Annotated in this window: 54 protein-coding genes, 2 tRNA genes and 1 pseudogene (2 of these 57 cut by a window edge); 31 read left to right on the top strand and 26 right to left on the bottom strand. The window is 61.9% G+C overall.

The genetic code is table 11. The features are described 5' to 3' along the window. Both AArcSt11_RS09400 and AArcSt11_RS09395 read right to left on the bottom strand, forming a co-directional pair. A protein-coding gene (locus AArcSt11_RS09400) for a GNAT family N-acetyltransferase (protein WP_250596558.1) crosses the window boundary here: on the bottom strand, positions 1–449 show its 5' portion. The gene continues 139 nt to the left of window position 1, outside the view; only the first 449 of its 588 coding nucleotides appear in the window; the start codon lies at positions 447–449; its stop codon lies beyond the left edge, outside the window. Beyond that, the gene (locus AArcSt11_RS09395) at positions 449–775 is read right to left on the bottom strand and encodes a ribbon-helix-helix protein (RefSeq protein ID WP_250596556.1); all 327 of its coding nucleotides are present in this window, start codon (positions 773–775) and stop codon (positions 449–451) included. The genes AArcSt11_RS09400 and AArcSt11_RS09395 overlap by 1 nt, the downstream gene beginning before the upstream one ends. A 114-nt stretch (positions 776–889) precedes the next feature. Here AArcSt11_RS09395 and AArcSt11_RS09390 point away from each other — a divergent pair, with 114 nt between their 5' ends. From AArcSt11_RS09390 to AArcSt11_RS09370, 5 genes are all read left to right on the top strand, one after another. Then, positions 890–1,837 (top strand): HhH-GPD family protein, encoded by a 948-nt coding sequence (locus tag AArcSt11_RS09390; protein ID WP_250596554.1) that lies wholly within the window; start codon positions 890–892, stop codon positions 1,835–1,837. Positions 1,838–1,898: 61 nt separating this feature from the next. Beyond that, positions 1,899–2,474, top strand: coding sequence for an NADPH-dependent FMN reductase (locus AArcSt11_RS09385; protein WP_250596552.1), 576 nt, complete (start codon positions 1,899–1,901; stop codon positions 2,472–2,474). Beyond that, positions 2,474–3,070: a YIP1 family protein gene (locus AArcSt11_RS09380; protein WP_250596550.1), complete on the top strand. Its 597-nt coding sequence runs from the start codon at positions 2,474–2,476 to the stop codon at positions 3,068–3,070. The genes AArcSt11_RS09385 and AArcSt11_RS09380 overlap by 1 nt, the downstream gene beginning before the upstream one ends. Positions 3,071–3,170: 100 nt before the next feature. Then, complete coding sequence (gene ddfA / locus AArcSt11_RS09375; RefSeq protein WP_250596548.1) at positions 3,171–3,443, top strand: DdfA family disk-determining factor; 273 nt, start codon at positions 3,171–3,173, stop codon at positions 3,441–3,443. A gap of 53 nt (positions 3,444–3,496) precedes the next feature. Beyond that, positions 3,497–4,033, top strand: coding sequence for an HAD family hydrolase (locus tag AArcSt11_RS09370; RefSeq protein WP_250596546.1), 537 nt, complete (start codon positions 3,497–3,499; stop codon positions 4,031–4,033). Between the two features lie 4 nt (positions 4,034–4,037). Here the strand turns inward: AArcSt11_RS09370 and AArcSt11_RS09365 are convergent, their stop codons facing one another. The 6 genes from AArcSt11_RS09365 to AArcSt11_RS09340 all read right to left on the bottom strand — a co-directional run bounded on the left by AArcSt11_RS09365 (position 4,038) and on the right by AArcSt11_RS09340 (position 8,438). Beyond that, entirely contained in the window at positions 4,038–4,694 is a 657-nt protein-coding gene (locus AArcSt11_RS09365; RefSeq protein WP_250596545.1) for a uracil-DNA glycosylase family protein, read from the bottom strand. 266 nt (positions 4,695–4,960) lie between these two features. Next, a tRNA-Thr gene (locus AArcSt11_RS09360) sits at positions 4,961–5,034 on the bottom strand. A gap of 68 nt (positions 5,035–5,102) precedes the next feature. Further along, positions 5,103–5,678 carry a CBS domain-containing protein gene (locus tag AArcSt11_RS09355; protein ID WP_250596544.1) on the bottom strand — a complete coding sequence of 192 codons (576 nt, stop codon included), beginning with the start codon at positions 5,676–5,678 and terminating at the stop codon, positions 5,103–5,105. A 91-nt stretch (positions 5,679–5,769) separates the two neighbouring features. Beyond that, the gene (locus AArcSt11_RS09350; RefSeq protein WP_250596543.1) at positions 5,770–6,531 is read right to left on the bottom strand and encodes a GTP cyclohydrolase III; all 762 of its coding nucleotides are present in this window, start codon (positions 6,529–6,531) and stop codon (positions 5,770–5,772) included. A gap of 52 nt (positions 6,532–6,583) precedes the next feature. Then, the gene (locus AArcSt11_RS09345) at positions 6,584–6,904 is read right to left on the bottom strand and encodes a DUF5785 family protein (protein ID WP_250596542.1); all 321 of its coding nucleotides are present in this window, start codon (positions 6,902–6,904) and stop codon (positions 6,584–6,586) included. A 37-nt stretch (positions 6,905–6,941) separates the two neighbouring features. Further along, complete coding sequence (locus tag AArcSt11_RS09340; protein ID WP_250596541.1) at positions 6,942–8,438, bottom strand: DUF7289 family protein; 1,497 nt, start codon at positions 8,436–8,438, stop codon at positions 6,942–6,944. 181 nt (positions 8,439–8,619) lie between these two features. Between AArcSt11_RS09340 and tbsP the strand changes: the two genes are divergently transcribed. Further along, on the top strand, positions 8,620–9,426 hold the full coding sequence (gene tbsP, locus AArcSt11_RS09335; protein WP_250596539.1) for a transcriptional regulator TbsP: 807 nt from the start codon (positions 8,620–8,622) through the stop codon (positions 9,424–9,426). Here the strand turns inward: tbsP and AArcSt11_RS09330 are convergent. Next, positions 9,423–11,129, bottom strand: coding sequence for a helicase HerA domain-containing protein (locus AArcSt11_RS09330; RefSeq protein ID WP_250596537.1), 1,707 nt, complete (start codon positions 11,127–11,129; stop codon positions 9,423–9,425). The two genes, tbsP and AArcSt11_RS09330, sit on opposite strands and share 4 nt — an antisense overlap. 85 nt (positions 11,130–11,214) lie before the next feature. Further along, positions 11,215–12,405 (bottom strand): succinyl-CoA:mesaconate CoA-transferase, encoded by a 1,191-nt coding sequence (gene mct, locus AArcSt11_RS09325; RefSeq protein ID WP_250596536.1) that lies wholly within the window; start codon positions 12,403–12,405, stop codon positions 11,215–11,217. A 183-nt stretch (positions 12,406–12,588) separates the two neighbouring features. On the opposite strand from mct, the gene glmS reads away from it, so the two are divergent. Genes glmS through citE form a run of 5 tightly spaced genes read left to right on the top strand, consistent with a single transcriptional unit; the run spans position 12,589 to position 17,910 of the window. Further along, entirely contained in the window at positions 12,589–13,029 is a 441-nt protein-coding gene (glmS, locus tag AArcSt11_RS09320) for a methylaspartate mutase subunit S (protein WP_250596534.1), read from the top strand. Positions 13,030–13,033: 4 nt separating this feature from the next. Then, entirely contained in the window at positions 13,034–14,467 is a 1,434-nt protein-coding gene (locus AArcSt11_RS09315; protein ID WP_250596532.1) for a methylaspartate mutase subunit E, read from the top strand. A 1-nt stretch (position 14,468) separates the two neighbouring features. Beyond that, entirely contained in the window at positions 14,469–15,770 is a 1,302-nt protein-coding gene (locus tag AArcSt11_RS09310; protein ID WP_250596530.1) for a methylaspartate ammonia-lyase, read from the top strand. Further along, the gene (gene mch / locus AArcSt11_RS09305; RefSeq protein ID WP_250596529.1) at positions 15,767–16,879 is read left to right on the top strand and encodes a 2-methylfumaryl-CoA hydratase; all 1,113 of its coding nucleotides are present in this window, start codon (positions 15,767–15,769) and stop codon (positions 16,877–16,879) included. The genes AArcSt11_RS09310 and mch overlap by 4 nt, the downstream gene beginning before the upstream one ends. Beyond that, complete coding sequence (gene citE / locus AArcSt11_RS09300) at positions 16,876–17,910, top strand: L-malyl-CoA/beta-methylmalyl-CoA lyase (protein WP_250596528.1); 1,035 nt, start codon at positions 16,876–16,878, stop codon at positions 17,908–17,910. Before mch ends, citE begins: the two co-directional genes overlap by 4 nt. Positions 17,911–17,990: 80 nt before the next feature. Here citE and AArcSt11_RS09295 read toward each other — a convergent pair whose 3' ends face one another. After that, positions 17,991–18,557: a response regulator gene (locus AArcSt11_RS09295; protein WP_250596527.1), complete on the bottom strand. Its 567-nt coding sequence runs from the start codon at positions 18,555–18,557 to the stop codon at positions 17,991–17,993. A 208-nt stretch (positions 18,558–18,765) separates the two neighbouring features. Between AArcSt11_RS09295 and AArcSt11_RS09290 the strand changes: the two genes are divergently transcribed. Then, positions 18,766–19,554 carry a helix-turn-helix transcriptional regulator gene (locus AArcSt11_RS09290; RefSeq protein WP_250596526.1) on the top strand — a complete coding sequence of 263 codons (789 nt, stop codon included), beginning with the start codon at positions 18,766–18,768 and terminating at the stop codon, positions 19,552–19,554. A 298-nt stretch (positions 19,555–19,852) separates the two neighbouring features. On the opposite strand, the gene AArcSt11_RS09285 is transcribed toward AArcSt11_RS09290, so the two are convergent. Both AArcSt11_RS09285 and AArcSt11_RS09280 read right to left on the bottom strand, forming a co-directional pair. Then, positions 19,853–19,936 (bottom strand) — tRNA-Ser (locus tag AArcSt11_RS09285). Between the two features lie 53 nt (positions 19,937–19,989). Next, complete coding sequence (locus AArcSt11_RS09280) at positions 19,990–20,739, bottom strand: hypothetical protein (RefSeq protein ID WP_250596525.1); 750 nt, start codon at positions 20,737–20,739, stop codon at positions 19,990–19,992. A gap of 103 nt (positions 20,740–20,842) precedes the next feature. Between AArcSt11_RS09280 and AArcSt11_RS09275 the strand changes: the two genes are divergently transcribed. The 3 genes from AArcSt11_RS09275 to AArcSt11_RS09265 are packed head-to-tail and all read left to right on the top strand — an operon-like array spanning position 20,843 to position 23,592. Then, positions 20,843–22,240 (top strand): phosphohexomutase domain-containing protein, encoded by a 1,398-nt coding sequence (locus tag AArcSt11_RS09275; protein ID WP_250596524.1) that lies wholly within the window; start codon positions 20,843–20,845, stop codon positions 22,238–22,240. Between the two features lie 59 nt (positions 22,241–22,299). Then, positions 22,300–22,686 carry a cytidine deaminase gene (gene cdd / locus AArcSt11_RS09270; RefSeq protein WP_250596522.1) on the top strand — a complete coding sequence of 129 codons (387 nt, stop codon included), beginning with the start codon at positions 22,300–22,302 and terminating at the stop codon, positions 22,684–22,686. Positions 22,687–22,731: 45 nt separating this feature from the next. Then, a complete protein-coding gene (locus AArcSt11_RS09265) occupies positions 22,732–23,592 on the top strand; it encodes a nucleoside phosphorylase (protein ID WP_250596520.1) in 861 nt (286 codons plus the stop codon). A gap of 13 nt (positions 23,593–23,605) precedes the next feature. Here the strand turns inward: AArcSt11_RS09265 and AArcSt11_RS09260 are convergent, their stop codons facing one another. From AArcSt11_RS09260 to AArcSt11_RS09250, 3 genes are all read right to left on the bottom strand, one after another. Next, positions 23,606–24,760, bottom strand: coding sequence for an NAD(P)/FAD-dependent oxidoreductase (locus AArcSt11_RS09260; protein WP_250596518.1), 1,155 nt, complete (start codon positions 24,758–24,760; stop codon positions 23,606–23,608). Positions 24,761–24,865: 105 nt separating this feature from the next. Continuing rightward, complete coding sequence (locus tag AArcSt11_RS09255) at positions 24,866–25,399, bottom strand: Rrf2 family transcriptional regulator (protein ID WP_250596516.1); 534 nt, start codon at positions 25,397–25,399, stop codon at positions 24,866–24,868. Positions 25,400–25,542: 143 nt separating this feature from the next. Next, entirely contained in the window at positions 25,543–26,223 is a 681-nt protein-coding gene (locus AArcSt11_RS09250) for a metal-dependent transcriptional regulator (protein WP_353617737.1), read from the bottom strand. A 118-nt stretch (positions 26,224–26,341) separates the two neighbouring features. Between AArcSt11_RS09250 and rocF the strand changes: the two genes are divergently transcribed. Beyond that, the gene (gene rocF / locus AArcSt11_RS09245; protein ID WP_250596514.1) at positions 26,342–27,247 is read left to right on the top strand and encodes an arginase; all 906 of its coding nucleotides are present in this window, start codon (positions 26,342–26,344) and stop codon (positions 27,245–27,247) included. Here the strand turns inward: rocF and gyrA are convergent. Beyond that, complete coding sequence (gyrA, locus tag AArcSt11_RS09240) at positions 27,241–29,700, bottom strand: DNA gyrase subunit A (RefSeq protein ID WP_250596512.1); 2,460 nt, start codon at positions 29,698–29,700, stop codon at positions 27,241–27,243. The genes rocF and gyrA overlap by 7 nt on opposite strands. A gap of 13 nt (positions 29,701–29,713) precedes the next feature. Next, positions 29,714–32,926, bottom strand: a complete 3,213-nt coding sequence (gene gyrB, locus AArcSt11_RS09235; protein WP_250596510.1) for a DNA topoisomerase (ATP-hydrolyzing) subunit B — start codon at positions 32,924–32,926, stop codon at positions 29,714–29,716. A 196-nt stretch (positions 32,927–33,122) separates the two neighbouring features. On the opposite strand from gyrB, the gene AArcSt11_RS09230 reads away from it, so the two are divergent. Both AArcSt11_RS09230 and AArcSt11_RS09225 read left to right on the top strand, forming a co-directional pair. Beyond that, entirely contained in the window at positions 33,123–37,295 is a 4,173-nt protein-coding gene (locus AArcSt11_RS09230) for a DNA topoisomerase VI subunit B (RefSeq protein ID WP_250596508.1), read from the top strand. After that, complete coding sequence (locus AArcSt11_RS09225) at positions 37,292–38,383, top strand: DNA topoisomerase IV subunit A (RefSeq protein WP_250596506.1); 1,092 nt, start codon at positions 37,292–37,294, stop codon at positions 38,381–38,383. The genes AArcSt11_RS09230 and AArcSt11_RS09225 overlap by 4 nt, the downstream gene beginning before the upstream one ends. Positions 38,384–38,387: 4 nt before the next feature. On the opposite strand, the gene AArcSt11_RS09220 is transcribed toward AArcSt11_RS09225, so the two are convergent. Continuing rightward, complete coding sequence (locus tag AArcSt11_RS09220) at positions 38,388–39,134, bottom strand: MBL fold metallo-hydrolase (RefSeq protein ID WP_250596504.1); 747 nt, start codon at positions 39,132–39,134, stop codon at positions 38,388–38,390. A gap of 283 nt (positions 39,135–39,417) precedes the next feature. Here AArcSt11_RS09220 and AArcSt11_RS09215 point away from each other — a divergent pair, with 283 nt between their 5' ends. Further along, the gene (locus AArcSt11_RS09215; RefSeq protein WP_250596502.1) at positions 39,418–40,176 is read left to right on the top strand and encodes a hypothetical protein; all 759 of its coding nucleotides are present in this window, start codon (positions 39,418–39,420) and stop codon (positions 40,174–40,176) included. A gap of 12 nt (positions 40,177–40,188) precedes the next feature. Further along, complete coding sequence (locus AArcSt11_RS09210; RefSeq protein ID WP_250596500.1) at positions 40,189–40,509, top strand: hypothetical protein; 321 nt, start codon at positions 40,189–40,191, stop codon at positions 40,507–40,509. Between the two features lie 70 nt (positions 40,510–40,579). Here the strand turns inward: AArcSt11_RS09210 and AArcSt11_RS09205 are convergent. Further along, positions 40,580–40,822: pseudogene (locus AArcSt11_RS09205) on the bottom strand (ATP dependent DNA ligase); the annotation flags it as partial. Between the two features lie 478 nt (positions 40,823–41,300). Between AArcSt11_RS09205 and AArcSt11_RS09200 the strand changes: the two are divergent. After that, on the top strand, positions 41,301–41,684 hold the full coding sequence (locus AArcSt11_RS09200) for a hypothetical protein (protein ID WP_250596498.1): 384 nt from the start codon (positions 41,301–41,303) through the stop codon (positions 41,682–41,684). Between the two features lie 3 nt (positions 41,685–41,687). Further along, entirely contained in the window at positions 41,688–41,888 is a 201-nt protein-coding gene (locus AArcSt11_RS09195) for a helix-turn-helix transcriptional regulator (RefSeq protein ID WP_254714796.1), read from the top strand. Positions 41,889–42,096: 208 nt separating this feature from the next. Here AArcSt11_RS09195 and ligA read toward each other — a convergent pair whose 3' ends face one another. Continuing rightward, entirely contained in the window at positions 42,097–43,794 is a 1,698-nt protein-coding gene (ligA, locus tag AArcSt11_RS09190; RefSeq protein ID WP_250596496.1) for an ATP-dependent DNA ligase LigA, read from the bottom strand. A gap of 88 nt (positions 43,795–43,882) precedes the next feature. Here ligA and AArcSt11_RS09185 point away from each other — a divergent pair, with 88 nt between their 5' ends. From AArcSt11_RS09185 to asd, 8 genes are all read left to right on the top strand, one after another. Then, positions 43,883–45,451 (top strand): glutamate-cysteine ligase family protein, encoded by a 1,569-nt coding sequence (locus AArcSt11_RS09185; RefSeq protein WP_250596495.1) that lies wholly within the window; start codon positions 43,883–43,885, stop codon positions 45,449–45,451. An 83-nt stretch (positions 45,452–45,534) separates the two neighbouring features. Beyond that, entirely contained in the window at positions 45,535–46,527 is a 993-nt protein-coding gene (gene cofD, locus AArcSt11_RS09180; RefSeq protein ID WP_250596494.1) for a 2-phospho-L-lactate transferase, read from the top strand. 3 nt (positions 46,528–46,530) lie between these two features. Next, entirely contained in the window at positions 46,531–47,265 is a 735-nt protein-coding gene (locus AArcSt11_RS09175; protein ID WP_250596493.1) for a tRNA-dihydrouridine synthase, read from the top strand. Between the two features lie 44 nt (positions 47,266–47,309). After that, entirely contained in the window at positions 47,310–47,756 is a 447-nt protein-coding gene (locus AArcSt11_RS09170) for an SHOCT domain-containing protein (RefSeq protein WP_250596492.1), read from the top strand. A 59-nt stretch (positions 47,757–47,815) separates the two neighbouring features. Further along, a complete protein-coding gene (locus AArcSt11_RS09165) occupies positions 47,816–48,658 on the top strand; it encodes a triphosphoribosyl-dephospho-CoA synthase (RefSeq protein WP_250596491.1) in 843 nt (280 codons plus the stop codon). Then, a complete protein-coding gene (locus tag AArcSt11_RS09160; RefSeq protein ID WP_250596489.1) occupies positions 48,655–49,263 on the top strand; it encodes a DUF447 domain-containing protein in 609 nt (202 codons plus the stop codon). The genes AArcSt11_RS09165 and AArcSt11_RS09160 overlap by 4 nt, the downstream gene beginning before the upstream one ends. 62 nt (positions 49,264–49,325) lie before the next feature. After that, positions 49,326–49,514, top strand: a complete 189-nt coding sequence (locus AArcSt11_RS09155) for a 30S ribosomal protein S17e (protein WP_238479820.1) — start codon at positions 49,326–49,328, stop codon at positions 49,512–49,514. 120 nt (positions 49,515–49,634) lie between these two features. Beyond that, positions 49,635–50,669, top strand: coding sequence for an aspartate-semialdehyde dehydrogenase (gene asd, locus AArcSt11_RS09150; protein WP_250596487.1), 1,035 nt, complete (start codon positions 49,635–49,637; stop codon positions 50,667–50,669). Positions 50,670–50,911: 242 nt separating this feature from the next. On the opposite strand, the gene AArcSt11_RS09145 is transcribed toward asd, so the two are convergent. Together AArcSt11_RS09145 and AArcSt11_RS09140 are read right to left on the bottom strand one after the other, a co-directional pair. After that, entirely contained in the window at positions 50,912–51,883 is a 972-nt protein-coding gene (locus tag AArcSt11_RS09145; RefSeq protein ID WP_250596485.1) for a D-2-hydroxyacid dehydrogenase, read from the bottom strand. A gap of 84 nt (positions 51,884–51,967) precedes the next feature. Further along, positions 51,968–52,777 (bottom strand): enoyl-CoA hydratase/isomerase family protein, encoded by an 810-nt coding sequence (locus AArcSt11_RS09140; RefSeq protein WP_250596483.1) that lies wholly within the window; start codon positions 52,775–52,777, stop codon positions 51,968–51,970. A gap of 98 nt (positions 52,778–52,875) precedes the next feature. Between AArcSt11_RS09140 and AArcSt11_RS09135 the strand changes: the two genes are divergently transcribed. Then, positions 52,876–54,234 carry an NAD(P)/FAD-dependent oxidoreductase gene (locus AArcSt11_RS09135; protein WP_250596482.1) on the top strand — a complete coding sequence of 453 codons (1,359 nt, stop codon included), beginning with the start codon at positions 52,876–52,878 and terminating at the stop codon, positions 54,232–54,234. On the opposite strand, the gene AArcSt11_RS09130 is transcribed toward AArcSt11_RS09135, so the two are convergent. From AArcSt11_RS09130 to AArcSt11_RS09120, 3 genes are all read right to left on the bottom strand, one after another. Continuing rightward, on the bottom strand, positions 54,231–54,911 hold the full coding sequence (locus tag AArcSt11_RS09130; protein WP_250596481.1) for a cohesin domain-containing protein: 681 nt from the start codon (positions 54,909–54,911) through the stop codon (positions 54,231–54,233). The genes AArcSt11_RS09135 and AArcSt11_RS09130 overlap by 4 nt on opposite strands. A gap of 2 nt (positions 54,912–54,913) precedes the next feature. Further along, positions 54,914–56,206 carry a DUF7350 domain-containing protein gene (locus AArcSt11_RS09125; RefSeq protein ID WP_250596480.1) on the bottom strand — a complete coding sequence of 431 codons (1,293 nt, stop codon included), beginning with the start codon at positions 56,204–56,206 and terminating at the stop codon, positions 54,914–54,916. A gap of 108 nt (positions 56,207–56,314) precedes the next feature. After that, positions 56,315–56,320, bottom strand: the final stretch of a protein-coding gene (locus AArcSt11_RS09120; protein ID WP_250596479.1) for a DUF7405 family protein. The gene runs 1,308 nt beyond the window's last position; only the last 6 of its 1,314 coding nucleotides appear in the window; its start codon lies beyond the right edge, outside the window; it ends in the stop codon at positions 56,315–56,317.

Below are 56,320 nucleotides of genomic sequence, written 5' to 3'. Positions count from 1 at the left end.
TCGTCGTGTCGGTCGAGCGCGTTCTCACGCGGATACACGAGTACGAGTTCCGCGATGCCCGTTTCCTCGCCCGTAAACCCGAAGCCAGCCTTCCAGAGCGCTTCGAAGGCGAAGGGGTTGTTGACGGCGATCCGAAGCCGTTCGTAGCCCCGCTCTATCGCCCGATCGACCGTCTTCCCCACGAGTTCGGGGCCAAGCCCCTCGCTGCGCCGGTCGGCCCGCACCGTGACGTAGCGGAGCCAGAGCGTTCCCTCGTCGGTCCGGTCCTCGTTGAACGCGACGGCGGCGAGGACGTCCTCGGGGTCGACGCTGCCGTCTCCCGCGTGACCCTCACAGAGTACGGCCTTGCCCGTGTTCGACATCACGAACTTCCCGGCGTAGCTGAACCGCTCCCAGTCGAGCCGGAGCGTCGGACCCTCTTCCGGCCAGCCGAGGAGGGCAAAGCGCATCAGAACTGGTAGCGGCGCTCGTCGTTTTGTTGTTGCTGTGGGTACTCGATGCCCCCACCCATCTCCTCGTAGGTCATTCCCGAGAGATACTCGTCGTACGTGACATCGTAGCCGCTCCGCAGGTGGAAATCGAGCTTGCCCGTCTCGACGGTACTCTGGAACAGCAGGCGGACAGCCTGCTCGACCAGGTCGTCCTCGTCTTTGTCCAGCGCGGCCATCAGCATCGTCAGCTCCTGGCGTGTGTCGTCATCGAGATCGAGCGAGATTTCCTCGTCCAGCGATTCGTAGGTCTCCTCGACGTCCGCGGTCAGATCGTCCAGACTCATGGTTCGGGGTTGCGCCGAGACGCGGATACCCCTTTCGCTGTCGAGTACGGCCCCGTTTGCTCCCAAAGTACGGAGACCAGAGCCGATAAACCGACTCCGTTCCAACGTCCGCCAATGACCGACGACGCGACGACCGAGGACGCCCCATTTCCCGGCGGGCAGTCCCTCCCCGACGACGTCGAGGAAGTGCGCACCGCCCTGATCGAGTGGTACGGGGACGACCACCGCTCGTTCCCGTGGCGCGAGACCACGGACCCCTACGAGATTCTCGTCTCCGAGATTATGAGCCAGCAGACCCAGCTCTCACGCGTCGAGACAGCCTGGGACTCCTTTCTGGAGCGGTGGCCGACGACCGCAGCGCTCGCGGACGCGGACCGCTCCGATGTCGTCTCCTTCTGGAGCGACCACAGTCTCGGCTACAACAACCGTGCCAGATACCTCCACGAGTCTGCCCGGCAGATCGAGGACGAGTACGGTGGTGAGTTCCCGACCGACCCCGACGAGTTACAGGAACTACAGGGCGTCGGCCCCTACACCGGGAACGCAGTCGCCAGTTTCGCGTTCAACACCGGTAATGCTGTGGTCGATACCAACGTCAAGCGCGTGCTGTATCGCGCATTCGACGTCGAAGACGACGATACCCAGTTCGAGGCCGCCGCGGCGGCACTGATGCCCAGCGGCGAGTCCCGCGTCTGGAACAACGCCATCATGGAACTGGGCGGGGTCGCCTGCGAGAAGACGCCTTCCTGCGACGGGGCGGGCTGTCCATGGCGCGAGTGGTGTCACGCCTACGGAACCGGAGACTTCACCGCACCGGACGTCCCGACGCAGCCGAGTTTCGAGGGGAGTCGACGCCAGTTCCGCGGGCGGGTGATCCGGGTACTCGGCGAGCACGACGAGCTCGAACTCGACGAACTTGGGCCACGGATCCGGGTCGACTACGTGCCCGAGGGCGAGTACGGCCGGGAGTGGCTGTGCGGCCTGCTCGATGATCTCGCGGACGACGAACTCGTCGAAATCGACGAGGGTGGGGCGACCCCCGTAGTCAGCCTGCAGTCCTGACGATACAGCAAGGAGCATAGCTACCACACCGCTTTTGCTCCCCCAGAACAACCCCCTCGCTATGGACGAGACACCACACATTGTCGCGGTCTGTGGAAGCCTTCGTGACGAGAGTTACACGAGGGAGTCGCTACTCGTTGCCCTTGCCGGTGCCGAGGCAACAGGTGCGACGATCGATCTAATCGACCTCCGGGAACTCGACCTTCCGATGTTCGATGCTGACCACCCCTCAGCTGGCGACGCCGACGAACTGGCCCAGCGGATTACGCGTGCGGATGGCGTCATTCTCGGCACGCCGATGTATCACGGATCGTACTCCGCACCGCTGAAGAACGCGCTCGATTACTGTGGCTTCGAGGAGTTCGAGAACACGTCTGTCGGCCTCCTTGCGGTTGCTGGCGGTCGGTTCCCGGTAACAGCGCTCGATCACTTGCGATCCGTCTGCCGCTCTCTCGACGCGTGGGTACTCCCATATCAGGCCGTTGTCCCGCAGGCCTCCCGGGCGTTCGACGGCAACGAGTTCGCCGATTCCGAACTCGAAACGCGCGTCTCGACGCTCGGCCGCCGACTGGTCCAGTACGCCAACATCCGTCCCGATCCCGCCACCTTCGAGAGCGAGGAGAACGTCGGTGCCTGATGAGCGAACCAGCGCACTCCCGAGCGAGTGACGGACTCGGTACGACGCTGCTCAGAGCGGTTCCACGAGTACTCCTGTCGCCGCGACGATTCTTCCGCACCAGCATCTTGCCCGGTGAACAGGCCCCCGGACTGCTCTTTGCGATGGGCGTTGTCCTGGTTTCGGAAACGATTCGGCTTGTACTCGTGAGCGAGCCGCTTCCAGTTTTCGGCGGATCCTCCGTGTTATCCGCTATCCTCTGGCTCTCGGTTGTCGTACTGTTCGTGACCCCCGCTGCCCTGCATCTGATCGCGGCGCTGCAGACTATGTTACTGATTCCAGTCGCGAACGACCGCGCAGGCGTCAGTGAGACCGTTCAGGTGCTCGCGTACTCCTCCGCACCGTGTCTCTTTGCTGGAGTTCCAATCCCCGAGATACGGGTCCTCGTGGGTGCGTATGCGACAGTTCTTCTGCTACTCGGACTATCGGAAGTCCACGGAATCAGCTTCGAGCGGAGTCTGCTCGTCGGCAGCCTCCCCGCTGCGCTCGCGTTTGGCTACGGGTTTCGCGCGTTCGATGCGCTGACGACGCTACTGGCGCGATGGTACATTATCTGAGGATCTCGACCGAATCAACTGAACCGCTGTCGTCAGTAGTTTAAAATAATTATGTGATCTTGCATCAGTTTTTTATATACAAGACTATTGGTGTGCTGCAATGGCAGCGAGCAAACTCGGGAATCACGACCGGATCAGTACTGCCGTTGTGGAGGCCCTCGCAGACGCCAACGATGTCGATCCGCTGGAGCTCGATCCGCTGTACGAGGCGGTCGACCCGGATGCGCTTGACTCCCTCTTTTCAACCAGCGACGGATCCACGGGGATACCTCACGGAACAGTTCGATTCACCACGAACGGATACGAGGTCGAAGTCACCAGCACCGGTCGAGTCCACCTGACGCCGGAGGAGAGCGTCGAAGCGGTATCGTAACGGCTGGCGGTACTGCCGAAGTCTCTTTGATTGCCGCCCTTCAATCACAATCTATGCTCGACGACCAGTACGACGCAGTTGTCTACGATCTCGATGGCACCCTCGTTCGACTCGATGTCGACTGGGGAGCAGTCACCCGGGACGTTCGTGCGGTCTACACGAACCACGGCATCGACGATGCCGACGGCGGACTCTGGGATCTCTATCTCGCCGCCGATACGTACGACATCGCAGACGAGGTCGAAGACACGATTAGCGAGCACGAAAGGAATGGTGCGAGTTCCTCGACACGGCTACCGCTGGCCGACGGCGTTGCTGCCCACTCGGTTCCTGTCGGCGTCTGTTCGCTCAACGCCGAGGGCCCCGTCCGGCTGGCACTGGAATCACACGGGTTGTCCACCAAGATCGACGCCGTCATCGGCCGAGACTCCGTCCCCGAGCAGAAACCGGATCCCGGGCCGTTGCTCACCACGGTCGAGAATCTTCCGGGAACTGTTGACGAGCCTGTCTTTGTCGGCGACTCGCCGCGGGACAGGACGGCCGCCGAACGGGCAGGGATCGCATACAGGGGCGTCGGTTCCCTGCTCTGAGCCCCTACCGAACGAAGTACTGCGTATCCGTTGCGACAAAGCGACCCAGCTCGGAGATCTGTCGGTAATCACTCGCCAGCAGCGCCTGCAATCGGGATAGCAACGCCTCCTCCTGATCGTCATCCCAGTCGGCGGGTTCGGCGATCGGGACGACGAGCCAGCCGCTCCCGCGGAGTTCACTGGCGTGAAGCGCATCCATGTCCAGTGGACCATCCGCTGGCCGGGCGGTGTAGCTCTCGAAGACATGGCGCGTCGCCCGTTCGCCGACCGGGAAGAGGACGTGTGCGGCGATCGCTCGTAGCTCGGCGTCGAAGAAGGGTTCGAGTCTGTCGTACTGCTTCTCGGTGGGCTGCTGGTTGTCCGGGAGGCTACACATGTGGAGATAGCTACTGAAGAGATTTGATACGCGCGGGTCCGACCGATCGCCCGACTCGACGAAGCCTGCCTCCTCGAACACCGACAACAGACGTGCACCTGCATCGCTGTCAGTGAAGGGTATCCCGCTCCGGACCCCTCCGTGGATTGTGGGACAGTCGCCAATCAGATGGAAATCGGCGTTTGCATCCCCATATCCGTACACTACCGATGATTCCTTGGGTGCGTTGTCGCACGACGGATCCATTCCGAACGGGTTACTCGTCCGATCTGTTACGTTTTCCACGCGAGACCGGTAGGTAACAGTGAAATAAAACCGAACCGGTTCGGACGAAGAGGAGTGGGATTTGAACTCGGTGCAAATTCTCGCTACGGCTCGAATTTGCGTAGTTCAAATCCTCCGGTTGCCGCTATGCTGCTCACGGGATGTTCGCGGCAATAGAGCCAGGGCAGGGATTTGAACTCGGTGCAAATTCTCGCTACGGCTCGAATTTGCGTAGTTCAAATCCTTTGTTGGATTGTTGCCGCTCACGAATTGTTCGCGGCAAAACAAGCCAGGGCAGGGATTTGAACCCCGGGAGTCTCGATTACAAGTCGAGTGCTTGAACCGCCCAAGCTCCCCTGGCGCAAACGACGATAGGGGATGCCCCTTTGAGTGGTTTTCGTTGTCCAGTCGAGAGAGGAGGGGTTGGTATCACACGTCACGGCAGTCCGCACACAGCATCTGTCCGTTGAAGTTCTGGAGCTGCTGGGTCAACGTCCCACAGCTCTCACAGACGCTCTGTGTCGAGTACTCCGAATCCGGCCCCGGCGAAACGGTCCTGTCGGCAACCGCCCCGGCGCTTGTCGATCCGACCGCTTCGGGACTCTCTCGCGGATCGGCACCGTTCTCCAGCAACGATGCAGTGGCGGTCAACAGGTCATCCGCAGTCACAACACCGACGAGTTCCTCGCCCTCGACAACGAGTAACCGCCCGGTTCCCTGTGTAGACATCCAGTCGAGCGCCTCCACAAGGGGTGCGTTCGGGGACAGTTCGGCTTCCGGATCGCGCATGAGCTCCCCAGCCGTCGAATCCGACTCCTGCTCGGGGACGAGCGGGAGCAAGTCGAAGGCACTGATGATTCCGACCGGTTCGCTCCCTCGGACGACCGCCGCCGTAGAGGCTTCCTCCTCACGCAGTACGTGCGCGACATCGGTGATGTCGTCGGATTCGCTCACGCCGACGAAGTCACGCGACATGATTTCGCGTACGGTTAGATCGCTTTGCATGTGAACTGATAGCATAGGAGATGTCTAAAAGCTACCCCCACCAATTTTATATTCGCTCCAGCGGTAGATTATAGGCCGAAAAAACGGCTCCTCACCGGAGAAATTCGACTTTCGTGTCGTCGGCCCGGGCGTGCTCTAGCGCGTGCTTGGCATCCATCCCCGCGTTGTGAGCGTTCCTACCGATACCGACGCCAACTCGCAGGTCAACGTCTGCAACCGCCGTGACGTGATCGATCGCCGCCTCGTACTCGTCGGCGCTCAGATCCGGACAGGTTGCGATGATATTGTCGCCGCCGACGAAGAATGACAGCGCATCGTTTTCCTGGCGCATATACTTCATCAGTGCCGCATAGCCCTGTTCGATCTCGATGAAGCTATCGAAGGCGTTCAACTGATCCGTGTACTCGCCGGTCGCGTCGATCACGTCGAAGTGGGCGATCTGGACGTCCTCATCGGTCCGGTAGTCGGACTCGATAGCCCGTCCTTCGAGGATTTCTCGACGGCTCTTGTCCTGTGCGCTCCCGGCCGCCTGCAATCGCTCCGTGGCGTCGGACAGCGCCGCCGCGGGGGACTGGCCGGTCGCCACCGACAGGCTGATACTCACCGGATAGCGGTTTCCGACCGACTCCTGAATCACGGCGTGATCGTCCATATCGAGGCCGTTCGTCACCGCGATCATGTTATCAAAGCGGGTGAAAAAGACGTAGCCCCCCCGATCGCCGACCAGCTGCGAGAGGTCGGCGTACAGTCTCGACTGCAGGGTCTGGAGGTCGACCTCCCGACGGGGTTCCGGCGTCACGGTCCACGGGCCGTAGTTGTCGATCTGAACGAGGGTGACCTGCGTGTTCGTCACAGTAGCCACTCCTTGGGATGACTACCTCATAAGTACCCTGAATCACCGCGGCTCAGGCGTGTTTGATCTCGGGATCGGCACCGACCGGATGGTAGTCCCAGAAGTCCCCACGACGCATCGCGTCGCCGACCTTGCGGTGCATATCGACGATATCATCGAACTCCTCGGCCTCGACGTACTCGAAGATCTCCGCCATGCTGACCACTCGCTGGTGGTTGATCCGGATCGGCTCGTCGCCGTGCTCGTCGACAAACTCCGCGGCAGAAAGCGGGAAGTCTCCTTCTTCGTCGACCTTCTTGGCGATGATCGCCATTCCGTACTTGCGCATCCCTTCGCTGCCCTCGTCGCCGTCGGGATCGTGGGGCCAGTCCATATCGGTTGTGTGGGCGGGCCGGGCAAAAACGTTCCTATCAGTCAGAGGCCGTTATGGTTCGTTCGGTGACGTGAAGGTAGTAGAACTCGGGTCCAGCGCCTTCATAATCTAGTGAAACCTCTGGTGCATCCTCTGATAGTGTGACATCATCTTCATGCATATTACTTTGTACTTCAAGATCGTCGACTATTATTGATCCGTTGAATTTACTATTTCCAGAGGATTGGATATATCCATCAGAATCTGGTGCATACACGAGTGCACTTACCCCACCTCTGATATTTCCACCATCACTGAAGACGTACCCAGAGGAAGAAATAAATATTCTTGTCTGTTCGGGGGAATCTTCATTGCCGACTACATCGCCGTTCTTGATATCACCAGTCAAGTCCAGACCATCCTGAATATAGAATGTTACATTACCCGAATCGCCAGACACAGGTAGCCCCCCGTCACCTGGGGTAACAGTCCCATTGACGTAAACTTCGATGTCCCCATCTGCTTCATCAGTCTTAAATTCGTGAGATCCGACAATATTCTCAAAGCAGTGGAGTCCACTTTCCTCAAGGTCTTCATTCAGGTTTTCTTCGATATTCTCGCATTCAGACTCCATAGTATCGATTAGTGAATCAGATGATGGACCCTCAAACTCGCCCTCTTCATAATCAAAATTGGCTTGGTTTTCGTTGGTAATATTCCCAGCTATTACTCCCTCACTGAATGTTCCCGCTTCCAGTGAGAACGGAACGCTCAGTTCGACCTGAACTTGCCCTTCGACCGTATCGAAGTCATCATTATCATCCTTATCGTCAGCACACCCCTCTGAGATCGATCCGCGCGTCTGGGAGTCAAAGTAGTCCTCCCATGCCTGGCAGTACTCGCTTTCCATCTCCACGTACACGGTCCCACCACTCAGTGGATTCGACTTGTCGTCATTGTCGTGTACTGGGTAATGCCGAGCCTCATGCTGGAGTTCGAGCTCTCCGCTGAGAGTCCCACTACTACTGATATCGCCATCAACTTTCTGAATTGGGAACGAGAGCGCGTTGTCACGGTAGTAGAAATCGGGCGCGGAGACAAGAGAGCTACCGGAGCCGCGCTGCTGGAAGACGCCACCAGCCTGATATGCGACGGTATCACCGTTTTCGCCGGTATAGACCAGCGAATTAACCGAGATTGGCTCTATATTTTCCCGTTCTAGATCTTCGGGGGCAATACCTTCCTCTGGGTTCCCGTAAACCGGTCTTATTACATCACTGTCGTGATATATCGTCAGGTTGCCGGTGTTTTCTCTCACTTCTAACTGCCCGTCAGCCGTCCCGAGATCGAACGAAACTGATTCGTTGTCCTCCAGCTCGCTCGCGTCAGCAGCCAGACTCGAAAACGACGACTCCACCTGCGACGTCTCGATCTGGCTCTGACTATCACTAAACATCGCCGCCCCGGCGACCGCAACCGTGGCTGCGACCGTGATCGTGAACCCGGCCAGCAGGATCACGCCGAGAACGTGGGCGACACCTCTGTCGTTACTCATTACGTATACATACAGTTACCAAGTATATATGTCTACTTGCCGATTGTATATAAATAGATGATTTCGTGGGTCAACTGCTATCTCGAAACACTACAGATACTCCGATTAGGTGACGAATTCGGATGGGGCAAGGATATTAGGCGGTAAAATTAAGTATGGTTCCGAACAATAGATTACTGTGATGACTGATAATTTACTCGACCAAAGCCGAGAAGATTTGCTGGCGCAGGCGATTACCGGCGTCGACGACGAGCTTATGCTCGTGAGCCCGTCCGAGGAAACGCTCACGGATCTCATCGACGTGTTGGCTGACCACGACGTTCGTGTGGACGTGTTGGCCGATCCGGCGACGGTGAAAGGAGTTATGGACGACTTCATCGTCGCGAGTAACGCGGCCGACCTGATCGCAAGCGACCGACTCTCCCTCCGGACGAGCGACGCGCTCGAGACCAACCCGATGCTCGTTGGTTCATCAAGCGTGATGACGCTCGTGACGACTGCCTCGTCGATGAACGGACTCGTCTCCGAGGACGAGAGCTTCGTCGGGGACGTCCGGACGGAGTACCGCGACCGGTGGGCCGAGGCAGCGGAGTACTCGCTGCGGACGCCGCCACTATCCGAGGTCAACGACGGGCTCGCCGAGAGCCTGGGCGACGACGCCGAAGGCGATTTCCGGGCCATGCTCGGTTCGCTTGAAACCGCACGAGGGGACGACAGTCTCGACGAGGTGACGGTGAGTCTGCTCGTCGCTGCGAAGAACGAAGCGTTGCTGTACGACATCAGCAAGTGGGGCGAGGACACTGGCGTCGCCAGCAAAGCGACGTTCTCGCGCACGAAGACGCGACTCGAAGAGAAAGGCCTGATCGAAACCGAGAAAGTCCCTATCGAGGTCGGTCGGCCACGTCTCCGGCTTACGCTTGCCGACGAACGACTGCAAGCCGCGGAGAGCGACCAGATCGCGACGGCCGCGCAGTCGATGCTAACCTAGTTCTCGAATCGCCGCAGTAGCTCGTCCAGACCCTCTTGTTCGGCGGTAGCTTCGATCTCCCGTTCGATAACATCGTGTTCCAGACGGTAGGCTCCGTCCCCGTCGCGGGTGAGGAACGGTTGCTCTCGAAGCGTAGAGAGAAACGTCCAGACGTACTGGACCGGCACGTCCATCCGCGATTCGATCTCTGCAATAGCCAGCGGCCCGTCGGTGGCGATCGTTTCGACGATCCGCCAGCAGTCACCGGAATCGACCGGTACTCGCGTCGCCGCAGCCTCGATTTCCGAGACGATCGGCTCGCGATGCAGTCGGTCGACCGTTTCCTGCGGGTCCCGTGAGTGGTCCGCCTCGGGCATCCCATCGTGGGGCTGGGGCGATTCGGTGGCTGTCGATTCGTCAGCGTCTTCTCCGATCGGTTCTGGCTGGTCTCCCTCGTCGGAATCGGCAAATGACGTCTGGACGACCGAGGAATCGTCGGTGTCGAAATCGATCGTCGCAGTCGACTCCCGCAGTCGCTGGTTCTCGGCTTCCACTTCGGCAATATGCTCGTGAGCCTCATCCAGTTCACTCTGCAGGGACTCGACCTGTCTTTCCAGCTCCTCGATCCGATCGTCCTTGGCGGCGAGTCTGGCTTCGACGTCCTCCGCGGTCATTGTGGCATCGCCACGGGAGAAGGCGTTTGCCAGCTGTCTGGCTGCGTTCGAGACGTCCCGGGCCTTGTCCAGTTCGGATTCGAGCTGGTCGATCTTCGCCCGCTTTTTGTCCAGCTCCTGTTGCATGTCGGCCAGTTCGCTGGAGCGCTGTTCCTCCTCCTCGGTCAGTTCCGCCAGATCGTCCATCAGCGAGTCGCTGACCGACTTCAACTCCGGCCGCTCGAAATCGTCGAGGCCGGGCGTCGCGCCCGCATCGAAGGTCCGTTTCCGACGGAACTGGATCCGCCGGACGTCGACCTCGGTCCAGTCGGTCTGGACGAACGCCTCGCCGTCGCCCAGGTCTGCGACCGCCTCCTGGTACTCGCTGTCGACCACCCGTCCGACGACCTTGGTGTCGTTGTCCCAGGTGAGCCGGTGCCAGACGAGCCAGTTCGCCTGCGTGATGAAGTCCTTTTTGACGTCTGCGGGTCGCTGGCTAATTCCCATGATCCCCAGCCCGTGTTTTCGCCCGCGCTTGCCGATCTTGATCAGCATCTTGCCGGTCTCGCCACCGCCGCCTTTCTGTGGGAGATACTCGTGGACCTCCTCGACGACGAGCAAGAACGGCTTCTTGAGCTTCTTTTCCTTGGTGAACAGGTGCCGGGCGGTTTCACGCAGGAGTTCGTCGGCAACGTCCTCGTCGAGATAGCCCGAGACGTCGAGGATGATCGGCACGTTCTCTTCGAGCGCGAGCGTGGCGATGCGCTCGGCGTGAGCGGGGCCGATCTGGATGTCACACTCCTCGTCGGCGCCGGCGTGGAGGAGTTCGTACTCCTCTTTCAGGCCGTAGTACTCGCCATCGGTGTCGACGATCAGCACCGGATAGCCGGCGTCGAGTAGTTCCTCGATGACGACGCTTGCTGTGTTTGACTTCCCGGAGCCGCTTTTGCCGGTGACGAATCCACGGCCCGTCAGCACGTCGACGACCGGAAGCCGTACCGGTTCGCCGGCCTCGGCGTCTCCCGCGGGCGCGCTCAGTTCGCCGATCCTGATCCGTTCGCGCTCGCTCACCCGCGATCCCCTCCCCGAAGCCTCACGTGTAGCATCACTCCGTATCTCTCGTGACGAGCACTTGAACCCTTTGCCGGAGAGAACCTTACTCGTCGTCGCCCGGTGTCGGTCGTCCGGTCGTCGTTCGCTCCCGTCCGCCGAGGAGTTCCGCACGGTCCTCGTCGAGCAGGGGTGCGCGTCGACCCGGATCGGTCGGCGTCCGCGTCATCTTGATCGGGTTGCCGGCGACGGTCACCGACGAGCCGGAACCGGGCTGGTCGACGTCGACCAGCATCTCACGGGCGTCGACGTGGTCGTCGGCGAAGACGTCTGCGACGTCCTGGACCGGCGCGACCGGGATGCCCGAAAGCGCCGCGAGGATGGTTTCGGTGTCACGCGACCGGGTCCATGTGGCGATCGCTTCCCGGAGCATCTCCCGATTGGCGAGCCGGCTGGCGCGGTCGTCGTACTCCTCGGCCAGCGCCGGCCGATCGATCGCCTCACAGAGCTGCTGCCAGTGGTTCGTCCCGAACGCCGCGATGACGACGTACCCGTCGGCAGCCTCGAACGCGTCGTAGGGGAACAGTGTCGGGTGGGAGTTGCCCTGTCGCGTCGGCGGGTCGCCCCCGTACGAGTACTGGTAGACGGTGCGTTCACAGAGGCTGATCATACTGTCGTACATCGCGGTGTCGACGAACTGCCCCTCACCCGTTCGCTCACGGTGGTGGATCGCCGCGAGGATCGCGACGGCGTTGAGGGCGGCCGTGAAGAGATCACCGACGCCCGGCCCGACTTTCATCGGTGGTCCGTCCGCCTCGCCGGTGATCTCCATCACGCCGCCGAGCGCCTGCGCGATCAGATCGAAGGACGGCTGTCCCTGTCGATCAGTCTCGCCGGTGCGAGGATCACCGAACCCCCGAATGGCGCTGTAGACGAGCTCGGGGTTGTGCTCGCGGAGCCGTTCGTAGCCGAGATCGAACTTCTCCATCGTCCCTGCGCGGTAGTTCTCGACGACGACGTCCGCTTTCTCGACGAGCGAGAGGAACGCTTCGCGGTCGTCCCTGCCACCGAGGTCGAGTTCGAGGCTCCGCTTCCCGCGGTTGACACTCTGGAAGTAGCCGCCGTACGGTTCCGCGTCCGGGTCCTCGTAGAACGGCGGGTTCGACCTGATCAGGTCCCCGCCCGGCCGCTCGACCTTTACGACCTCCGCGCCCATGTCCGCGAGCAGCATCGTACAGTACGGCCCGGCGAGCACCTGTGTGAGGTCGAGAACGTACAGATCGTCCAGCGCACCCATGTTGTGGCGCTCGGCGAGGGGGACAAAAAACTTTATGGATTAATCATTAAGAATGTGGCCGATGCGGGGCCGACACTGGGTAGGTATTTGTTCACATGAAATCTGTTTAAGGTTCCTTCGAGAGTAATATCATGAAAGATCATTAAGTTTAAGTCCGTCTCGGTCAACGGCTTCGATACCGACATGCCAAAGACAGTCATCCTCGGCGTGATCGGATCCGACGCCCACGTCGTCGGTATCACGATCCTCGAGCAAGCGTTGCAAGCGGCAGGGTTCGACGTCGTCAACCTCGGCGTCCAGAGCTCCCAGGCAGAGTTCGTCGAAGCTGCACGTCGTGAGGATGCCAGCGCAGTACTGGTCTCGTCGCTGTACGGTCATGCCGAGCAGGACTGTCAGGGCTTCCACGAGAAAATCGCCGAGGCCGACCTCGACGTCCTCACCTACATCGGTGGGAACCTCGCCGTCGGCCAGGACGACTTCGAGCAGACCCGACGGCGGTTCCGGGAGCTCGGCTTCGACCGGGTTTTCGACTCGGAGACCGATCCCGAGGAAGCTATCGCCGCCCTCCGTCGCGACCTCCAGATCGCGCCCACGGAGCCAGAAACCGTCCCGGTCAGAGGCTGAAAAGATGCTTCGGGACGAGCTCATACCATCCGACGAGTTGCGACGCATCGACGAGTCCGTCCGGACGAACTGGCCAACCGGAAGCGCCATCGAGTTCGAGGAGGCGATCGAGTTTCACGAGTCGCTCCCGCCCGAATCGGCGTTCGCGACGGTGCTCGAATCGGCGGACAGACCACTGTTACAGCCTCGCGCGGGCGTGCCGCTGCTGGAGGATCAGATCGAGCTGTTGCAGCATCTCCACGCCTCGGGCGGCGCGGACCTGCTGCCGACGACGATCGATTCGTACACCCGGGACAACGAGTACGAAAAGGCGGCGGAGGGGCTGGCGGAAGCACGGGAGACCGGGGAGGCCACGCTCAACGGGTTCCCGGCCGTGAACCACGGCGTCGAGGGGTGTCGAGAGTTGATCCGGGCGATCGACGCGCCGGTCGAAGTCCGTCACGGAACCCCCGACGCCCGATTGCTTGCCGCGATCACCTTCGCTGGAGGGTTCCAGAGCTTCGAGGGGGGGCCGATCTCGTACAACATTCCCTACACCAAAGAGCACGACCTCGCCGAGACCATCGAGCACTGGCAGTTCGTCGATCGACTGGCGGGCGCGTACACCGAGCGCGGCGTCCGGATCAACCGCGAACCGTTCGGGCCGTTGACCGGGACGCTGGTCCCGCCCGCTATCGCCATCGCGGTGATGCTGCTGGAGGGACAGCTCGCGGCGACGCAGGGTGTTCGTTCGCTCACACTCGGCTACGGACAGGTCGGCAACCTCGTCCAGGACGTCGCTGCCCTGCGGTCGCTCCGCTCGCTCGGCGAGGAGTACTTGCCCGACGAAGTGACGGTGACGACGGTGTTCCACGAGTGGATGGGCGGGTTCCCGCCCGACGAGGCCCGGGCGAACGGCGTCATCGGGCTCGGCGGCGCGACGGCGGCGATCGCGCGACCCGACAAGGTCATCACGAAGTCCCCACAGGAGTTCCAGGGCGTCCCGACGAAGGAAGCAAACGCCGCCGGACTCCGCACCACCAGACAGTTGATCGACATGATGATCGAGCAGGACGTCCGGCTCGACGGCGTCGAGCGCGAGCGCGAGTTGATCGAGGCGGCGACCCGCGACCTGATCGAGGCGGTCGAGGCCGCGGGCGATGGCGACGTGGCCCAGGGAACTATCACCGCCTTCGAGTCGGGCGCGCTGGACGTCCCGTTCGCACCGAGCGACAGCGCGCAGGGTGCGGTGCTGCCGGCGCGGGACGACGACGGTCGCGTCCGGATCTTCGAGTTCGGCGACCTGGCAGTCAGCGACGAAATCAAGGAGATCCACCGCAACCGGCTGGACGCCCGCGCGGAGACGGAAGGGCGCGATCAGTCGTTCCGGATGGTCGCCGACGACGTCGATGCGATCAGCGACGGTCGGCTCATCGGCCGCCCCACGGAGGGTGACTGACATGCGGATCGAACGGGTTCGTGCCGTCCCGACCGTGTCGGGGTTTTTCTTCGACGACCAGCGGGCGATCAAGCGCGGCGCGACACAGGACGGCTTCGGCTATCGCGGCGAGCCAGTCACCGCCGGGTTCGACAGTATCCGCCAGGCCGGCGAGGCACTGACCGTCGAACTCGAGCTAAGCGACGGGACGATCGCCGTTGGCGACTGTGCCGCGGTCCAGTACTCCGGGGCCGGTGGGCGCGACCCACTCTTCCGCGCAGAGCCGTACCGGGACGTCGTGACGGGCCCCGTTGCTGACGAACTCGTCGGCCGGGACCCTGCGGCGTTTGCCGACACCGCCGCCGCGATCGAGGCGCTTCCGGCGTCCCTCTCTGACGGCGACTCCCTCCACACGGCGGTCCGGTACGGCGTCTCGCAGGCGCTGCTTGACGCCGCCGCGACGGCCCGGCGAACCACGCGAACCGACGTCCTCGCCGACGCGCTCGGGACGACGCCGGCGACCGAGCCGGTGCCGGTCTTCGGCCAGTCCGGCGACGCCCGCCGGGAGAACGCCGAGAAGATGCTCCTCAAGGAGGTTCCGGTGCTGCCCCACGGCCTGTTCAACAGCGTCGAGAAGCTCGGCCCGGACGGCGGGCGGCTTCGCGAGTATCTGTCCTGGCTCGCGGACCGCGTCGAAGAGCTCGGCAGCCCCGGCTACCACCCACGGTTCCACGTCGACGTCTACGGGCTCGTCGGGGAACTGTTCGGCCCGCCGTACGATCGGCCCGAGCTCGCGGAGTACTTCGCGGAGTTACGCGCGGCTGCCGCACCGTACCCGCTCCAGATCGAGGGGCCGATGGATGCGGGAAGCCGCGCCGAGCAGATCCGGGCGATGGCGACGCTCCGGGACGGGCTGGCTGCGGCCGGCGTCGACGTCGACCTCGTCGCCGACGAGTGGTGTAACACCGCCGCGGACGTCCGAGCGTTCGTCGACGCGGGCGCGGCGGACGTCGTCCAGATCAAGACGCCGGATCTCGGCGGGATCCAGCACAGTGGCGCGGCAGTGAGCTACTGCGATGGCTCCGATACCCGCGCGTATCTCGGCGGGAGCTGTAACGAGACGGCGATCTCGGCCAGAGCGTGTGCACACGTCGCGCTGGCGACCGACGCTGCACAGGTTCTCGCCAAGCCCGGCATGGGCTTCGACGAGGGGTATATGATCGTGACAAACGAGATGCGCCGAACGCTGGCGCGTAGACGGCAGGCAGCGCGCGGCCACGCCCACGACCGACTGACACAACCGACACTGACAGACCGACGATGACGGATACATCAGACCCGACCGACTGGACCGATACCGAGACGTTTCAGACCGCCCTGCAGCGGGCGGAGACGATCGAGAAAGGCACGTACTTCGAGGGGTTTACCGAGGGCGACACGATCGCCCACGCGGCCGGCCGCAGGCTCACCCGTGCCGGAAACGAACGCTGGATGGGCCAGACGCTGAACCACGACCCGGCCTACTGGCACTCGGACGCGGCCGACGCGCTGGACTACGAGGAGCCGCCGATCCATCCGGACTACCTGCTTGCAGCCGTGATGGGTCCGACCGTCGAGGACCTGAGCGAGAAAGGCGGTTACTTCCTCGGGCGGACCGACCTGCGGTATCACACCGACGCGGTCTATCCCGGGACGGAGCTCGGTGTAGAATCCACGGTGCTCGACCGGACGACCTCGAGCTCCCGGCCCGCCTACGGCATCGTCACCTGGGAGACCACCGGCTACGAGGCACGGACCGACGAGCCGCTGCTTTCCTACCGCCGGACGAACATGGTGCCGCGGCGCGACCCGGTCGAAACCGATGGCGGCGAGTCCGGGATGCAGGCGGAGACCGAGAGCGGGCCATCGGCCCTGCCGGCGGAACTGATCGCGCCCGAGGGGCCGTACTTCGAGGACTTCCGGGCGGCGCTGGGTGAGGTCGCCGGCCGCGACGCCGCAGTGGCCTACCGCCACGAGCGCGGGCGAACCCAGGACGATCTGCTCATCGCCGGGCTCCCACTTGCGACGCTCAACACCGCGAAACAGCACCACAACGCCGCGGCGATGGCCGACTCCCCCTCCGGCGAGCCGGTCACCTACGGCGACGTAACCCGCTCGATCGCGCTCGCTCATGCCCGGTCGGACGAGCGGACCTACCGTGAACTCCGGTACGAAGACGAGGCGTTCCACGACTTCGTTACGGCCGGGGATACGATCTACGGCTTCACGCGCGTTCTCGAGGCGACTGCCACGCCGACGGTCGACCTTCCGGCAGGAACCGATTCCGACGGTGCCGGACAGGTCACCTTCGAACATTTCGCGTTCAACCAGCACGACGAACCGGTCTACTCCGGCCGTCGAACCGCACTGATCGAGACCAGAACCCACCAATGACACGACTCTGTCGGACGTTCCAGACCGCACCCGCCGCCGTGCCCCGCGAGGACTCGGCGAAGTATCTACGCTCGGGACTCACCGCCGAGGGGTTCCAGCTACCGGACTGGCTCGTCCCGGATCTCGAGGACGGGACTGCCCCGGAAATGAAAGACACCGCGCTTGAAAACACGATCGAACTCGTCGACGAGCACGCCAGTGGCTTCCCCGGTGAGATCTGGCCCCGTGTCCAGTGGGGGTACGACGACGAGGCGACTCGCGAACGCGGTCGACAGGAGATCGAGACGCTCGTCCGCTCGGTCGGCGACCGGATCGACGGCGTCGTCGTCCCGAAGGTCGGCCGCGTCGAGGACGTCCGCGCCGCGGCGTCGGCGATCGAGGAGTACGAGACGTCTTACGGCCACGCTCCCGGCTCGATCGAACTCGCCGTCATCGTGGAATCCGCCCGGGCGGTGTCGGATCTCGACCGCATCGCACGGCTGGGCGACGGCCGTCTGGCCGCGCTCGTCTTCGGACCCGTCGACTACACGGCAGAACTCGGTGGGCGCGAACTCGACGATGGACGGCCGACCTGGCCCGGCCTGCTCGAACGACTCTCGAACGAGGCCAGTGCGGGCGGGCTGCTGGCGGTCGGCGGGCCGTTCGACCAGCTGTATCGCGAGCGCGCCGGCGTCCAGTTTTACAACGGCGACGCCTACGCCGAGCAGGTCGAGCGCGAGGCGACGGTCGGGCTCGACGGTAGCTGGTCGCTGCATCCAAATCAGACCGCACAGGCAAACCGGATCCACATGCCCCGGGAGTCGGAACTGCGTCAGGATGTCGAGCGGATTGAGGCGTTCGAGGAAGCCAAATCGACCGGCACCGGAGCGGTCTCCGTCGACGGTCAGATGGTCGACGAGGCGACGTTCAAGAACTTCGCGAACACCGTCGAGACGGTCCGGCGGATCGACGAGACGCGACCCGAGCAGACGGCTGCCAGATACGATGATGGACTCCTCGGACGCGCGCTCGATCTTGAGACGAGTTGGTAGTGGAGCTTACTACAGTTTTCGAAGTGTATAGCTACAGTTAGTGTAGTAAAGGACACTCCCTACATCTCGCGTCAGCAACCTCACTCGTCGAGAAACTCGTCCTCGGCGAACGCCAGTTCGTCGTGTTCGTCGAGCAGCGATTCGAGATCGTCCCGGATCGACGTCGAGAGCACGGTTAGCTCCTCATACCGGTCGTTGTCGTCCAGTTCGAACTGCGATTTCGTCCGTTCGAGTGCGCTCAACTTCGATTTGATCCTGAAGTACTCGTTGAGCCGCATCTCGTATGAGTCAAGCAGTAGTTGCGTCTCGACGACGTTCCGGATCGTCTCGCCCGTAACGGGTTTGATAACGTACTCGTCGAACGGCATATCCAGGATATCGAAATCGGGGTCCGTGGCAGTCACCATCACTACCTTGCCCTCGTAGCCCTCGCCTCTGATCCGGTCGAGCACCTCGTCACCGGTCAGTTCCGGCATCCGGCGATCGAGGAGAACGACATCGAACTCGTCATCGATCAGTTCGAGTGCATCGAGTCCACTGTAGGCCGTTTCGACGCGATAGCGTTCCTCGAGATGGGACGCGTAGAGGTCAGCAATCCGCTCTTCGTCATCGACTACCAGTATCGATGCCCCGGGAGCTGGCTCCATTGCTATACGGTTGCTACCCACACGATAAGTAATTTCGGCCAGGAGGGATCATCCTCGAGGGCCGAGCGCTTGCGGGGACCAATAATATATTATCCACCACGTACAACACCCTACTCAATCGGTAACTGTCGGGGCTCTGGTAGGGGTGCGGTAACGAACAGGGGGTGCGGAAAACCCGGCAACGTCCCGAGGCCACACGTCACACAAAATGTCAGAGAAACCACACGAAATCGCCGAAATCGTCAACCGACGCTGGGACTGTCTCGACGCAATCGTCGAGGCTCCCGGAGCGAAAGGGGAGCTAGTCGACCGCCTCGAGACACCGCGTTCGACGCTCGATGATATCGTTCGAGAACTCGAACGATCTGGACTCGTCGAGTACGTCGACGGGGAGTGGCGAGCAACTACCGTCGGCTACTATGCACACAACAGCTACGAGCAGTTCGTGGGATCGCTCAAGGGTCTACAGGCAGTAGGCGACGTTCTCGATCCGCTGTGCGACGTTCGGAGCATCGGCCCGGCAATGCTGGACGGTGCAGTCGCACACGAAGCGACTGATCCAGTACCTGATGCCGTAATCGAGGAGTTTCTCGCCCGTATCGATGAGGCAGATCGAATCAGAGGCTTTGCTCCCCGGGCCGTCTCAGGCTACGCCGATACCGTTCCAGAGCGTGCTGCAGAGACCGGCACGACCCTCGAAATGGTGATGACCGAAGATATCTACGATCAGCTATCGACCCTGTATCCCCCCACTGACCGGCCACACTCCGAGCGCGAGTTAGTATCGTTGTTCGCCGGACCTGTCCCCTACGAATACGGCCTCTGGATCGGCGACAATTCTCACGCTGGCCTGATGGTCTACACCGACCACGGTATCAGGGGTCTGATCATCAACGAGTCGGACGCGGCCGTCGAACGGGCGACCGAGCAGTACGAACAGGTCCGCGAAAACGCGACACCGGTCACCGAGCAGGACGGGATCACCGCCGACAGGTGACGCTCTACAGTTCAGTCTGCACAGTAGTCTACCGCCCCCACAGACCGCTCTGAGCCACCACTTCCGATGTTCGAGATAACGTCACAGAAGCGGTGGGGCTGGGGGTGAGCGATCGATATCGATCGCGAACGCCGAATGGCTTTGCCATTCGGAATTTGAACCCGGTGCAAACGCTCGCTGCGCTCGCGTTTGCGTGATTCAAATCCCAGCATGGACGCTTTGCTCCTCACGTCCGTTTACCGAAGCGACAAGTCGCTTCGAGCAGTCGCTCACTCCGTTCGCGACGACCTCGCAAAAGCGGTGGGGCTGGGATTTGAACCCAGGAATCCGTGAGGATACCTGCTCTCAAGGCAGGCGCAATAGGCCGCTCTGCCACCCCACCACGTATGATCGTATACCGGCTGACGGTTAAGAACTAACGGATTCGCCTGACGATCACTCGCGTACCAGAACCGCCTCGCCGTCTTCGTCAGTCACGAACAGTCCGAGGTCGTCGAGTAGTTCCGTCGTATACTGCGGCACGATACGCCCGGCCGTGACGCGCGAGCGGATTCGCGAGCAAAGCGTCAGCAGGTCGTCACCGTCCTCGACGACCGGAAGCGATTCGACGAACTCGATATCGTGACCGGCGTCGTGGCCCCTGGTCGAGAAGGTTTCCAGCGCTGGGGGACGATACACGTCCTCGAAATCGATGGGCTCGGTACAGCCCGCGAAGTAGATGCGTCCGCCCGCGGCCGGACCCAACACGAGTTCGTTGGTTCGGAGCTTCATCGCCGCGCTGTCTATCTGCGACCGACCGAGCAGCGGTGCGCGCGGATCGGCGACGGCAGCGGAGCGAACCCCCTCTTCGTCGAGCAGGTGAGTGATCGTGTTACCCACGCGGGCGGCACGGTTCGATCCGACCTGTACCTCGAAACGGACGTCTACGATGTCGTTGACAGCCGCTGCGGTGAGCGCCCGGAGTTCCGCCTCGGGATCACTATCGTAACGGTCGGGAAGGTCGTCTGCCGCACGGTAGTTCACGAGCAGTTCGCCACCGCTCGCGTCCGCCGCACGGACGACGTCTTTGAACATCGCCGCGTACAGCTCGGCCGCTTCGTCGGCCGAGAGCGGCGACGTGTCCGGCAGACGTGACAACACGAGGTCGGGGCGAGGGAGCGTCGCAGGGACGGCAACCACGGTCATGGCGGACTCTAACTGCCAGCCGGGTTTAAACCCAGCCGTTCGAGTCTGGTGTCGGCGTACTGTTCCGCTGGTGTTTAGGTATGTCCGGGCCCCAGATGTAGTCATGGATCTGTTCGGGACTGCAGGAATACGCGGACCGGTACGGGATCGGGTCACACCCGGGCTCGCGCTGTCAGTCGGACAGGCGCTCGGCAGCTACATTCGCGACGTCGAGACCGACGTGGTACCGACAGTAGTACTCGGCTGGGACGGCCGCGAGACAAGCGAATCTCTCGTCGCGGCGGTCGAGTCGGGCGTCACCAGCGCTGGCGTCGACATTCTTCGGGTGGGGGAACTGCCGACTCCGGCGCTCGCGTCCTGCTCGGAGGGACGATACGGCGTGATGATCACGGCGAGCCACAACCCGCCGACCGACAATGGCATCAAACTGTTCGAGGATGGCAAGGAGTTCGACAGTGGAGCCGAAGGGGAGATCGAACGACTCGTCACCGAAACCGGCGAATCAGCGGCCTGGAACGAGTTCGGAACGTCGGGACGGGCCGACGAACTTGGCACCTACCGCGACCGGATCGCCGAGTACGCCGTCGAAGCACTGGAGACGAACGGTGAAGAGCCGCTCTCCGGCGTCTCCGTTGTCGTCGACTGTGGGAATGGGGTGGCAAGCGTCGCGACGCCGCAGGTCTTGCGCGCACTGGGCGCACACGTTGTCACTCTCAATGCGAACGTCGATGGAACGTTTCCGGGACGGGAGAGCAAGCCGACGCCGGAGACGCTCACAGATTTGCGCGCGTTCCTCCGGGACGGCGAGTTCGACCTGGGTATCGGCCACGATGGGGACGGAGACCGGATCGTCATCGTCGGCCCGGATGGCGATGTCGTCCACGAGGACACCATACTCGCCGTTCTGGCGCGGCACTATGTCGCCGACAGCGAGAGCGAAGATCCGGTCGTTGTCACGACACCCAACGCATCGGCCCGGATCGACGAGGTCGTCCGGGAAGAAGGCGGGCGAACCGAGCGGGTTCGCCTCGGTGCGCTCCACGAGGGAATCGCCCGCGAGCGTGACGCAGGGACCGGGGAGACCGACGTGGTTTTCGCCGCTGAACCGTGGAAGCATATTCATACTGCACTCGGCGGCTGGATCGATGGCGTGGCCAGTGCGGCCGTACTGACTGGACTCGTCGCCTCGGCAGGCGACGTTGCGACGCTCGTCGAACCGATCACCGAACGTCCCTACCGAAAGATCAGCGTTCCGTGTCCTGACGCCGCAAAAACGCCCGCAATGGAGCGTATCGGGCGTGAACTCCCCGATCAGTTTCCGGAAAGTGATGTCTCGACCGAATACGGCGTGCGGATCGAGCTCCCGGACGCCTCGTGGGTACTGGTCCGGCCCAGCGGGACCGAGGAGTACGTGCGGTTCTACGCGGAAAGCGACGAGATCGACAATCTGGTGGAGACGACGCGCGCGGTCGTCGAGGACGCAATCGAAGCTAGCCGATAGCGTACAGGCGATCCAGCCCTGGCGCAGGCTACTTGTAGCCGCTCTGATTATCCCGCTACATGAACGATCTAATCGAACTGGCTCGCGAGGCCCGCGAGTCGTCGTACGCACCCTACTCGGAGTATCACGTTGGCGCGGCGCTCGAAACGAGCGATGGGACGACCTTCACCGGCTGTAACATCGAGAACGCGAACTACTCGAACAGCGTCCACGCGGAGGAACTGGCCCTGTCGGAGGCAGTCCGCGAAGGATACCGTGAGTTCGAACGAATCGCAGTGAGTTCGAGCAAGCTAGACGGGGTCACTCCATGTGGGATGTGTCGACAGAGCCTTGCGGAGTTCTGTCCGGAGGACCTCGAAATCCTGTGTGATGAGGGAGAGAACGTCTCGGCGTACACGCTCGGCGAGCTGATCCCGAACACGATCCACCGGGGAATGCTGGAGTAGCGACTGGCACCGAACTATTTACTGGTTCGTGACAAACGTCGGTCCATGACTGACAACAGCAGAGACCACGCTGACGGCGATACCGACGTCCCCGACGATAGCGAGGACCCAAACGACGAACTCCAGTACCACCTCGAAGTCGGGCCCGGCGATGTCGCCGACGCTGTCTTGCTCCCGGGTAACCCCGAGCGCGTCTCAAAAATAACGGCTCTCTGGGAGGACAGCGAGGAGGTCGGCCGCCATCGCGAGTACGTCACCGAGACCGGAACCTACGACGGTGCACCGATCAGCGTCACCTCGACCGGGATCGGCTCACCATCGGCCGCAATCGCTGTCGAAGAGCTAGCGCGAACCGGCGTGGAGACGTTCATTCGTGTCGGCTCGTGTGGCGCGCTCCAGCCCGAGATGTCGGTTGGCGACCTGATCATTACGACTGGCGCGGTCAGACAGGAGGGCACGAGCGATGAGTACGTCCGCGAGGACTACCCGGCCGCTGCGGATCACGAGGTCGTTTCGGCACTGATCGCCGCCGCGGAGAGACTGGGCCACGAGTACCACACCGGCGTGACGATGAGCGCCGATAGTTTCTACGCTGGGCAGGGACGCCCCGGCTTCGACGGCTTCGAGGCCGCAGGCAGCGACCGCCTCGTCGACGAGTTGCGTGAGGCAAACGTCGCCAACATCGAGATGGAAGCCAGCGCAATCCTGACGCTGGCGAGCGTGTACGGGCTCAGGGCAGGCGCGGTCTGTACCGTCTACGCGAATCGGGAGACCGGCGAGTTCAGAACGGAGGGTGAACGCAAGGCAGCCGAGACGGCGTCGCTGGCGGTCAAACTACTACAGAGGATGGATGAGATCAAAGCCGAGCAGGGGGTCGATCGGTGGCACGCGGGGCTGTCGCTGTAGGTCGGTTCGGGCTCTAGAGGTCGCTCCAGGCTTCTTTCGCGCGCGACCAGGAGGTCAGGTCAGCGATCCAGCGGGCGGCGATGAACTTCTTGAGCGTCTGGGCCGGGACGGAGCCGAACGTCTCGATCGGCATGAACATCACGTCACTCGCGACGGCGTCCTCGCCGATCGAAATAACTGTTCCCTTGTCCTTGTGTGTCCAGGTCTTCAGCGGTCGGTTCTCGATCGCACGGGCGATGTTCTTCCCGGCGACTTCCGCCGCCTGCCAGGCAGCCTGTGCGGTTGGGGGAGCGGGCATCTGACCCTGGTCGATAATCGCGCTGTCGCCGATAGCGAACACCCGCTCGTCGCTCGTCTCGAACGTCGACTCGGCGTTGACGCGGTTGTGCTCTTTCTCCACATCGGCGCTTTCGAGTGCGTCACGGCCGGTGATACCGCCAGTCCAGACGAACACGTCGTACTCGACCGGATCACGGTCGTCAAAGTGGATCGTCGACTCGTCGGCTTCCGTGATCGGATCGTTCGTCAGGATCTCGACGCCAGCGTCCTCGAGCTCCTCGCGGAGCGCCTGCTGGATCCCATCCGATCCCGACGGGAAGATCTCTTCGAGCGCCTCGACGAGCGAGATCTCGATCGGTGCGTTGTGGATATCGCGGAACTCTGCGACTTCGCCTGCAGTCTGGATGCCCGAGAGGCCAGCACCGCCCACGACGACGTGTGCAGGGTCGCTTCGTGTCGCGTTCTCTGCTGCTTCCTTCACTCGCTCGTGGATCGTCAGGGCTTCATCGAGACTTTTCAGGGTGAGCGACTGCTCCTCGAGACCGGGAATCCCGTAGTACGCCGTCTGGCTGCCGAGGGCGACGAGTGTGTAATCGTACTCGACTGGATCGCTCTCTGCCAGTTCGATCACGCGGTCGTCAACGTCCATACCGACGACTTCGTCTTCGATGAACGTCGTCCCCGACGATTTGATCTCCTCGATCGGGATCTTGATGCTTTCCTGTACTTCTGGATTACGAATACAGCGGTGGGATTCGTGTAGAACTAGATGATAATCGGTGTTCGAGATCCAGACGATATCGGCAGTGCCACTCAGTTCTTCTTCGAGTTGTTGTATCGCGCCAGCACCCGCGTAGCCAGCACCGAGTACAACGACCGTGTCCGTCATGGCTCCTACTCAGCAACCCTCCGATACAAAGGCTTTGGATCGGATATCGGGTAGTGAGGGTATACCACACGGTAGCTGCGACAAAAATACAGGAAAGAGACGACTCTAGTGCTGGGGCTCTTCGGCCGGTGCAACCATCTCGTTTAGCTGAAGGATCAGAATGTTATTGGTGTCGTCCTTGCCGTCGACGGTCCCCTCGATCAGTAGCTTCGAGAGCGGCGTCGGGCCGACGGTGACGTCGTCACCTTCGTGAATATCGCGCGAGGACCCCTGCAGATGGATCTCTGCTCGGCAGAGTTCGGGGTGGTGAACGCTACTGAGGTTAATTTCGCTGATGTTAGCGTCTTTGACCGGTTCGCCCTCATGAGCGAGCGGCACCGATGCTGGTTCATCCATTCGCTGGATGTCGAGCGCTTCGAAGGCGGTCGCAGTCGGTTTGTAACCGCCTTTCGGTCCGGGCACGCCCTCGACCAGCTGGAGCGCTTTCAGGCTCTGCATCTGGTTACGGATCGTTCCCGGGTTCCGGTCTACTTCTTCTGCGATGTCTTCGCCCTTGACTGCGTCTTCGGCCTCCCCGTGGAGATTGATCAGCGCCGTGAGGATCGTTTTCTGGCTGGGAGTCAGCTCAATCGATGACATACTGGATTATTCGAAACAGATCCTCTTAAATGCGGCGAATAGGGCCGTTTTCCTTTCGAAGCAAGTCGCTTGACCATCAAACCCTAGCGAACGGATAGCAATCCGACGTATTCCGTAAAGTTTGTCCATCCCCCACATGCAGCTCAGTTCGTCGGTCGTGTCGCGGACAGTGTATCTACCTCAACATGCGCTGCGATCCGCTCCGGTAGTGATACGGTCTCGTCGGCGACCTGTACGGTAACCATTCCGAACGGTGCGACTTCGTCGATCTCTAGCTCGACGCCGGGGTCGATACTATGATCTGACAGGTACTGCAGCACGGCCGGATCCTGATCGCTGATGCGGTCGACGATGACGCGATCGCCTTCATCGAACTCCGTGAGCCGATCGCCCGCACCCTCGACTGGCGGGTCGAGTTCCGCGTTGGGGATCGGATCACCGTGGGGATCGACCTCTGGATCGCCGAGCGCTTCGACGACACGTTCCTCGAACTTCTCGCTGATGTGGTGTTCGAGTCGATCCGCCTCCTCGTGGACTTCGCTCCAGTCGTAATCCAGTCGTTCGGTGAGATATGCTTCGAGGAGCCGATGATGACGGACCACTTCGAGTGCAACACGCTCGCCGTCCTCGCTCAGCACGACCCCCTTGTACTTCTCCCGATCGACCAATCCTCGCTCTTCGAGTTTGTCGATCATGCTGGTGACCGTTGGCGACGTGACGTCGAGATACTCAGCGATCTCCGAGGTCTTGATCCGCCCCTCTCGGTTCTGTTCCAGGTGATAGATCACCTTCAGATAATCTTCCATGACGTCGCTGAGCATCATCGTGATGGGAATTAGCCCCGGCTAACTTGTATATCTACCGTCGTTCGGTCCAGTATTAGATGTCTCAATTGTATCACTACACCGCACAACTATACTGTCGGTATGTGTAGCCCCGTGTATGCAACGTACCGTTCGGATCATTGGCGCGCCGACGGACTACGGGACCAACAGGCGCGGCGTCGATATGGGACCATCGGCGATCAGGTACGCGGGACTCGGGGAGCGTCTCGACGAATCGGGTCGACAGACAACCGACGTCGGGGACCTCTTTGTCGCCCGGACCGCCGAGCAGGGCGCGCATCCCACTGACGCGAACGCGCGGCATCTCGACGAGACGCGGGACGTCTGCGAGCGTATCGAACGGGAGGTAGAAGACGCGATCGAGAGCGACGAGGTACCCCTCCTGCTCGGTGGCGACCACTCGGTGGCGATCGGGACTGTCAACGGAGCCGCTCGCAGTTCATCGATCGGCGCAGTCTGGTTCGATGCTCACGGCGACTTCAACACGCCGAGTACGTCCCCATCCGGGAACGTCCATGGGATGCCGCTTGCGGCATTGCTGGGTCGCGGTGCATTCGAGGAGATGGACTGGGCCAGGGCGGACGGATTGCGTGAGGAAAACGTCGCCATCGTCGGCGTCAGAACCCTCGACGAGCACGAGCGCGAGCAGCTCCGTGAAAGCGATATCACCGTGTTCACGATGTCGGAGATCGACACGCGTGGGCTGACCGATGTCGTCGCCGACGCACTGGCGACTGCAACCGATGGCGTCGACGGCTTTCACGTCAGCCTCGACATGGACTGGCTCGATCCGCAGATTGCCCCCGGTGTCGGGACACCCGTGCGTGGCGGGGCGACATACAGAGAGGCACACGCTGCAATGGAACAGGTCGCAGAACAGGACGATGCGTCGCTACGCTCGATCGAAGTCGTCGAAGCGAACCCGATTCTGGACGAGCAAAACGAGACTGCGGAACTTGCCACCGAACTGGTGACGAGTGCGCTCGGCAAGCGAATCTACTGATTGTCGGCCGCGGGGAGCACGTCGACGCTCGCGACGGCATCGCCCTCGTCAACGTCCATCACGGTCACGCCCATCGTGTTCCGGCCGACTTCCGATATGTCGGCCGCCGGGATCCGCATGATCTGGCCGCGTTCGCTCATCAGGGCGAGGTGATCGTCCTCGCTGACGGACTTGACGGTCGTCACCGGACCGTTTCGCTCGCCCGTCTTGATATCGATCAGTCCCTTTCCGTACCGGGACTGGCAGCGATACTCGGAGAGTGGCGTTCGTTTGCCGTAGCCATTCTGGGTCACAGTCAGCAATGCGTTCTCGTCGTCCTCGTCGGTCGCGACCATTCCGGCGACCCGATCGCCATCCTGTAGCTTGATGCCACCGACGCCGCGAGTGTTCCGTCCCATCTGTCGGACGTCGCTCACGTCGAACCGGATCGTCATCCCACCTTCCGTGGCGAGCACGATATCCTTCGAGTCGTCGGTAACCGCGACATCGACGAGTTCGTCGCCGTCTTCGAGGTTTGCCGCGATAATCCCCGTCGAGAGGACGTTCTCGAACTCGGTTGCCGCGGTGCGTTTCACGTAGCCGTCCCGGGTCGCCATCGTGACGCACTCGTCGGACTCGAACTCGTCGGTCGCAACGACGGCGGTGATCTCCTCGCCGTCGTCCAGATTGATCAGGTTGATCGCGGACTTGCCGCGGGCCGTCCGGCCCATCTCGGGGATCTCGTAGGTCTTGAGCTGGTAGACCTGTCCGTGATTGGTGAAACACAGGAGATAGTCGTGGGTATTCGCGCGGAACACCTTCGAGACCCGATCCTCGGCCTTGACGTCCGCACCGATGATCCCCTTCCCGCCGCGACCCTGCGGGTCGAAGTTTGCGGCGGGCATCCGCTTGACGTAGTCGTCTTCGGTGATGACGACGACGACCTCCTCCTCGGCGATGAGATCCTCGTGGGTGACCGTCCCGACGTCCTCGATGATCTTCGTCCGTCGGTCGTTGGCGTACTCGTCTTTGATCTCCAGCAGCTCCTCTTTGATGACGGAGAGCAGTTCGCTCTCGTCACCGAGAATCGTCTCAAGTCGTTCGATCGTCGCCTGAACGCTCTTGTACTCCTGTTCGATCTCCTCGCTTTCGAGCGAGGTCAGGCTCCCGAGTTGCATCCTGACGACGTGTTCTGCTTGCTCCTCGGAGAACTCGAAGTCCTCGCGCAGGCGCGTTTTCGCGGCGTCGCGGTCCTCTGAATCCTGAATCGCCTCGACGACGTCATCGACGTGTTCGAGCGCGTGCAGACGGCCTTCGAGGATGTGAGCCCGGTCCTCCGCTTCGGCGAGGTCGTACTCGCTGCGGCGTCTGACGACCTCCTTTCGGTGCTCGACGTACTCTTCGAGCGTCTCCTTGAGCGTCAGAACCCGCGGCTGGCCGTCGACCAGCGCGAGGTTGATCACGCCGAAGGTCCGTTCGAGGTGGCTCTCCAGTAGCTGGTTTTTCACCAGCTCGACGTTCGCTCCGCGCTTGCACTCGATGACGACGCGAACACCGTTTCGGTCGGACTCGTCGCGCAGATCGCTGACGCCCTCGATCTTGCCCTCGTTGATGTCCTCTGCGATCCGCTCGACCATCCGTGCCTTGTTCTCCTGGAAGGGGATCTCGGTAACGACAATCCGGTCGCGGCCGGTCTCGGTCTCTTCGAGTTCCATCTCTGCACGCACGCGGATCCGTCCGCGGCCGGTCGAGTACGCCGAGTAGATGGCGTCCCGCCCGACGATATTCGCGCCCGTCGGGAAGTCGGGACCCTTGATGTGGTCCATCAGTCCGTCGATTCCGACATCGGGGTTGTCGATCAACTCGACTGTCGCGTCGATCACCTCGCCGAGGTTGTGTGGCGGGATGTTCGTGCTCATCCCGACCGCAATCCCCGAGGAGCCGTTAACGAGCAGGTTCGGGAACGCCGAGGGCAGGACCTCCGGCTCGGTCAGTCGGTCATCGTAATTTGCCTGAAAGTCGACTGTATCCCTGTCGATATCCTCCAGCAACTCCTCGGCGAGCGGCCCCATCCGGGCCTCCGTATAGCGCATCGCAGCCGCGGGGTCGCCGTCCATAGAACCGAAGTTCCCCTGCCCATCGACGAGGGGATGGCGCATCGAGAAGTCCTGTGAGAGCCGCACCAGCGTATCGTAGATCGCCTTGTCGCCGTGAGGGTGGTAATCACCCATCGTCTCACCGACGACCGAGGATGACTTGCGGTGGGACGATCGACTCGTCACACCCATCTCGTTCATCGCGTAGAGAATCCGTCGATGAACGGGTTTGAGCCCGTCCCGGACATCCGGCAGGGCGCGGCCCGCGATGACGCTCATCGCGTAGTCGATGTAACTTTGCTCCATCTCGTCTTCGACGCGGACGTGCTCGACGCGCGCGGCGTCGACGTCCGTCGGATCGGGTACGTCTGAACTCATACTAAAACCTCCATTAGATGTCAACCCATTCGGCTTCCGGCGCGTGTTCCTTGATGAACTCCTTGCGCGGTTCGACGGCATCGCCCATCAGCACCGAGAACATCTTGTCCGCAGCGGCAGCGTCCTCGATGTTGATCTGCTTGAGAACACGGTTCTCCGGGTTCATCGTCGTCGCCCAGAGCTGTTTGGGATTCATTTCGCCAAGCCCCTTGAATCGCTGGACCTGGGTTGGGTTCCCGTTACACTTTTCTTCGACGATCTCCTCGCGCTCGGCCTCTGTCATCGCGTCGTAGGTGTTGCCGTTGTACCGGATCCGGTAGAGCGGCGGTTGTGCGGCGTACACGTAGCCCGCTTCGAGTAGTGGTTTCAGGTGTCGATAGAACAGCGTCAACAGGAGCGTCCGGATGTGGGCCCCATCGACGTCGGCGTCGACCATCAGTACGATTTTCTCGTAGCGCGATTCCTCGATGTCGAACTCGTCGCCGATCCCTGCCCCGATGGCGGTGATCATGTTCCGGATCTCGTCGTTTTCGAGGATCCGATCGAGACGGTGTTTCTCGACGTTCAGGATCTTCCCGCCGAGCGGCAGGATTGCCTGGAACTCGGGATTGCGGCCCTGTTTGGCGCTGTTGTGCACGAACACCCCCGATTCGAGAGCGAAGTTGTGGGTTCCGGGTACTTCGATATCGTAGACATCCTCTGTCCGGTCGAGTCGTTCCACGGAATGGACGGTGTGATTGTGGGATTCAACAGCCTCTATCATTGCTGACTCGTCCTCGAAGAACTTCTCGATAGTCGTCGCTTTGGTCAGGAGGTTGGGATCGTCCTCCTCCCGTCGCAACTCGTCGTAGTTTTCGAGAGACCCACTGGTTTCGAGGACCTCCTTCATGAACGGGATGGTGTTCTCGTAATAGGTTTCGTTGTACGCCTCCATCCGTTCCTCTCGGAACTCCTCGGTCCACTGCTCCTCCGTCTTCTTACTTCGCCACTCCAGCAGTTCTTCATCGTTCCACTGCTCAAGTGCTTCTTTTCGCCGCTTTTTTACTGCCCCTGGGTTGTTCTCGTAGTACTTTTCAACACGCTCGGACTGTTCCTTTCGGTTTTGCTCGTCCGACCAGTACTTTTGTGCTTCCTCTGTGAGACGTTGGCGGACCCGCTCTCTGTAGCCAGGGTTATTTTCGTAGTACTCTTGCCACGCGTCCATCATATAGGCCTTGTACTCGTCGTCTTCCCACTGTTTTTTGGCCTGTTCGCGTAAGATCTCGACAGTTTCGTCTCGTTGCATCCGCTCGCTCATCATCTCACGGAACTCCTCGGATTGTCGTAATTCCCGAAGCTTCTCCCACACTTCGTCCGTGTGAAGCGTCTCCGCCGCGTGTTCTCGGTGAAGCTCTATATGCTCGTCACGAGGGAGACGTTCGATGTTGTCGGGGCGGTTATTTCGTTTGTCGAAATCGACGTGATGTTTGTGGTCTCCATCATCCGGGCTGTACGTGCCGTTTTCAAGATTGTACCGATCAGCGAGCAAGTGGGTGAACTCCCAGAAACCCCGCATAGCGGGCTGTTTGACCATCTCGTAACCGTCGATAGTGATGTTCTCCTCGGCGGTATCGGATGTCTTTCGGTACAGCGGCATCAGAGACTGACCCGCATCAAGTTCGGCAGCCTCGCAGTAGCTGCCATCCCTGAGCATGAACTCGTGGTCTGGTGTGCAGCGGATTGACTCTCCGTTGTCCAGCGTCACTTCGACCAGTTCGGCGTCCTCTTTCGTAATACGTGGATGTTCGACCCGGCCGATACCGATCGTCCCGTCGTCTTCCACCGTGTAGCAGTAGTGGCGTTGGCCGTTCTCGTACTCCTCGACGAGTTGCTCGAACGAAATGGACCGTCCTGAGGCGAGTGCGACTTCCGTGTCTCCGGTAAAGCAACCTCCGGCGCTGTCGCCTTCCACAATGAACAGTTCGGACTCGCTCGGATCACGTGTCTGGCAGTCGGCGAGTTTCCCCGGAAGCGCGGTCGAGTCGAGTGCGCTCTTCCGGCGTGTCAGTTCCTCTGCTTTTTTGGCGGCTTTCCGTGCCTTGGCCGCTTCGACCGCCTTCGAGACGACTGCGGTCGCGATATCCGGATTCTCCTCGAAGAACGTGCCGAGCCCGTCGTGCATCGTCCCCTCGACGATGCCCCGTACTTCGCTGTTGCCGAGTTTCGTCTTCGTCTGGCCCTCGAACTGCGGGTCGGGGTGTTTGATCGAGACGACCGCGGTCAGCCCCTCGCGGATGTCCTCTCCCTTGAGGTTCTCGTCGAGGTCTTTGAGAAGGTCGTTCGACTTGGCGTAGTCGTTGACGACGCGGGTTAGGGCGGTCTTGAAGCCGGTCAGATGCGTCCCGCCCTCGCGCGTGTTGATGTTGTTGGCGAAGGCATGAATCGATCCCTGTAGCTCGTCGGTCGCCTGCATGGCGACCTCGACCTGGATATCGTCTTCCTCGGCCTCGAAGTAGATGACCTCCTCGTGGAGCCGCGTTTTCGTCTCGTTGAGGTACTCGACGAACTCTTTGATCCCGCCCTCGTAGCGGAAGGTGTCTTCCTCGCCGTCGCGGTCGTCCTGCAGGCTGATCTCGACACCGGAGTTGAGAAAGGCCAGCTCCCGGAGCCGGTTGGCCAGCGTCGAGTACTCGAACTCGCCGGTCTCGAAAATCTCGTCGTCGGGCCAGAAGCGGATCTCCGTCCCCGTTTCTTCGTCCGGTTCGAGATCACGAACCCGCTCGACGCCGTATTCGGGTTCGCCGTGGTCAAAGCGCTGCTTCCAGACGGCACCGTCCCGACGTACCTCGACTTCGAGCCATTTCGAGAGCGCGTTGACGACGCTGACGCCGACGCCGTGGAGTCCACCCGAGACCTGGTAGGACTTGTTGTCGAACTTCCCACCGGCGTGGAGGACGGTCATGATGACCTCCAGAGCGGGTCGGTCGTGTTTCTCGTGGGTATCGACGGGGATTCCGCGCCCGTCGTCGCTGATCGAGACCGAGTCATCGTCGTGGATCGTCACCGTGATCGAATCACAGTGCCCGGCCAGTGCCTCATCGATGGAGTTGTCGACCACCTCGTAGACGAGATGGTGCAACCCCCGAGAGTCTGTAGAACCGATATACATCGCAGGGCGCTTTTGGACAGCCTGGAGTCCTTCGAGGACCTGTATCTGTCCAGCGCCGTACTCCGTTTCCTCGGACATTAAAATCTGTTACCGTCTAGTCTTTCGGGGGTGATAAAGTTCACGTACGCGCGCGAGCGCGCTCGGCCACAACCCATTTATGATGGGGTTACCTTCTGGCCCAAACTGAATTCGGGCGAGCGAACCGGCCCGGACAGTTTCACTTTCACTCCGCCAACGAATGGGTTTTATTGTCCCCACTGCTAACCGTCCCGTAATGACTTCGTTTCAACAGACGCTCGGCGAGGACGAGGGCATCGCCGAGGAGCTGGCCGAAAGCCAGCGGGCAATCTCGATTGCCGAGTTCTTCGAGAAGAACAAGCACATGCTCGGCTTCGACAGCGGCGCTCGCGGGCTCGTTACCGCTGTCAAGGAGGCGGTCGACAACTCGCTCGACGCCGCCGAGGAAGCTGGAATTCTCCCCGACATCTACGTCGAAATTCAGGAAGCCGGTGACTACTACACGCTGATCGTCGAGGACAACGGGCCCGGTATTACCAAAGAACAGCTCCCGAAAGTCTTCGGGAAGCTGCTGTACGGCAGCCGGTTCCACAAGCGAGAGCAGTCCCTGACACGTGGTCAGTGCCTGCTCGTCAAACGTGATGGCGAGGTCGAGTTTGTCCCGATCGGCGAGCTCTGTGATAGCTACCTCGGGGACGATGGGGCCGAAACTGCAATGATCCCGGATGACGTCAAAGCGCCCGCGTTCAACCGAGAGACCCACGAGATGACGTGGGAGCCAGTCACCCACGCGATCCGGCACGAGACCGATGCCCGGACCTACGAAATCACGACCGAAAAGGGCCGAACTGTCGAGGTGACGGGCGATCACAGCCTGTTTTCGGTGACGAAAGACGGCGAGACAAAAGAGCTTGCAGCAGGCGAAATCGAGGCCGGCGACTCGCTTCTGACGCCACGACGTCTTCCAGGACCCGACGAACGAGTGGACTCGGTCAACGTTCTCGAACACCTCTCGCCCGAACAACTGGAGGGCCGCCGAGTGTATGTCTACGGCTTCGACCGGGAGACGATCGCGGAACTTCGCTCGGAGGAGACGATCAGAAAGAAACCCTCCGAAGACAGCGACCGGAAACGCTACTACTACACTCACGACGGCGTCGAGATCCTCCGGGACAGCGTCGAGCAAAACTATATCGAGGACGGCTACCTGCCCGCGGAGACCGTGCTCGAACTCGGCTGGGAGGAGAAGGCGGCCGACTGCGAGCTGAAAACGTATCAGGTCGGTGGGGAAGAGTCGACGATGCCGGTCACGCTAGCGGTCGATGACGCCCTTGTCGAACTGCTGGCGTACTACGTTTCCGAAGGACACGTCGGTGACCGACAGGTCGGGTTCACGTTTGGCTCACACGAGGATGGGCTGATCGAGGCGACCGAATCGGCGGTTGCCGGCATCACGGGCTCGTCGACGACTGTCCAGCGCGAGCGAAATTCGACCCGAGTGAAGGCCTTTGGCTCGCCGCTCGCGATGTTTCTGGAAGCGGCGTGTGGTTCCGGCGCGACCGAAAAGCAGGTTCCGGGCTTCGTGTTCGAGATCGATCCAGCGCTTCAGCAGCGGTTTATCGCAGCGCTGTATCAGGGCGATGGCTCCGAGGCGCATCCGGCCAACGAGCTCTCACACACGACGACCAGCGAGACGCTCGCACGACAGCTCTCGGTGCTCTGGAACATGCATGGCGTGCTCGCGAGCACCGAGGAACTGGAAGGTCACGGCGGCTATGCCGACAATCCCGCGACGGCATACCGGACCAAGGTGTACGGCGAGGACGTCAACCTCTCGGACGTGTTCTCCGAGAAACGCCGACCGGGCAAGCAGGGATACAAGCGGATCCCGACCGCTCTACTCGACGACGTGCGCGCCGACGAGACGGGCTACGAAACGGTCCCGGACACGATTCCTGGACTGCTCGCAGGTGCTGGGATCGGCTCGAACTTCGAGCATGCGGCCGAGTATCAGGCGATCATCGAGGACGCGCTTGCGGGCGACGACGTCGATACGCCCCGGTACGTCTACAACCTGAAAGAGAAGGGCTTGCTCGACGAGGATGGCAGGCCGACTCAACAGCTCGAACAGCTCTGGGAGACGATCGGAAATCTGCAGGGATTCACGGAGTCCGATATGTGTCTCCTACCAGTCAAGAGCGTCGAGGAGACCGAGCCGCCGGAGTACGTATACGACATCTCGGTTCCCGGTGCAACTGGCACAGACGAGAACTTCGTCGTGGCCAACGAGGGCGCCCTCAGCGTCAAGAACAGCCGCGGCCAGCAGGGGATCGGTATCTCTGCGGCCGTGCTCTACTCCCAGCTTACCAGTGGCAAACCGGCCAAGATCACGAGCCGGACGAAAGGTTCGTCCGAGGCCGAGTACTTCGAGCTCGTGATCGACACGGACACCAACGAGCCGGAGATCCGCTCAGAGGAGACCACCTCGTGGGATCGCACGCACGGCACCCGTATCGAAATCGAGATGGAGGCGAACATGCGGGCGCGCTCGCAGCTCCACGATTACATCAAACACACCGCGGTCGTCAACCCGCACGCCCGTGTCGAGTTGAAAGAGCCACAGGAACATTTCAAGTTCGAGCGCGCCGAGGAGGCCGAGTTGCCCGCCGAAACCGAGGAGATACGCCCACACCCACACGGCGTCGAACTCGGAACCGTGCTGAAGATGCTCGACGCGACCGACTCCCATTCGGTCTCGGGCTTCCTCCAGAACGAGTTTACGCGCGTGGGCAAGAAGACCGCAGACAGTGTCATCGACGCGTTCCGTGACCGACATTATGGCCGCGAGATGACGTGGAGTTCGCCGGGGGCACACGAGGCAGGGGTCGCCGAGGCGGTCATCGAGGCGACCAACGGCAAGAGCCCCGAGGCGACCGAGGCGTTCGGCGAGGCCGTCGAGAACGAACTCGCGGACGGAGGGACCATCGCCCACCACGACGTCGTCGCTGCGGTCCGTGAAGCAGCGAATGAGATCGGCCACCAGTACGACACGACGCTCGGGGAGACGGTTCGCGAGAACGTCGTCGCGGCAGTCTGGATAACAGTGACCGAGGGACTGCTCCCGAGCGAGACGGACGAGGAAGCCGAGGACGGGGGCCGCGAAGAACCTGGACGGCGTGCAGCCGACCTCTACGGCATCGTGGATGACGCGACGAGCACCCGGAAAGACGATGCCGCTGTCGAAGGGATCGCGGATCGGTTGGCCGCGAAGTTCGCTGATAGTGACGACAGCAGGGACCGAACGACCCACGACGGGCTACGGGAGTACGTCGACCGCTCGGCGGATATGCTCGAAGAACACGGCGACGTGACCTTCGGTGAGACGGCCCGTGAGAACGTGCTGGAAGCGGTCTGGGAGCGGATGAAGACTGTGCCCGACGATCCGCCGAAGGTCTCAACGATTGCGGACAGCCGCGACACGGCCAGCGAGTTGCTGGAAGCCATGCGCGAGACGTCGATCATGTCACCGCCGACGAACTGCCTGTCGCCGATCAGCGACACGCTGGTCGAGGCGGGGCTTCGCAAGGAGTACGACGCCGATTTCTACGCGGCGTCGACGCGAGATGCGGATGTCCACGGCGGTGACCCCTTTATTGTCGAGGCGGGGATCGCCTACGGCGGTGACCTGCCCGCTGAGGGATCCGCGGAGGTCCTGCGCTTTGCCAACCGCGTGCCGCTGGTGTACCAGCGCGGAGCCTGTGCGACCACTGACGTGATCAAGGGAATCGGCTGGCGGAACTACAACCTCGATCAGCCCGGCGGTAGCGGCGTCCCGAACGGGCCAGTCGTGATCATGATTCACGTCGCCTCGACGAACGTCCCCTTCACGAGCGAATCCAAGGACGCCATCGCGAACGTCCCGGAGATCGAAGACGAGATCGAACTGGCGATCCGCGAGGCGGCCCGTGAGCTCAAAAGCTACCTCAAGAAGCGCCAGTCGATGCAGAAACGCCAGAAGAAACAGGACGTCCTCGCAGATATTCTGCCCGAAATGGCCGAAAAGGTCTCGGAAGTGACGGGGCAGTCGAAGCCAAACTTCGACGACGCACTCGCGCGGATCATGAACAACGTGCTCGTCGACCGGGCGGTCGAGGAGAACGGCGACGCGAGCACGGTAAACCTGATCGTAGAGAACAACACGACCACGAACGAGTCGATCGAACTGACCGATATCGTCACGGCCGAGCCCACCGACCTTCCCGAGGACGCGACAGTCGTCGAGATGGACGGCGAGTGGTTCGTCAAGTGGTCGCCGACGGTCGACAGTGGAGAGGAGGCCACGCTCTCGTATGATATCGATAGCGAGGCGACGTTCGACGTGACGGTAGAGGGTGTCGAAGACGTGAAACTGACGGTGAACGACCAATGAGTTCAGATACCAACACGGAAGCCCAGAAGAAGCTGATCGACCTCGCAGCGGACTTTTACGACCAGTTCGACCGCGGGGAGATCCCGGAGATGACGCTGCCGACCCGGACGAAAACGAACATCGAGTACGACGAGGATTCGGACGTCTGGGTGTACGGCGATCGCGAAAGCACGCGCTCGGCAAACAGCATCCGCGGCGCGCGCAAACTGCTCAAGGCGGCCTACACCATCGAGTTTCTCGACAACCAGCTCGAGGAGGATCGCTCCTCAACCCTGCGTGAGCTGTACTATCTCTCGGAGTCGTGGGACTCCGAGGAAGCCCAGTTCTCGACGCAGGACGAGTCCAACCAGCTCATCGAGGACCTCGAAATCGTCTCGGATGTCCGCCGTGAGGACTTCCACATGCGCCCCGAGGAGTCGGGCGCGAAGGTGATGGGGCCGCTGCTCCTCCGCGAGCAGACCCGACGCGGCGATCGGGATATCCACTGCCAGAAAGACGTCGGGCAGGGCGGCTACCAGATCCCGAACAACCCCGACACGATCGAGTTTCTCGAATGTGATGCCGACTTCGTGCTCTCCGTCGAGACCGGCGGTATGCGCGACCGGCTGGTTGAGAACGGCTTCGACGATGAGTACAACGCGATCGTTGTCCATCTGGGCGGCCAGCCCGCGCGGGCGACCCGCCGACTGATGAAGCGGTTCCACGACGAACTCGGCCTACCGGTGACCGTGTTCACTGACGCCGACCCGTGGTCCTACCGAATCTACGGCTCGGTGGCGTACGGCTCGATCAAATCTGCCCACCTCTCGGAGTATCTCGCGACGCCCGAAGCACAGTTCATCGGCCTCCGCCCCGAGGATATCGTCGAGTACGACCTTCCGACCGATCCGCTCTCGGATTCGGATATCAACGCCCTGGAGAGCGAACTCGAGGATCCCCGGTTCCAGACCGACTACTGGAAAGAACAGATCGAGATTCAGCTCGATATCGGCAAGAAGTCCGAACAGCAGGCGCTTGCCTCCCGGGGCCTTGACTTCGTGACCGATACCTACCTGCCGGTTCGGCTCGAAGAGATGGGGATCATCTAGTTCTTCAGGACTCGTCCAGCGCCACGGGGACGCCCCGTCGGGCCACGTCGACCGCGAACGCATCCGAATCCGCCTCCAGCGCCTCGAACGTGTTGTAATGGATCGGCAGCGTAAGGTCCGGGTCGAGTGCTTCGGCGAGGTCGGCGGCGTCATGCCGATTCATCGTGTAGTTCTTACTGATCGAGGGCAGGAAGACGTCGACATCGAGCTGTTCGTGACCGTCCAGCACGTCCGAATCGCCCGGCCAGAAGACGGTGGTATCACCGAACGTGAGATGATAGCCCACGCCGATCCCTTCGGGGTGGATCGGCTCGCCGTTCGCGTCGACGTTCGGCCCGTCCGGCCTGTTGTACGCCGGGAGCGTCCGGACGATGACGTCCTCGATCAGTTCGTCGGTCTCGTCGTCGACTTTCACGAGGTCGTAGGGCAGGTCCTCCAGTCGCTCGACATCTCGGTCGATCCCCGGGGCGTAGACGGCGTCGTAGGCGACGACCGTGGCGTCCTCGCTCGCGACCCGGCGAACGCCATCCGAGTCGTAGTGATGATCGTGCGTGATACAGACGAGATCGCCGTCCTGGGCGTCGTAGTCCTGTGCCGGTGGGTGGCCGACATCCCGACCATCTGGCGTCCACTCGCCGGTCAGGACGCCGTATCGGCCGGGATCAAGGTAGACCACGGTGTCCTCGTGTTCGATCCGAACGGTCGCGTAGCCGAGCCAGTCGATGGTGAGGTCGCGGTATGTGACGGTCATGGTTACACGATGGGCGAGGGTTTCGTTAAGCGTTCGGCTTCGCGCGGATGCGAGCCAGAATGGCTAGTTTCTAACTTCGAAAACTGTAGTATCACACTACAGTAGCTGTATCTATTAACTTCAGATTTTATAGTATTGAGTATGAGTGTCTCGAGTAGCCAGAATTTGCCCAGCCCTGCTACAGATGATTTCGGGGAGCAAGGCCCGCCTGTCAGGGTCGCGGGGATGTCAAAGCCGAAACACAATACTAATAACTTGTTGAAAACGACTTCCGTGCATCCAGATGGTGAGTGGAATCAATCGAACCCAGTCGATTACGGACGGGCTCCGATATTTTACACCCCGCTCTACACGCACGCATCGGGCCGCGTACGGCCTGGGGTTCAGTATCTGGCTCCTCTCGATTGTGGCCACGCCATTCGTTGTCACCGGGGATGCAACCACAATCGCATTGCGATCGACGCTTGTCGCAGCGACCATCACGAGCGTCTACTTCGTAGTGCTGTACCTGCTGGCAATTGGCTCTCCTGTTGGAAACCTCATAGCGCCAGGCGCTTTCGTCGCCGTGACACCCGGTCCGCTCTATCGCCTGCTACTGCGGGATGTCAGTGTGTCGAATCCGGTCGTCGTTCCGTTTACTGGAGAAGCTGGATTCGCCATACCCGGACTGCTCGTAGGACTGTTTCTGCCTGCAGTGGCGCTCACCGGTATCTACACTGTTCGTCGTCGGCCACGCGAATGGGAGGCGAATATCATGCCTGACGGATTTAGTTTCATCGAGCTCGTCAACGAGCAAGGTGAGCGGACGCGCAGGTCGCCTGTGACCGAAGCACTGCCACAGAAATACGGATCCGTGGGAGTAGCAGTGCTTGTCCTTTCGATCGGTATCAACGGAGTCCTCTCGGTCGCGCTGCCCACGTATATCACGTCATCGGGCGATATCATCTGTTCGCTCGTCGTCCTCCTGGGAGCGATGTTTGTGTATTTCAAGGAAGCGTCTTCTGACGAGCCGACCACAGCCGGCGGCCGCCCCCCAAACTAGTCCACCCGACCGATGACACCCGATCCTGACACGTCCGAGGAGGCCAACGCAACGGACTCGGAGTCGCTCCTGGTGTACCATCTCATCGGCTGGGGAATCAGTGCCATCGTCCTGATATCGGTAATCTATGCGGTTCTGGTGACGCCCCCGGTAGGCTCGCTATCTTACGACTGGTTCGGACCACTGGGCCTACGTGGCCGAATCGGGGTGTGGTTGTCCCCTGTATTTCGAACGGCACTCCGCACTGTTATCGGACTCACGGTCCTCTGTATCGCCGTCGCGGCAGTCATACAACCTGGCATGGGACTCACGAACTATCTGCGCAACGAGTGAGCTGTTGTTCTCCCATCAGTACAGGCGATAGCTGATGATTTCAGGGAGACTGTTTCACTCCCGTCGATACTCACCCCTGCTCGGCCAGCCGTTCGACCCGCTCCAGGGTGTCAGCGTCCTCGACGTCCAGGTCCTCTCTCACGCCGACGAATCTGGGGAAGCGAAGCGCGTAGCCCGACGAATAGGTCGGGGAGGACTGGATCTCTTCGTAGCCAACCTCGAAGACGACAGCGGGCTCGATATCGACGCGCTGACCGTCCTCGCTTCGGATATGTGGTTCGAGCAGGTCGGTCAGCTCCGCGAGCGTCTCGTTAAGCGTTCGGCTTAGAACGGATGTGGGACGGGACGCTCACTTCGAAAACTGAAGTGTATAGTTCGAAAGTAGTAGTATAACAGTTCAAATTTTGTAGTGATGTGACAAAGAGTTTCAAGTGCCGGATCTGTTCAAATACTTGAGGATTGATACATCTCCGTGCTGAATACAGAGCGTATACACGACACTCACGATTCGGGGATGTATCGTTGTTGAGTACGACGAATATCGCGGGATCGACTCCCTTTCCGTGTACAGTCGCGCCGTTGAGTGCCCTCGCCATCGGAGTCGGACCAGCACAGTGTGGACAGTGTATTCAGTAGACCAGCAATCCGGAAAGCTTCACGATGGAGGTATCGACGGCGATGTAGTGGGCCCGCGATCTGAACTCAGACGATACGCTACGGGGATGTTATCAACGATACACGATTAATTGCAAAACACTTATTACATATTGGAAAGCAAGCTTTACGTACAGATGACCAGTAACTATCAGTCGAAAGCAGTGATTGCCATCATGGTGCTGGGCGTCCTGGCGCTGACTGTCGGTGCCGACACAATTGGTGAGGGGCCAATTAGCGCCTTCATCGCGATGGTCGGTGGATTTGCGGCGACCCTCGGCGGCGTCTGGGGCTACCGACTCTCAGAACGTCGCGGGGACTACGACGAGCGGTACCACCAGATTGCACTCCGGGGCGGTGCCGTTTCTATGTGGGTGTTCTACTGGGCCGTTGCTGTCTGGTCTCAGGTTGAGTCTAATACTGAAATCACGACCCCTATTCTAGAGCCGCTAACATGGCTGCTGGCAATCCCGTGGATCGCCTTCGGACTCGCTTATTTGTACTATACACGAATTATGTAAATCATGGATAACGATCTCAAAGTCTGGCGAGCGAAATCTGACGTCACACAGGCGGAACTAGCTGATGAGGTCGAGGTTTCACGACAGACAATCAACGCTATCGAACGTGGCCGGTATGATCCCAGTCTCGAACTCGCATTCGAGTTGGCCGACTACTTCGAGTGCCAAATCGAGGACATATTTCAGTACGATCCAGAGGAGTGAGCGCCTGGAGTAACCGCCAGGTTTGACCGACTGTTCACTTTGCCCGCAGTTGCCTCCCGGAACAGACACCCTCCGGGGACTTATCCCGCCTGCTGCACAGGTCCGCTCTATTCACCATGACTTCTGAAACGTGATCTCGCTTGAGTATTTCCAGTAGAACCTTTCTTACCCTGTATCGGAAACCCACCTTCGCCTGTCCCGTCGACGCTCACGCTTGCTTGGCTAACCTCTCGACCCGTTCCAGACTGTCCGCGTCGTCCACGTCGATATCCTCCCTGACACCGATGAATCGGGGGAACCGAAGCGCGTAGCCGGACGAGTACGTCGGCGAGGACTGTATCTCCTCGTAGCCCACCTCGAAGACGACGGCGGGCTCGATATCGACGCTCTGGCCGTCCTCGCTTCGAATATGTGGTTCGAGCAGGTCGGTCAACTCCGCCAGCGTCTCGTCGGTGATCCCCGTCGCGACCTTCCCGAGCGTTTCGTAGGAGCCGTCGTCAGTTCGCGCGGACAGCAGGAAGGTCCCGAGAAACGTCGCCCGGCGGCCTTCACCCCACTCCGCGCCGGTGACGACGAGATCGAGCGTCTCGACGTCGGGCTTGCGCTTGAGCCAGTTCTTTCCCCGGCGGCCCGGCGAGTACGTCGAGTCGGGATCCTTGAGCATGATCCCCTCGTGTCCGGCCGCCAGGGCCTCCGCGTCGATCGACTCGATCTCCTCGGGGTCGTCGCTGATCCGGAGCGTCGAGCGCTGGGGGCCGTCGGCGAGGAGGTTCGCCAGTCGGTCGTGACGCCGCCTGAGCGGGTCCTCGAGCAGGTCCTCGCCGTCGGCGTGGAGACAGTCGAAGAACGAGGGCCGAACCGTGACGTCCTCGCGGGCGGCCTCGATGTCGTGCTTGCGGCGGAATCGTCGCAGGACCTGCTGGAATGGGCGGGGATCGCCATCGTCATTCACGGCGACGACCTCGCCGTCGAGGATCACCGGCACGTCGAAGCGCTCCTGGGCGAACTCGACGACCTCGGGCAACGCGGCGGTGACGTCTTCCATGTTCCGCGAGAATACGCGAGTGGTTTCCGTTGTGGTATCTCCCCCGTCGCGCTCGATCCCGTCCGGATCATGGTGCAACTGGACGCGGGCACCGTCGTACTTCCACTCGATGGCGGCTTCGTCCCACTCCTCCAGAGCGTCAGTCACCGATCCAGCCTGCGCGAGCATCGCCTGTACTGGGCGGCCGATCTCCAGCGTGATGTCGGCGAGCCCATCGGTTCCCCCCTCGCGTGCGGTTCTGGCGACCAGCCCGTAGTCGTTCGAGACCTGCAACGCTCGCTCGACGTCTGCGACGGGCACTGCGAACGCCTCGGCGATAGCGTCTCTCACAGTCCCTTCGCCGACGCCGATGCGCATCTCCGAGAGGACGAGTCGGGCGAGATAGCGCGCCTCGATCGGCTCACAGCGGTTCAGGAGGCCAAACAGGAGGTCGATCTTCGTGCCCTGACTCCCGTCGCCCGAGATCGCGGCGAGGGTATCGAGTTCGTCGAACACTTCGCCGACGGTCAGGGCATCATCGCTGCCACCCGCACCAAACGCGGCGAGGCCGCGCTGACCGCCGAACTCGTAGCTCGCCGCGACCGCGCCGATCTCGCCGACCTCGGCCAGTTCGGATTCGACGTCCGCTGCGGTGACGTTCTGCCCGGCAGCGCGGGCGATCGCCTCGTAGAGGTAGTTCGGCCCGATATCGAGCGTCGTCGAGTCCCAGGCAGGGAAGATCCGGCCCTGGGCGAACCGGGCGATAATCGGGAGATCGCCGTGGCCGTCGGATAGCAGCTCCGTTACCAGCAAGACAGTTTCGAGATCCGCAGGCTCGTCCTCGATCCGGTCGGCATACGCAGCGAACTCCCTGAACTCCATCGCCCGCCGGTACGCCCGGCCGTTTTATAAACGACCCGGACCGGTCTCAGCCGCGGGTTTCAAGAGTGTCGCCGTTGCAGGGAGGGGTATGCCGGAGGCCCAACTCGCCACGAACGTGGCGGAGCTACTGTCGGTCGACGCCGAGGAGTTTCAGGCGGCGGTCGAAACCGACACCGAGGTCATCAAAGAGGAACTCAGGGAGGGGACGTTCGACAACTCACAGGCCATCGTCGGCTTCGAGTACGAGTTCTACGCCGTCGCGCGCCCGGATAGCGATCCGTGGGCTGGCGTCGACGACGCGGTCGGGACGCTTCGTCGAGTCCCGCGCCGCCTGCTCTCGCTGGTCGGCTTCGAGAAGGAACTCGGGCTGCACAACGCGGAGATGACCACGAGCCCACAGCCGCTCAACGCCCACGGCCTCAACGCACAGGAGTCCGAGATCAGGGGGCGACTCGCTGCCGCTCTCGACTGTACCCGGCCGGAAGGAATCGACCTCGTCAGCGACGGGATCTGGACGATCCCGCCGGAGGGCGAGTCGGCGAGGGAGTATCTCACGGACAGCGTCGACGACAACGGGATCCGGATCGCGACGAACATGAGCGATGCCGGCCGGTACCACGCAATGGCCAACGCGGAGGGGACCACCGACGCCGGAATGCGGATCGAGGCCCCGAACGTCTCGCTGTCGGCCGACACGGTGATGCCCGAGAGCCTCATTACGTCCATTCAGCCCCACTATCAGGTGCCACAGGCTATCGATCTCCCCGAGTACTTCCGGTACGCCATCCGGATCGCCGGGCCACTGCTCGCACTGGGCGTCAACTCCCCGTTTTTCCCGCCGGACCTGTACGACGAGGACGCGACCGCCGAGGAAATCCTCGATGACGGCTGGATGGAGAACCGGATCGCCGTCTTCGAATCCGTACTCAACCCCCCCGAGACGCCCCGGCGAGAAGGCAAGGTACGGTTTCCGCGAGATCTCGACTCCGTCTCACAGGCCGTCGAACGGATTGCGACCGACGAGACGATCGTCCCAATGCCGGTCGAGACAGGGAACCGCTTCGACGACGAATTTGCCCACTTCCGGCGCAAACACGGAACCTATTGGCGATGGGTTCGGCCAGTCTTCGGCGGGCCGACCCGATCGGAGGCAAACGCCCGAATCGAGTTTCGCCCGATTGCAGCACAGCCGACGGTCAGGGACTCTGTAGCGTTTCTCGCTGCCTTCGCGGGGCTACTGGAGAGTCTCCCACAGGTCGAACACCCGGTCGCCGAACTGGACTGGGAGGTCGCCCGCGACAACTTCTACGCCGCGATGCAGAACGGTCTAGACGCCGAGTTGCAGTGGATCACCAACGGCGGCGAGCACACGACTGAGACGAAGGCTCTGTACGCTGACCTGCTGGAACACGCGGCAGAAGGGCTTCGGGGTCGGGGACTCACCGAGGAACAGGTCGAGACGTATCTCTGGCCGCTCAGACAGCGCGCCAGACACGGAATCACGCCAGCAGACTGGAAGCGACAACAGGTCGCGGATCGCCTCGACGACGGTGACGACTTTGAGGCCGCCGTCCACGGAATGCAACGCAGATACATCGAGCGCCAGCGCGACTCGCTGATCGACGGGAGCTTTACCGACTGGGTCGACGACCGGTAGTCACCAGTACAGGAGTCCGTGTCCGTCTGTACCGGTTCTCCGCTCTCGTCACTACTATTATCCCCCCAGTCTGTATGGGTGGTATGGTCACGTTCCTCTCGGGTGGCACCGGGACGCCGAAGCTACTGGACGGTGCCGCCGCCTCGTTCTCTCCCGACGAAACGACAGTGATTGCGAACACCGGCGACGACGTCGAGCTCGGCGGACTGTTCGTCTGTCCGGATATCGACACGCTCCTGTTTCAGGGTGGTGGCATCCTCGACCGCGAGCGATGGTGGGGAATCAAAAACGACACCACAGGAACCCACACCGCGTTACACGACCTCGGCGACGCGATGGGGATCGACGACGAGCCGGTGTATCTTTCGGAAGCACAACAGACTGCGGGACGTGAACTGGCGAACTGGCGTCGATTTTCGGGTGCTGCGGAGTTCATGGAGATCGGCGACCGGGACCGGGCGGTTCACATCACACGGACGAGTCTTCTCGATCAGGGCAAGACGCTCTCGGAGGTGACCGCGCAGCTGGCGGCTGGCTTCGGGATCGAGATCGACATCCTCCCGATGAGCGACGATCCCGTGGCAAGCCTGCTACACACGCCGGACGGCCTGATGCACTTCCAGGAGTTCTGGGTCGGCAGGGACGGCGAGCCTGCGGTCGATAGCGTCGAGTTCCGTGGCTCCTCGGACGCCGAACCCGCACCCGGCGTACTGGAGGCGCTCGAAGACGATGTGGTGATCGGCCCGTCGAACCCCGTCACGAGTATCGGGCCGATGCTTTCGGTTCCGGGGATCGGAGACGCACTCTGGGCGACGAACGTCGTGGTCGTCTCGCCGTTTATCGGGAGCGAAGCGTTCTCCGGACCCGCCGCAAAGCTCATGCAGGCGGTCGGGGCGGAGCCCGGTTCCGCAGGGCTTGAAACCGCGTTCCCGTTCGCCGACGCGTTCGTCGTCGACGAGGGCGACGACACCGAGTTCGAGAAGCCCACTGTCGAGACGGATATCCGGATCGACGAGCGCTCGGACGCCGCCCGCGTAACGGAAGCCGTCGAACGCGCACTTGTGGAGGTCCGATAGGAGGTGTTCACACCGAGGGTTGCTCTGGCCAGCCTGAGCGGGCGAGCAGACGCCGACTGGGCCACCGGCGGTGCCGAGTACGCCGGAGCGGCGTTTCTCGGCGGGATCGCACTCGACGACGCCAGCCGGGAGGCCGCACGGGCCCTGACTGAGCGCGACCGGGAGGAGTTCCTGCCAGCGGACCCCCACGAGTTCATGGATGGAGAGCTACGGGCGCTGTCCGACGAGCTGATCCAGCCCGGCTGGAACGTCCGGACGACGAGCGTCGAACCGTTGCGGGAGGCAGCAAAGATCTGTGTTCGTCACGACGCCCTGCTGGAGATCAACGCGCACTGCCGACAGGACGAACTGTGTGCGGTCGGCTGCGGCGAGACCCTGCTGGCCAACACCGACCGGCTCGCCGAGTACGTGACCGCGGCGACCGATGTGGGAGCGACCGTCGGCGTCAAAGTCCGGGCCGAAGTCGAGGGCGTCGACCTCGTCGAGACGGCCAGGGCTATCGAGACTGCTGGCGGATCGTTCGTACACGTCGACGCGATGGATTCCGAGCCGATAGTCGAAAGGGTCGCCGAGGCAACTGATCTGTTCGTGATCGCAAACAACGAGGTCCGTGATCGGACTTCGGCCCACGAGTATCTCGACTACGGTGCCGACGCAGTTAGCGTCGGTCGACCCAGTGATGACCCCACGGTGCTCCGGCGCGTTCGCTCGGCGACCGACGAGTGGTTCGACAGGTGAGGTTCCGGGCCAAGGTTCAAGCGGTATCACGGGGATGCTAGCGTATGGCGCCACCCGACTGGTTCGAGGATCTTCCGGCGTGGGCGACCGTCGTGGTCGTCCTGCTCGGACTGCTGGCCGTTATGACGGCCGCATCGATGGCGCTCGGGGTCGTGTTCGCCGCGATCGCCATCGGCGTCGAGACGGGAAGCGTAATCGCCGGACACCTCGCCGGGACGCTCGGACTCGCCGTCTTTGCCGTCCCGTTTCTCGTGGTCGCGTGGTGGGTCATGGGCGACGATGTCGATCATCCAGTGGACGACGAGGGCGACACGGTCGACGAACTCAGGGCGCAGTATCTCGACGGCGAGATCAACGAAGCGACATTCGAGCGCCGTCTGGAGGCGTTTCTCGACGATGGCGCGGAACTCGAGTTCGACGCGTCGGAGGAGCCGGATGTCGACGCCGAACCGTCCGCTCCGAACGAGCGCGAACGCGAACACGAGCGTTGACCGGGTCTCGGACTGCAACTCCGCCATCATATAAGTAGCCGAAGCGACCACGTACAGGTATGCGAACGCCCGCCCAGAACGCCGAACTCGCGCTCCTGCTGGAGGTCGCCGGGACGCCCAAACCGGGCAATGTCGACCGCCAGCACGACCTGCCGGGGCTGCGATTCGAACACTTCCTTGCTGGTGCTGTGGGTGCACAGAACGGGTTACGGATGGCCCTCGATTCGGACGTCGGTATCGGCGAGGCGTTCGAGCGCGCGATCGAGGGGATGGCCGACCAGTCGGGCGGCAACACCCAGTTTGGCGCGTTGCTGGTACTGATTCCGCTGGTGCGAGCGACGGTCGAACACGACCTGACGCGAGCGGGCGTCCGGGCGGTAGTCGAAGAGACGACGGTCGAGGACGCCACAGCGTTCTACCGGGCGTTCGACCACGTCGATGTCAGGGCGGGCGAACCGCCGGAGGAACTCGATGACCTCGACGTCCGCCGGGGGAGCGATGCGGTGCCGGCTGTCAGAGAGCGCGGCGTGACGCTCGGCGAACTGATGGAAGAGAGCGCCGACCACGACGGCGTGGCCCGCGAGTGGGCAACGGGCTTCGAGCGGACCTTCGAGGCGGCCGACGAGATTGTCAGGCGCAAGGGATCGGTCCCGGACCGCGCTGCGGCGACGTTTCTGTACCTGCTCTCGCGAGAGCCGGACCAGCACGTCGCAAAGAAACACGGGAAAGGTACCGCTCGAAGCGTGATGGTTCGGGCTCAGGAGGCACGTGAGGGTGGCCCAGAGCTGGTCGAAGCGTTCTCGGAATCGCTGTTGCGATCCGGGATCAACCCCGGAACGACGGCCGACCTGACGGCCGGAGGACTCTACATCGCGCTCGAACGGGACGGGATCGAGCTGTGAGTGGGGAGGATCGCTCCGGGAGTACCGCAACCGACGGGTGGCCGGTCGACCTCGTCGGCGTCACCGAGTCGCTCGTCACGACCCTCGGGCCGAACGACCTGTGGAACCTCGCGGCGCTCGGGCTTCACGCGGGCGATCCGGTCACGGCGACGACGTTCGGCCGAACCCGGACCTGGCGGAACTTCCGGCGGACCGGTCGTGGCTACGTCCAGTTTACGCCGGATCCTGAACTGTTCGTGGAGGCAGCCCTGTCCATCGAGGAGCGCGCGAAACCAGTTCTGGATGAAGCCGACGCGTGGGCTGAGGTTGCTGTCGAATCGCTTGGCGTCGAGAACGAGGGAGGTACGCAGAAAGAGGAGTGGGCGCTCCACCCGGTCGACTGTACGGTCGTCGATGCTCGACCCCATACCACGAACCGGGGCTACTACGCGGTCATCGAGGCGACAGTCGCCGCGTCCCGACTCGACGTCGATGCCTACGATACCGCGACGCTGGTCGACCGATTGTCGTACTTTGAGGACGTCGTCGAGACCTGTGGCGGCCCGTCAGAGCGGGCCGCGTTCGACCGACTCTCGGCGCTGGTGGAGTGGCGCGACGCCGATTGAAATCGACGCCTGCGGGAGCGGAATCGAACCCTTTTAGGCACCGAGTGGACAAGAGATCAGATATGCCAATCAAACCTGGATACGTCAAGAAGACGGGTCACATACTACTGGAGCGGTACCCCGACGCGTTCTCGGAGGACTTCGAGCACAACAAAAAGGGCGTCGACACGCTCACGAACATCGAATCCAAAGACGTCCGTAACCGCGTCGCCGGATTCATCTCCCGGAAGAAGGCCGGACAGGCAGCGTAACTGGTTTTCACCGTTTCAGAGCGTATTCGAGCAGTTACAACGCTCTCGCTGAATCGCGTTCGAGCGGGCTGATAGACGCGGATCCAAACCGTTTTGAGCGCCCGAATCCGACCAACTCATATGTCTGTACGCGTTGGAATCCTCGGCGCAACCGGAGCCGTCGGACAGCGACTTATTCAGCTACTCGACCCCCACCCAGAGTTCGAAATCGCGGCCCTCACCGCGAGCGAATCGAGCGAGGGCAAGGCGTATCGCGACGCTGCGAAGTGGCGCGTCGACTCGCCGATCCCGGACGAGGTGGCTGATACGACAGTTGCTGCAACCGACCCCGACGCCGTTCCGGACGACGTCGACCTGCTATTCTCCTCGCTCCCGTCGAGCGTCGGTGCGGAGGTCGAGCCGGCGTTCTGTGAGGCGGGCTACGTCATGTCCTCGAACTCCTCGAACGGCCGGATGGACAACGATATCCCGCTCGTCATCCCGGAAGTGAACGCCGACCACCTCGACCTTCTCGAAGTCCAGCGCGACGAGCGAGGCTGGGACGGCGCAATGGTCAAGAACCCGAACTGCTCGACGATCACGTTCGTTCCCACGCTCGCCGCGCTCGCCGAGTACGGCCTCGAACGGGTTCACGTGGCGACCCTGCAGGCCGTCTCCGGCGCGGGCTACGACGGCGTCACCTCGATGGAGATCATCGACAACGCGATCCCCTACATCGGCAGCGAGGAGGACAAACTCGAAAACGAATCCCGCAAACTGCTCGGCGAGTTCGACGGTGCGTCGCTCTCACACGATGGCGTCGACGTCGCCGCCTCGTGTAACCGCATCCCGACGATCGACGGACATCTGGAGAACGTCTGGGTCGAGGCCGAAGACGATCTGACGCCCGACGCGGCAGCCGAGGCGATGCGCGAGTACCCCTCGCTCGATCTTCGCTCGTCGCCCGAGCAGCTCATCCACGTCTTCGAGGAGCCGGATCGACCACAGCCCCGGATGGACCGAACCCTTGGTGACGGGATGTCCATCGCCGCGGGCGGTCTCCGCGAGTCCACATTTGGACTCCAGTACAACTGCCTCGCCCACAACACCATCCGCGGAGCAGCCGGTGCGAGCGTGCTGAACGGCGAACTGCTGCTCGAAGAAGGGTACCTGTAACGCGCGCACTCTCGTCGTTTTTCAGCCGAATACGATCGGGCAGCGAGCTGTCACGCCCCGACCGAGTTCGGAATCGATACTGCACCGGTGACAGTTCGACAACCCCGGACCGAGAAGCCGTGTCACAATGTGCTAGATGTAACGTTGTAAATAATGTTACAGGGGTATCCCGGAGCGTCCAGTAGCGGTCCAGTACGCCATCGCCGCCCGTCCTCTCGTTACGGCTCTGGCCGGTCGACCGCTCAGGGTTCGATCTGATTACGAAGCCCGTCGTACTCGCCAGTCTCGTCGACCCGGCGGACGTTCTCGGCGACGATGTCTGCGAGGCGTTCGTAGTACTTGGGCGTGTGCCCGGCGTTGTGTGGCGTGATCTGGACGTTGCCGAGGTTCCAGAGCGGGTGGTCTTCCGGGAGTGGTTCGGGATCGGTGACGTCGAGTGCAGCCCCACGGATCGTGTTGCTACGCAGCGCCGAGACCAGGGCGTCCGTGTCGACAACTTTCCCGCGGGCCACGTTAACGAGGACGGCGTGAGGCGGCAGCGTCATCAGTTCGTCACGGCCGATCAGTCCCTCGGTTTCGTCGGTAAGCGGACATGCGAGGACGACGTAGTCCGAGCGGGCAAGCGCGTCGTCGAACGCGTCGCCGCCGAAGCCGATTACTTCGTCAGTCGGACCGCCCTTCTCGGGCGTGTACCGGACGCCGATCGTCTCGACGCCGAAGGCGTCCAGTCGCTCCGCCGCGGCCTGTCCGATCGGCCCGAGGCCGACGATCGTAACCGTCGAACCCTGTAGTTCGTGGGTCTGGTAGTGACGCCACTCACGCCGTTGCTGCTGACGGAAACCCCTGTGAAACCGTCTGGCGAACGTCAGGATGTTCCCGAGCACGTGTTCACCCATGTTCGGCCCGTGGACGCCCGACGCGTTGGTCACGGTGACGCCTTTTTCGCGCAATGTGTCGAGTGGGAGGTGGCCGACTCCCGCATACGCGCAGGCGAACACCTTCATCTCGGTGGCGTGATCGACCAGTGCTTCGTCCAGCACCATCCCGGCGACGAACTCGGCGTCTTCGATCAACTCCCGTTCTTCACCGGGCGTTCGGGCGAGTGTCACGTCGTTCTCGGGGAGACGGGCACGGAGTGCGTCCGCGTACTCGGTTGTCGGAACGCCGTGTGTGTCCTTCCGAAGGACGAGCACGTCAGTCGGTGTATCCGTCATGTTCGGAGGAACGAACTACGGTGGTTTATGTTTGGCTAACCGATCGCGGTTCGCGCGCGAGCACGAAGACAGCCGAGAATCCGCTCAGTTCCCCTCAAACTCCGGCTCGGACTCCGCGAAAAACGCCTCGTGACCACGCGCGTAGTCATCGGTACCGGCAAGGCGTGCAATCGTGTTGGTCTCGGCGTCGAGATGGTCGTCGAGCGATCGGGTGTGGCTGTTCGTCAGTAGCCGTTTTGTCGCGCCGAACGCGCGTGTCGGACCGTTCGCGAGTTCCGAAGCCAGTTCATCGAGGCGGTCGTCAAACGAGCTCGCGGGGACGACCTCTGTCGCCAGCCCCAACTCGACGGCCTTCTCGGCATCGATCGGTTCGTCGAGCAGGGCGATTTCGCGGGCGCGACGATGGCCGACGAGCTCCGGCAGGAAGTGTGTAATGCCGCCATCGCCGGAGAGGCCAAGACGAGGGTACGCAAACTCGAACCGGGCGTCCTCACTGACGACGACGAGATCGGCCGCCATCGCGAGGCCAAACCCAGCCCCCGCTGCGACGCCGTTGACTCCCGCAACGGCTGGTTTGGGCGCGGTAGCGATGTGCTGAACAGCAGTATGAATTCGGGACGCGAGATCCCGGAGGCGGCGGCCGTCGGACTCGTCACCCTCCAGTTGCGAGAGATCAGCCCCGGTGTTGAACCACTCGCCAGCGCCGGTCAGAACGGTACAGCGTACGTCGTCGTCAGTTTCCATCAGCTCGATCGAGGCGTCCCTGATCTCCCCGGCCATCATCTCGTTCATCGCGTTGTACGCGTCGGCCCGATCCATCCGGAGATAGCCGACCGCACCCTCCCGCTCGACGCTCACGTGCTCGTACTCGGCGCTGAACTCGTCAGTTGCCATACTGGTACGTGTGCTCTCCGGGGAGAAAAACCTTCACGCAGGGTGGGGGAGCGTCAATATCCGGGGGATTAATATCGCTGGGCTGGGCCAATCGGTGTATGGAGCGGTATGATGTAGCCGTCGTCGGTGGAGGTCCCGCCGGGATGAGCGCAGCCTGGGAAGCCGCAAGACGCGGTGCCGAGGCAGTTACCCTCGAAAAAGGAGTTCCCCGCGAGGATCGCGACCGGCTCGGCCCCGACTCGACGGACGCAGCGGGTATACTCGATTACTGGGTTGACATTATGAACATCGAGTACGAGCGGATCCCCGACGAGGTGATCCACCGCCAACTCGATGGGACTGATTTCATCGGCCCGTCCGAGGAGTTCGCGATGGACACAACCGGGATCGACTCGTCGTACCCGAACTTCGGATTCACGTTCCACCGCGCCCGATTCGACGACTGGCTCCGCGACGAAGCCGAGAGCGCGGGCGCGGAATATCGGGTCGGCGTGAGCGTCGTCGACGTCGAGACGAACCGTGGGGATGGTCCCAGACATCTGGTCGAACTGCGTGACGGCGACGAGATCGGTGCGGACTTCCTGATCCTCGCGGATGGGCCACAGCGACAGGTTACCAACCGGGTTCTCGACCGATATATGCCCGCCGAGGAGTCGATTACCGACTATCTCGGCACTACCCATGCGAACCACATCGCCTATCAGGAGTACCGGGAGATTCCCGAGGAGCTGTTCGACGAATCACGATTGAAATTCTGGTGGGGCTACATCCCCGGCGAGACGGCCTATCCGTGGGTGTTCCCGAACGACGGTAGGGTCGCCCGTGTCGGGCTGACTATGCCCATCGGACTTGGTATCGACGATGTCGAGAATCCGACGGACTACGTCCTCGTCGACGAGGACGACGAGCAGCTACCCTCCCCACGGGAGTATCTTCGACGACTGCTCGAACACGAGTACGACGTCGAGACCGACTTCCCGGTCGTCGAGGACAGAGGCAAACAGAACGGGACGGAAACGTATCCGATCTCGTCGACCCGACCGATCGACTCGCCCACCGGGGCTGGAATCCTCGTCGCCGGTGGGGCAATGGGGACGACGTCGGCGTTCCACGAAGGGGGCGACCACGTCGCCATTCGGACGGGGAAGATCGCCGGCGAGTTGGCAGCTAACGGCGACATCAGCGCGTACAATGACCGGTGGAAGGCGGCGATCGGCGATGAAATCACTCGGAACGTCACCTTTGCAGATATCGTCGAGGAGTACGGGCCGGCCGACTGGGACAGGACCTTCTCCGTCGCCAGTGATCTGACCGCACCCGACGAGGGGAAACTGATCGACTGGGAGCTACGCTCCGGCTTCAGTGCGATGAAACTACTGAGCACATACAAGCGGACAAAATTCAGCTATCGCAACGGAAAATACGTGCAGTTCCCCGAGTCGAAGTACGATATCTAGCGCCTGTCGAACCGACTCCGGACTACCGCCACGAGCACCACTGCGATCATCGCGATCCCGATCCCGAAGCCGGGCATCGAGTCCTCTCCAGCGCTATCCTCGTACCCCTCCGGCGGTCCGGCGTCAACTACTGACGCATCCTCGTCCACCACGAGCGTTCCGTGATGGAGGAACACCTGCTGTGGCCACTCGTTGGTCAGCGACGAAGAAGCGTCGGTAAGTTCGAGATCGTACTCGCCTTCGTCGGCATCCTCGTCGACGGTGAAGGTAAACGTAACGAGGCGATCCTGACCCGTTGCGCCGCCTTCGTGGGGATCACGGTCCTGACCGATCCAGGCGTAGCCCGCCTCCTCGTCGATAGTCGTCTCGGTGGCGATCTCCGTCTCGTTACCCTGCTCCATCCACGGGCCGCGGTCGACTGATTCGAGCGTCAGGGCCTCCGAGTCGTACTCCATCGCAACAGATGCGTTGTCCACGCCGATGTCGCCGTAGCCGCCGTCGCTTGTCATCGTCACGCCAACATGAACCGTCTCACCGGGCGGCGCTTCGTTCGTCCCGGGATCGACCTCCAGAATCGTCACGCTATCACTCGCACCGGAGGTTCCGATAGCACCGGCGAGCCCTGCGGTGGCGAACAAACACACGACGACGATGACGAATCCGTGTGTCCAGTTCATCCCTATAGATCCTCGATCTCGATCCGAACCTCTCCGGTTTCGGTAAACGCCGTCTCGTAGCCCTGATGACGGGAGGCCTGCGTGACCGAATCGATCGAAAGAACGAGTTCGTCTCCATTCTGTAACTCCTCGACTGGCGTCCCGTAGTGGAACTCGAGTTCGTGATCCAGTGTTGGCTGTAGGCTACCAAGATCGACCGTTTCGCCGTCCCGTTCGATCGTCGCCGAAACCGACATTTGTGGAAGTACACACCGGTTGTACGGCGTTCGGGGCGAGACGACAAGATACTGATCGTCGCCCTCGACGAACCGCGAGCCAGCCTCCACGAGCGTCGTCGCATAGACAGCATCGTCGAACGTCGGCGTGCCGAGCAGGTTCCCGAGGAGGTGTTCCGGTTCGGGCAGGGACGAGTACGGCATATGGTGATCACCGTGCCCATGGTCGTCGTCGTGGCCGTGGTCGTCGTCGTGGTTGTGATCGTCGTCGTGGTTGTGACCGTCGTCATGGTCGTCTCCATGATTGTGATCGTCGTCATGGTCGTCTCCGTGATCGTGGCCGTCGTCGTGATCGCCGTGATCCATCGGCGGGACCGCCTCACGATTCCCCCATCGGTCCTCGTCGAACAGTTCGACGGAATCGACGAGGTGCTGTCGGCGTTCGGCGTCCATCTCGAATTCGACGGTGACGGTTTCCGAGGTCTGGAATCGGCCCTCCATCTCGCCGGTCAGACGGACATCCTCCATCGATCCGGTCGAGATGGTGGCAGTGTACTCGCCGTCGCCGTCGAGCTCGTAGTTATCCCCGAAATGAAAGCCCATGCCCTGCGAGATCATCGGCCACGGTGTGCGCGAATCGACGAGCTGGCCGTCCTTCTCGATCTCGATCGAGAGCCCACTGTCGACGGGCAGGACGACCTCGGTTTCGGTGTCCCAGACAGTCGCCATGAAGTGGACCGAATCACCCTCCGGTGGATCGACGCGGTCGACGGTGTATCCCTCACCGATCCCGGTCTCGACGATCCAGAAGAAGTGTGGGATCGAAAGCATCGGCGAAACGGCAACGTCGCCGGCGGTTTCGGTGTCGAGCATCACCATACCGTCGCGGTGAGATGGGAGATAGACCGCATCCGGTGGGTTCTCGACCCGGGGCATCGCATCAAACGCGGCTTCCTCGTTGCCCGGTTCGCCCTCAGTATCGTCAGTGTCCTCGGTGTCGTCGTCACCACCAAGGCAGCCAGCCAGTCCTGCCAGCCCTGCGGCAGTCGCTCCAGTGTATATGAATCGACGGCGTTTCATCCTGTGGTAGTTGGGCATCTGAAATATTTATACCCCGTGATATCGGGGGATACACCCGCCGTCAATGACGCAGGACGACTGTGGATACTCCGACCCCAGAGCAGACACTTATTC

Source organism: Natranaeroarchaeum aerophilus, assembly GCF_023638055.1.
GTDB classification, from domain to species: Archaea; Halobacteriota; Halobacteria; order Halobacteriales; family Natronoarchaeaceae; genus Natranaeroarchaeum; species Natranaeroarchaeum aerophilum.
The sequence above is the reverse complement of the archived record's forward strand: the minus strand, read 5'-3'. Positions and strand labels throughout refer to the sequence as shown.

Excerpts from the sequence above, each read along its gene's own strand:
- AArcSt11_RS09395 (WP_250596556.1), bottom strand. The coding sequence starts at position 775 with ATGAGTCTGGACGATCTGACCGCGGACGTCGAGGAGACCTACGAATCG.
- AArcSt11_RS09390 (WP_250596554.1), top strand. The coding sequence starts at position 890 with ATGACCGACGACGCGACGACCGAGGACGCCCCATTTCCCGGCGGGCAG.
- AArcSt11_RS09385 (WP_250596552.1), top strand. The coding sequence starts at position 1,899 with ATGGACGAGACACCACACATTGTCGCGGTCTGTGGAAGCCTTCGTGAC.
- AArcSt11_RS09380 (WP_250596550.1), top strand. The coding sequence starts at position 2,474 with ATGAGCGAACCAGCGCACTCCCGAGCGAGTGACGGACTCGGTACGACG.
- ddfA (WP_250596548.1), top strand. The coding sequence starts at position 3,171 with ATGGCAGCGAGCAAACTCGGGAATCACGACCGGATCAGTACTGCCGTT.
- AArcSt11_RS09370 (WP_250596546.1), top strand. The coding sequence starts at position 3,497 with ATGCTCGACGACCAGTACGACGCAGTTGTCTACGATCTCGATGGCACC.
- AArcSt11_RS09355 (WP_250596544.1), bottom strand. The coding sequence starts at position 5,678 with ATGCAAAGCGATCTAACCGTACGCGAAATCATGTCGCGTGACTTCGTC.
- AArcSt11_RS09345 (WP_250596542.1), bottom strand. The coding sequence starts at position 6,904 with ATGGACTGGCCCCACGATCCCGACGGCGACGAGGGCAGCGAAGGGATG.
- AArcSt11_RS09340 (WP_250596541.1), bottom strand. The coding sequence starts at position 8,438 with ATGAGTAACGACAGAGGTGTCGCCCACGTTCTCGGCGTGATCCTGCTG.
- tbsP (WP_250596539.1), top strand. The coding sequence starts at position 8,620 with ATGACTGATAATTTACTCGACCAAAGCCGAGAAGATTTGCTGGCGCAG.
- mct (WP_250596536.1), bottom strand. The coding sequence starts at position 12,405 with ATGGGTGCGCTGGACGATCTGTACGTTCTCGACCTCACACAGGTGCTC.
- glmS (WP_250596534.1), top strand. The coding sequence starts at position 12,589 with ATGCCAAAGACAGTCATCCTCGGCGTGATCGGATCCGACGCCCACGTC.
- AArcSt11_RS09315 (WP_250596532.1), top strand. The coding sequence starts at position 13,034 with ATGCTTCGGGACGAGCTCATACCATCCGACGAGTTGCGACGCATCGAC.
- AArcSt11_RS09310 (WP_250596530.1), top strand. The coding sequence starts at position 14,469 with ATGCGGATCGAACGGGTTCGTGCCGTCCCGACCGTGTCGGGGTTTTTC.
- mch (WP_250596529.1), top strand. The coding sequence starts at position 15,767 with ATGACGGATACATCAGACCCGACCGACTGGACCGATACCGAGACGTTT.
- citE (WP_250596528.1), top strand. The coding sequence starts at position 16,876 with ATGACACGACTCTGTCGGACGTTCCAGACCGCACCCGCCGCCGTGCCC.
- AArcSt11_RS09295 (WP_250596527.1), bottom strand. The coding sequence starts at position 18,557 with ATGGAGCCAGCTCCCGGGGCATCGATACTGGTAGTCGATGACGAAGAG.
- AArcSt11_RS09290 (WP_250596526.1), top strand. The coding sequence starts at position 18,766 with ATGTCAGAGAAACCACACGAAATCGCCGAAATCGTCAACCGACGCTGG.
- AArcSt11_RS09280 (WP_250596525.1), bottom strand. The coding sequence starts at position 20,739 with ATGACCGTGGTTGCCGTCCCTGCGACGCTCCCTCGCCCCGACCTCGTG.
- AArcSt11_RS09275 (WP_250596524.1), top strand. The coding sequence starts at position 20,843 with ATGGATCTGTTCGGGACTGCAGGAATACGCGGACCGGTACGGGATCGG.
- cdd (WP_250596522.1), top strand. The coding sequence starts at position 22,300 with ATGAACGATCTAATCGAACTGGCTCGCGAGGCCCGCGAGTCGTCGTAC.
- AArcSt11_RS09265 (WP_250596520.1), top strand. The coding sequence starts at position 22,732 with ATGACTGACAACAGCAGAGACCACGCTGACGGCGATACCGACGTCCCC.
- AArcSt11_RS09260 (WP_250596518.1), bottom strand. The coding sequence starts at position 24,760 with ATGACGGACACGGTCGTTGTACTCGGTGCTGGCTACGCGGGTGCTGGC.
- AArcSt11_RS09255 (WP_250596516.1), bottom strand. The coding sequence starts at position 25,399 with ATGTCATCGATTGAGCTGACTCCCAGCCAGAAAACGATCCTCACGGCG.
- AArcSt11_RS09250 (WP_353617737.1), bottom strand. The coding sequence starts at position 26,223 with ATGATGCTCAGCGACGTCATGGAAGATTATCTGAAGGTGATCTATCAC.
- rocF (WP_250596514.1), top strand. The coding sequence starts at position 26,342 with ATGCAACGTACCGTTCGGATCATTGGCGCGCCGACGGACTACGGGACC.
- gyrA (WP_250596512.1), bottom strand. The coding sequence starts at position 29,700 with ATGAGTTCAGACGTACCCGATCCGACGGACGTCGACGCCGCGCGCGTC.
- gyrB (WP_250596510.1), bottom strand. The coding sequence starts at position 32,926 with ATGTCCGAGGAAACGGAGTACGGCGCTGGACAGATACAGGTCCTCGAA.
- AArcSt11_RS09230 (WP_250596508.1), top strand. The coding sequence starts at position 33,123 with ATGACTTCGTTTCAACAGACGCTCGGCGAGGACGAGGGCATCGCCGAG.
- AArcSt11_RS09225 (WP_250596506.1), top strand. The coding sequence starts at position 37,292 with ATGAGTTCAGATACCAACACGGAAGCCCAGAAGAAGCTGATCGACCTC.
- AArcSt11_RS09220 (WP_250596504.1), bottom strand. The coding sequence starts at position 39,134 with ATGACCGTCACATACCGCGACCTCACCATCGACTGGCTCGGCTACGCG.
- AArcSt11_RS09215 (WP_250596502.1), top strand. The coding sequence starts at position 39,418 with ATGGTGAGTGGAATCAATCGAACCCAGTCGATTACGGACGGGCTCCGA.
- AArcSt11_RS09210 (WP_250596500.1), top strand. The coding sequence starts at position 40,189 with ATGACACCCGATCCTGACACGTCCGAGGAGGCCAACGCAACGGACTCG.
- AArcSt11_RS09200 (WP_250596498.1), top strand. The coding sequence starts at position 41,301 with ATGACCAGTAACTATCAGTCGAAAGCAGTGATTGCCATCATGGTGCTG.
- AArcSt11_RS09195 (WP_254714796.1), top strand. The coding sequence starts at position 41,688 with ATGGATAACGATCTCAAAGTCTGGCGAGCGAAATCTGACGTCACACAG.
- ligA (WP_250596496.1), bottom strand. The coding sequence starts at position 43,794 with ATGGAGTTCAGGGAGTTCGCTGCGTATGCCGACCGGATCGAGGACGAG.
- AArcSt11_RS09185 (WP_250596495.1), top strand. The coding sequence starts at position 43,883 with ATGCCGGAGGCCCAACTCGCCACGAACGTGGCGGAGCTACTGTCGGTC.
- cofD (WP_250596494.1), top strand. The coding sequence starts at position 45,535 with ATGGTCACGTTCCTCTCGGGTGGCACCGGGACGCCGAAGCTACTGGAC.
- AArcSt11_RS09170 (WP_250596492.1), top strand. The coding sequence starts at position 47,310 with ATGGCGCCACCCGACTGGTTCGAGGATCTTCCGGCGTGGGCGACCGTC.
- AArcSt11_RS09165 (WP_250596491.1), top strand. The coding sequence starts at position 47,816 with ATGCGAACGCCCGCCCAGAACGCCGAACTCGCGCTCCTGCTGGAGGTC.
- AArcSt11_RS09155 (WP_238479820.1), top strand. The coding sequence starts at position 49,326 with ATGCCAATCAAACCTGGATACGTCAAGAAGACGGGTCACATACTACTG.
- asd (WP_250596487.1), top strand. The coding sequence starts at position 49,635 with ATGTCTGTACGCGTTGGAATCCTCGGCGCAACCGGAGCCGTCGGACAG.
- AArcSt11_RS09145 (WP_250596485.1), bottom strand. The coding sequence starts at position 51,883 with ATGACGGATACACCGACTGACGTGCTCGTCCTTCGGAAGGACACACAC.
- AArcSt11_RS09140 (WP_250596483.1), bottom strand. The coding sequence starts at position 52,777 with ATGGCAACTGACGAGTTCAGCGCCGAGTACGAGCACGTGAGCGTCGAG.
- AArcSt11_RS09135 (WP_250596482.1), top strand. The coding sequence starts at position 52,876 with ATGGAGCGGTATGATGTAGCCGTCGTCGGTGGAGGTCCCGCCGGGATG.
- AArcSt11_RS09130 (WP_250596481.1), bottom strand. The coding sequence starts at position 54,911 with ATGAACTGGACACACGGATTCGTCATCGTCGTCGTGTGTTTGTTCGCC.
- AArcSt11_RS09125 (WP_250596480.1), bottom strand. The coding sequence starts at position 56,206 with ATGAAACGCCGTCGATTCATATACACTGGAGCGACTGCCGCAGGGCTG.